The 57,671-nt window shown below is 41.7% G+C and carries 49 protein-coding genes (1 of these 49 running past the window's edge); 22 read left to right on the forward strand and 27 right to left on the reverse strand.

Translation table 11 applies throughout. From position 1 onward, the window contains the following. Positions 1–151 precede the first annotated feature (151 nt). Together FD724_RS11885 and FD724_RS11890 are read right to left on the reverse strand one after the other, a co-directional pair. Positions 152–1,891: an ABC transporter permease subunit gene (locus tag FD724_RS11885; RefSeq protein WP_179072770.1), complete on the reverse strand. Its 1,740-nt coding sequence runs from the start codon at positions 1,889–1,891 to the stop codon at positions 152–154. Between the two features lie 57 nt (positions 1,892–1,948). Next, positions 1,949–3,274, reverse strand: coding sequence for an AAA-associated domain-containing protein (locus tag FD724_RS11890; protein WP_179072771.1), 1,326 nt, complete (start codon positions 3,272–3,274; stop codon positions 1,949–1,951). A 617-nt stretch (positions 3,275–3,891) separates the two neighbouring features. Here FD724_RS11890 and FD724_RS11895 point away from each other — a divergent pair. Further along, positions 3,892–4,260 (forward strand): pentapeptide repeat-containing protein, encoded by a 369-nt coding sequence (locus FD724_RS11895; protein WP_179072772.1) that lies wholly within the window; start codon positions 3,892–3,894, stop codon positions 4,258–4,260. Between the two features lie 363 nt (positions 4,261–4,623). Here FD724_RS11895 and FD724_RS11900 read toward each other — a convergent pair whose 3' ends face one another. Next, a complete protein-coding gene (locus FD724_RS11900) occupies positions 4,624–5,616 on the reverse strand; it encodes a LysR substrate-binding domain-containing protein (RefSeq protein WP_179072773.1) in 993 nt (330 codons plus the stop codon). A 207-nt stretch (positions 5,617–5,823) separates the two neighbouring features. On the opposite strand from FD724_RS11900, the gene FD724_RS11905 reads away from it, so the two are divergent. The 3 genes from FD724_RS11905 (at position 5,824) to FD724_RS11915 (ending at position 8,305) form a co-directional block, all read left to right on the forward strand. After that, complete coding sequence (locus tag FD724_RS11905; RefSeq protein WP_114085342.1) at positions 5,824–6,534, forward strand: cadmium resistance transporter; 711 nt, start codon at positions 5,824–5,826, stop codon at positions 6,532–6,534. 79 nt (positions 6,535–6,613) lie between these two features. Then, on the forward strand, positions 6,614–7,276 hold the full coding sequence (locus FD724_RS11910; RefSeq protein WP_179072774.1) for a hypothetical protein: 663 nt from the start codon (positions 6,614–6,616) through the stop codon (positions 7,274–7,276). A gap of 471 nt (positions 7,277–7,747) precedes the next feature. Next, positions 7,748–8,305, forward strand: a complete 558-nt coding sequence (locus tag FD724_RS11915) for a YidH family protein (RefSeq protein ID WP_306297087.1) — start codon at positions 7,748–7,750, stop codon at positions 8,303–8,305. A 119-nt stretch (positions 8,306–8,424) separates the two neighbouring features. On the opposite strand, the gene FD724_RS11920 is transcribed toward FD724_RS11915, so the two are convergent. From FD724_RS11920 to FD724_RS11940, 5 genes are all read right to left on the reverse strand, one after another. After that, a complete protein-coding gene (locus FD724_RS11920) occupies positions 8,425–9,147 on the reverse strand; it encodes a class I SAM-dependent methyltransferase (protein WP_179072775.1) in 723 nt (240 codons plus the stop codon). 161 nt (positions 9,148–9,308) lie between these two features. After that, entirely contained in the window at positions 9,309–10,013 is a 705-nt protein-coding gene (locus tag FD724_RS11925) for a mobilization protein (protein WP_179072776.1), read from the reverse strand. A 385-nt stretch (positions 10,014–10,398) separates the two neighbouring features. Then, positions 10,399–11,115, reverse strand: coding sequence for a pirin family protein (locus tag FD724_RS11930; RefSeq protein ID WP_179072777.1), 717 nt, complete (start codon positions 11,113–11,115; stop codon positions 10,399–10,401). Positions 11,116–11,485: 370 nt separating this feature from the next. After that, the gene (dps, locus tag FD724_RS11935) at positions 11,486–12,058 is read right to left on the reverse strand and encodes a DNA starvation/stationary phase protection protein Dps (protein WP_114085339.1); all 573 of its coding nucleotides are present in this window, start codon (positions 12,056–12,058) and stop codon (positions 11,486–11,488) included. 181 nt (positions 12,059–12,239) lie between these two features. Then, entirely contained in the window at positions 12,240–13,292 is a 1,053-nt protein-coding gene (locus FD724_RS11940; RefSeq protein WP_179072778.1) for an aldo/keto reductase, read from the reverse strand. A 220-nt stretch (positions 13,293–13,512) separates the two neighbouring features. On the opposite strand from FD724_RS11940, the gene FD724_RS11945 reads away from it, so the two are divergent. The 5 genes from FD724_RS11945 (at position 13,513) to FD724_RS11965 (ending at position 21,876) form a co-directional block, all read left to right on the forward strand. Then, positions 13,513–13,920 carry a thiol-disulfide oxidoreductase DCC family protein gene (locus tag FD724_RS11945; protein ID WP_179072779.1) on the forward strand — a complete coding sequence of 136 codons (408 nt, stop codon included), beginning with the start codon at positions 13,513–13,515 and terminating at the stop codon, positions 13,918–13,920. Between the two features lie 314 nt (positions 13,921–14,234). After that, positions 14,235–16,079, forward strand: coding sequence for a malto-oligosyltrehalose trehalohydrolase (gene treZ / locus FD724_RS11950; protein ID WP_179072780.1), 1,845 nt, complete (start codon positions 14,235–14,237; stop codon positions 16,077–16,079). A 449-nt stretch (positions 16,080–16,528) separates the two neighbouring features. Then, on the forward strand, positions 16,529–19,327 hold the full coding sequence (gene treY / locus FD724_RS11955) for a malto-oligosyltrehalose synthase (RefSeq protein ID WP_179072781.1): 2,799 nt from the start codon (positions 16,529–16,531) through the stop codon (positions 19,325–19,327). Positions 19,328–19,678: 351 nt separating this feature from the next. After that, on the forward strand, positions 19,679–21,196 hold the full coding sequence (locus FD724_RS11960; protein ID WP_114085333.1) for a trehalase family glycosidase: 1,518 nt from the start codon (positions 19,679–19,681) through the stop codon (positions 21,194–21,196). Positions 21,197–21,255: 59 nt separating this feature from the next. Further along, positions 21,256–21,876, forward strand: a complete 621-nt coding sequence (locus FD724_RS11965) for a Uma2 family endonuclease (RefSeq protein ID WP_179072782.1) — start codon at positions 21,256–21,258, stop codon at positions 21,874–21,876. A 134-nt stretch (positions 21,877–22,010) separates the two neighbouring features. Here FD724_RS11965 and FD724_RS11970 read toward each other — a convergent pair whose 3' ends face one another. Next, positions 22,011–22,163, reverse strand: a complete 153-nt coding sequence (locus FD724_RS11970; RefSeq protein ID WP_179072783.1) for a hypothetical protein — start codon at positions 22,161–22,163, stop codon at positions 22,011–22,013. Between the two features lie 452 nt (positions 22,164–22,615). On the opposite strand from FD724_RS11970, the gene FD724_RS11975 reads away from it, so the two are divergent. From FD724_RS11975 to FD724_RS11995, 5 genes are all read left to right on the forward strand, one after another. Beyond that, positions 22,616–24,052: a nicotinate phosphoribosyltransferase gene (locus FD724_RS11975; protein WP_179072784.1), complete on the forward strand. Its 1,437-nt coding sequence runs from the start codon at positions 22,616–22,618 to the stop codon at positions 24,050–24,052. Between the two features lie 69 nt (positions 24,053–24,121). After that, positions 24,122–24,721, forward strand: a complete 600-nt coding sequence (locus tag FD724_RS11980; protein WP_179072785.1) for a nicotinate-nucleotide adenylyltransferase — start codon at positions 24,122–24,124, stop codon at positions 24,719–24,721. Next, on the forward strand, positions 24,682–25,428 hold the full coding sequence (locus FD724_RS11985; protein WP_163929288.1) for an NUDIX domain-containing protein: 747 nt from the start codon (positions 24,682–24,684) through the stop codon (positions 25,426–25,428). Before FD724_RS11980 ends, FD724_RS11985 begins: the two co-directional genes overlap by 40 nt. Before the next feature lie 232 nt (positions 25,429–25,660). Then, positions 25,661–27,379 carry an NAD+ synthase gene (locus tag FD724_RS11990; RefSeq protein WP_179072786.1) on the forward strand — a complete coding sequence of 573 codons (1,719 nt, stop codon included), beginning with the start codon at positions 25,661–25,663 and terminating at the stop codon, positions 27,377–27,379. Positions 27,380–27,968: 589 nt separating this feature from the next. Next, a complete protein-coding gene (locus FD724_RS11995; RefSeq protein ID WP_114085327.1) occupies positions 27,969–28,187 on the forward strand; it encodes a hypothetical protein in 219 nt (72 codons plus the stop codon). 64 nt (positions 28,188–28,251) lie between these two features. On the opposite strand, the gene FD724_RS12000 is transcribed toward FD724_RS11995, so the two are convergent. Beyond that, positions 28,252–28,491: a hypothetical protein gene (locus FD724_RS12000; protein ID WP_179072787.1), complete on the reverse strand. Its 240-nt coding sequence runs from the start codon at positions 28,489–28,491 to the stop codon at positions 28,252–28,254. Positions 28,492–28,750: 259 nt separating this feature from the next. Further along, positions 28,751–31,816: a COR domain-containing protein gene (locus FD724_RS12005; protein WP_256874532.1), complete on the reverse strand. Its 3,066-nt coding sequence runs from the start codon at positions 31,814–31,816 to the stop codon at positions 28,751–28,753. 391 nt (positions 31,817–32,207) lie between these two features. On the opposite strand from FD724_RS12005, the gene FD724_RS12010 reads away from it, so the two are divergent. Beyond that, complete coding sequence (locus tag FD724_RS12010) at positions 32,208–33,116, forward strand: peptidoglycan-binding protein (RefSeq protein ID WP_179072788.1); 909 nt, start codon at positions 32,208–32,210, stop codon at positions 33,114–33,116. Positions 33,117–33,150: 34 nt separating this feature from the next. Here FD724_RS12010 and hemJ read toward each other — a convergent pair whose 3' ends face one another. From hemJ to psbQ, 4 genes are all read right to left on the reverse strand, one after another. After that, positions 33,151–33,732: a protoporphyrinogen oxidase HemJ gene (gene hemJ / locus FD724_RS12015; RefSeq protein WP_174708275.1), complete on the reverse strand. Its 582-nt coding sequence runs from the start codon at positions 33,730–33,732 to the stop codon at positions 33,151–33,153. Between the two features lie 261 nt (positions 33,733–33,993). Continuing rightward, positions 33,994–34,845, reverse strand: a complete 852-nt coding sequence (locus FD724_RS12020; RefSeq protein ID WP_179072789.1) for an alpha/beta fold hydrolase — start codon at positions 34,843–34,845, stop codon at positions 33,994–33,996. Between the two features lie 92 nt (positions 34,846–34,937). Beyond that, the gene (locus FD724_RS12025; RefSeq protein WP_179072790.1) at positions 34,938–36,035 is read right to left on the reverse strand and encodes an FAD-binding oxidoreductase; all 1,098 of its coding nucleotides are present in this window, start codon (positions 36,033–36,035) and stop codon (positions 34,938–34,940) included. A gap of 133 nt (positions 36,036–36,168) precedes the next feature. Beyond that, on the reverse strand, positions 36,169–36,624 hold the full coding sequence (gene psbQ, locus FD724_RS12030; protein WP_179072791.1) for a photosystem II protein PsbQ: 456 nt from the start codon (positions 36,622–36,624) through the stop codon (positions 36,169–36,171). 364 nt (positions 36,625–36,988) lie between these two features. On the opposite strand from psbQ, the gene FD724_RS12035 reads away from it, so the two are divergent. From FD724_RS12035 to FD724_RS12050, 4 genes are all read left to right on the forward strand, one after another. After that, positions 36,989–37,417, forward strand: a complete 429-nt coding sequence (locus FD724_RS12035) for a hypothetical protein (RefSeq protein ID WP_179072792.1) — start codon at positions 36,989–36,991, stop codon at positions 37,415–37,417. 205 nt (positions 37,418–37,622) lie between these two features. Beyond that, positions 37,623–38,795, forward strand: coding sequence for a hypothetical protein (locus FD724_RS12040; protein WP_179072793.1), 1,173 nt, complete (start codon positions 37,623–37,625; stop codon positions 38,793–38,795). 320 nt (positions 38,796–39,115) lie between these two features. Next, positions 39,116–40,555: a caspase family protein gene (locus tag FD724_RS12045; protein WP_256874533.1), complete on the forward strand. Its 1,440-nt coding sequence runs from the start codon at positions 39,116–39,118 to the stop codon at positions 40,553–40,555. Next, positions 40,549–41,967: a tetratricopeptide repeat protein gene (locus tag FD724_RS12050; RefSeq protein WP_179072795.1), complete on the forward strand. Its 1,419-nt coding sequence runs from the start codon at positions 40,549–40,551 to the stop codon at positions 41,965–41,967. Before FD724_RS12045 ends, FD724_RS12050 begins: the two co-directional genes overlap by 7 nt. Before the next feature lie 239 nt (positions 41,968–42,206). Here FD724_RS12050 and FD724_RS12055 read toward each other — a convergent pair whose 3' ends face one another. Then, a complete protein-coding gene (locus FD724_RS12055; RefSeq protein WP_179072796.1) occupies positions 42,207–42,551 on the reverse strand; it encodes a hypothetical protein in 345 nt (114 codons plus the stop codon). Further along, complete coding sequence (locus FD724_RS12060; RefSeq protein ID WP_069070671.1) at positions 42,548–42,778, reverse strand: hypothetical protein; 231 nt, start codon at positions 42,776–42,778, stop codon at positions 42,548–42,550. Before FD724_RS12060 ends, FD724_RS12055 begins: the two co-directional genes overlap by 4 nt. Before the next feature lie 535 nt (positions 42,779–43,313). Between FD724_RS12060 and FD724_RS12065 the strand changes: the two genes are divergently transcribed. After that, positions 43,314–44,447: an ISAs1 family transposase gene (locus FD724_RS12065; RefSeq protein ID WP_179072797.1), complete on the forward strand. Its 1,134-nt coding sequence runs from the start codon at positions 43,314–43,316 to the stop codon at positions 44,445–44,447. Between the two features lie 435 nt (positions 44,448–44,882). On the opposite strand, the gene FD724_RS12070 is transcribed toward FD724_RS12065, so the two are convergent. From FD724_RS12070 to FD724_RS12095, 6 genes are all read right to left on the reverse strand, one after another. Continuing rightward, positions 44,883–46,376, reverse strand: coding sequence for a catalase (locus FD724_RS12070; RefSeq protein ID WP_179072798.1), 1,494 nt, complete (start codon positions 46,374–46,376; stop codon positions 44,883–44,885). A 340-nt stretch (positions 46,377–46,716) separates the two neighbouring features. After that, positions 46,717–48,090, reverse strand: a complete 1,374-nt coding sequence (locus FD724_RS12075; RefSeq protein WP_179072799.1) for an alkaline phosphatase family protein — start codon at positions 48,088–48,090, stop codon at positions 46,717–46,719. A gap of 15 nt (positions 48,091–48,105) precedes the next feature. Continuing rightward, positions 48,106–49,332: a metabolite traffic protein EboE gene (eboE, locus tag FD724_RS12080; RefSeq protein WP_179072800.1), complete on the reverse strand. Its 1,227-nt coding sequence runs from the start codon at positions 49,330–49,332 to the stop codon at positions 48,106–48,108. A gap of 147 nt (positions 49,333–49,479) precedes the next feature. Beyond that, entirely contained in the window at positions 49,480–50,412 is a 933-nt protein-coding gene (eboC, locus tag FD724_RS12085; protein WP_306297088.1) for a UbiA-like protein EboC, read from the reverse strand. A gap of 145 nt (positions 50,413–50,557) precedes the next feature. Continuing rightward, complete coding sequence (locus FD724_RS12090; RefSeq protein WP_256874534.1) at positions 50,558–51,466, reverse strand: TatD family hydrolase; 909 nt, start codon at positions 51,464–51,466, stop codon at positions 50,558–50,560. A 118-nt stretch (positions 51,467–51,584) separates the two neighbouring features. Next, complete coding sequence (locus FD724_RS12095; RefSeq protein ID WP_179072801.1) at positions 51,585–52,466, reverse strand: EboA family metabolite traffic protein; 882 nt, start codon at positions 52,464–52,466, stop codon at positions 51,585–51,587. A gap of 474 nt (positions 52,467–52,940) precedes the next feature. Between FD724_RS12095 and FD724_RS12100 the strand changes: the two genes are divergently transcribed. Continuing rightward, positions 52,941–54,143: a 3-dehydroquinate synthase gene (locus tag FD724_RS12100; protein ID WP_114085310.1), complete on the forward strand. Its 1,203-nt coding sequence runs from the start codon at positions 52,941–52,943 to the stop codon at positions 54,141–54,143. Positions 54,144–54,328: 185 nt separating this feature from the next. Here FD724_RS12100 and FD724_RS12105 read toward each other — a convergent pair whose 3' ends face one another. After that, a complete protein-coding gene (locus tag FD724_RS12105) occupies positions 54,329–54,547 on the reverse strand; it encodes an RNA chaperone Hfq (RefSeq protein ID WP_041565643.1) in 219 nt (72 codons plus the stop codon). A 69-nt stretch (positions 54,548–54,616) separates the two neighbouring features. Between FD724_RS12105 and dapF the strand changes: the two genes are divergently transcribed. Then, positions 54,617–55,456: a diaminopimelate epimerase gene (gene dapF, locus FD724_RS12110; RefSeq protein WP_179072802.1), complete on the forward strand. Its 840-nt coding sequence runs from the start codon at positions 54,617–54,619 to the stop codon at positions 55,454–55,456. A gap of 202 nt (positions 55,457–55,658) precedes the next feature. Here dapF and FD724_RS12115 read toward each other — a convergent pair whose 3' ends face one another. From FD724_RS12115 to FD724_RS12125, 3 genes are all read right to left on the reverse strand, one after another. After that, positions 55,659–56,657, reverse strand: coding sequence for a DMT family transporter (locus tag FD724_RS12115; protein WP_179072803.1), 999 nt, complete (start codon positions 56,655–56,657; stop codon positions 55,659–55,661). Between the two features lie 96 nt (positions 56,658–56,753). Continuing rightward, positions 56,754–57,392, reverse strand: coding sequence for a DNA-3-methyladenine glycosylase (locus tag FD724_RS12120; protein ID WP_179072804.1), 639 nt, complete (start codon positions 57,390–57,392; stop codon positions 56,754–56,756). Continuing rightward, positions 57,376–57,671, reverse strand: partial view of a methylated-DNA--[protein]-cysteine S-methyltransferase gene (locus FD724_RS12125; RefSeq protein ID WP_256874535.1) — the 3' portion only. Its footprint extends 259 nt past the window's final position; the window shows 296 of its 555 coding nt (coding positions 260–555); the start codon falls outside the window, past its right edge — the gene reads right to left on this strand; the stop codon is at positions 57,376–57,378. Before FD724_RS12125 ends, FD724_RS12120 begins: the two co-directional genes overlap by 17 nt.

Consider the following 57,671-nt stretch of genomic DNA (forward strand, 5'->3'; position numbering starts at 1 on the left):
GATGGCGGTTCGTTAAAAAAATTGACTTTGACAAAGAGCTTTAGCCTTAACTGAACCGTATTGCCTTAAAAAGGGGGGCTTTGATTCCCGTTCCACCCTAACTCTAGGGCTGAAGCCCTGACTCTAGGGCTGAAGCCCTGACTACAAACCTTTAAACCAATAATTGATATTTCTCTTGAGCTAAATTGTAAAGAGGTCGCCAAACTAAACGATTGGTCAACACCACTAATAGAGACATAATCACTGTCGAAGCTAATAATAGTGAGAAATTGCCTGTCGCTGTGGCGTGAGAAATTGTTGCCCCTAATCCAGAAGTACTAATTACTCGCCCTTGAAATGTAACATACTCACTGACGATACTGGCATTCCAAGCGCCACCAACGGCGGTAATAATTCCTGTAATTAGGTAGGGGAAAATTGCAGGTAAAATTAAGGTTCGCCAACGTTGTAAACGTGAGAGTTTATACACCGAAGCTGCTTCGATCAGGTCTGAGGGAATCGACTGTGCCCCAGCAATAACATTAAAGAGGATATACCACATTGTTCCTAGCATCATCAGAGCGATCGCACCAATCTGCAAACCGCCGGCGATGCGGGTTAAACCTAGCAGCAGCACTGGAAATAAGGCTGTTGCTGGCACAGAAGCGGCGATTTGTACCAATGGTTGCAATACTTGAGCCAACCGTCGATTACGACCAATTGCTACTCCCACAGGTACAGTCCACAACAATGATAATATCAAAGCAATTATCACTCGCAATGCCGTTAACATAGCGCCCTTTATTACCTGTTGCCAATCATCCCAGCCTAGAGTCCGTAATAGTAGCACGGCTTCCCAAGTACCCCACAGGACAATTAAGCTGAAGCCACTAACAAATATCCAATTTAAAAAACTCGGCAAGTTGAGGTTGCCTTTGGCATTTATAGGTACTGAACGCACGGGAAACGACCGAATTAAACTGTCGTCTAAGGCTGTTTGTAATGGCTGAAAAACGCGATCGCTAATTGCGCGTAAAGTAGGCGATCGCCTGAAAGTATCCAATATCCAAGATTGGGGTGCATTTTCAGTTTCAATCATCTCTAACTTAAATCTTTCTGCCCAAGCAATCAGTGGCCGCCACACAAAAAAATCAGTTGCCACAATGATCGCAATCAGTAACCCCAAGCCCCAAAATATCGCTTTAAAGTCTCCTTTGTTGGCTGCTGTGCCTAAAAAAGAGCCTAATCCTGGTAAACGAAAATCTTGATTCCCCAAAGTAAATGACTCAATGGCAATTAAAAAAAACCAACCTCCAGCCACCGACATTACACTATTCCATACCAAACCAATCACACCAGATGGTAACTCTAATGTCCAAAAGCGTTGCCAAGGATTAAGCCGATAAACCCTTGATGCTTCTAGTAATTCTCGCGGAATACTTTGAAGAGATTGGTAAAAACTAAAAGTCATATTCCAGGTCATACCAGTAAAAATTAGCAAAATTGCTGCTAGTTCTACACCAATTCTCTGACCGGGAAACAGGGAAATCAAAGCTAGTACCACACCTGGTAAAAAAGACAATACTGGAATCGATTGCAGAATATCCAACATCGGAATTAAAATCCGTTCTGCCATTCGAGAGCGATAAGCAGTATAAGCATACAACAGGGTAAAAATTAGGGATAAAAAGTAAGCCAGTCCCATACGAATCAAAGTTTGGGCTGTATATCCTGGCAAAGCATTGATGTTTGTAGAAATTGTGAGTTCAGGTTCAAAAGTACCTGTAAATTTAGAAGCAGTTCTAATAATTGCCACAATGAAAGATAAAATTACCAGAATCAGCAATCCATCTTGCCAAGTCCAATTGCTACGTCCTAGAGTTTTATTAGCAGGAGTAAGAGGTCGAGTCATATAAGTAGAGAGTAGGGGCAGATCAGAGGAGAATAACAAATGACTAATGACAAATGACTAATGACTAACAACAACTTGCTCTAAAAATATTTGTCCTGATGGCTCATCGTAGCCGTATATTTCGGCATAACGACCCCAATCTACGACGGTTTTTAATTGTCGTTCGGCTTCTTCTGGGCTAAAGTGACTTTCTAGGATATCTAATACCAGTTCTTCTGGAATGCGTTGATTATTTTTAGCTTCCAGAAGACGGTAAATTTGCTGTACCAAGCGAATATTAGCTAAGAGTTGCGATCGCATGATTTGTTTGCGTTCATCAATACCACCATTGATAAATTCGTGTCCGACTGGCTTCAAGCTAATATCGCCTTCTGCAAGTTCTACAAAATCCATTAATTTTGCAGCTTCTACAATGGGTAAAATATCATCTACTTCTAATTGCAATTCTTGGGCCAGTCGATATAAGTCTTTTTCTTGACGATCTTCTAAAAGTTCCAAAAGACCGGCAATAGAACCAGTTCGCACAGATGGTAAAGATTGATATTTTGCTGGTGGTGTTGCAGGTTCTACAGAGGTAGTCGTTGTTAGCTCAATTTTTTCTAATTCGGGGTTGGTGATGATTGTATAAACTCGATCTACCAGGGCTTGAAAAGTTGGATGTTTGCGATCGCGGTAATGGGGTAAAGTCACAGGTAAGTCAGCCCGAATTCTTCCCGGATTGCGTCCAAGAACAATAATTCGATCCGCCATAATTACCGCTTCTTCAATCCCGTGGGTGACAATGAGAATAGCTTGGGTGGGTATGCGACGTTCTAACCATAAATCTAATAATTCAAACCGCAAGTTTTCTGCCGTTAGCACATCTAATGCCGAAAATGGCTCATCCATACATAACAGTTCTGGTTCTACAGCCAAAGCCCTAGCAAATCCAACTCGCTGACGCATTCCCCCAGAAAGTTCTTTGGGATAGGCATTTTCAAACCCATCCAAACCAATAATATCAATCATTCGTAGCGCCTTTTGCCGTCGAGAATCTGGCGCTTCTCCTTTTGCTTTTAAACCTAGTTCCACGTTTTCTAGTACAGTTAACCAAGGATAAAGGGCAAAACTTTGAAAAACAATTGCTACCCCAGGATTTAAACCAACTAGGGGACGGTTATGATATACGACTTCACCTTCACTGGGGGGAATTAACCCAGCAACTATCCGCATTAAAGTAGATTTGCCTGAACCGGAAGGCCCTAGCAATGCAACGATCTCCCCTGGACGTAACTCAAGATTGATATTTTCCAGGATGACAATCTGTTGGCCGTTGGGCTGCTGATAAGATTTGCTGACATTTTTTAGGACGATCAGCTGTTCGGTTGCTGTTTTAAAGACCATAACTCTTTTTGTAAGAAAATAATTAAATATAATCTCATGTTGAGGTTATTTTACAGTTAAAGCAGACTAAAAATATTTGATTCCGCAATTTGAATCGTAGTGTAGCCTAACGAATCGTTTGCATCGTCAGAAAATTAGCTACAAGATGGCTAAATTACCCGCTAATGCTAACAGGAGTCAGTAATCATAATTTGGAAAGTATTTAATATGATTGGTATATTTATTTCATAAAATGTTATCTTGATTGTTTGACAATTATGACTAAGGATTTATTACGATAAATCCATTAATTGCAGCAATATAATAATCGCATACCCGAATATTAAAAGAAAGAAATTACTATAACTTGTTCTATAGGAATCATATTTAATTTCTGAAAACATTCAGTACAACTGAAAGAAGCTTCTTGCCTATTGCCTCTTACCTCCTACACAAATAATTATGGCTACGCCACGCTGCGCGAGCAGAAATCAAAGCGGATTGCCATATTTAGATATGTGCATTTGAGTAACTTGGAGTAATTGCAGATATTAAATAAACAACCTCTATTATGGCAGTTACAATAGAAGCACCTTATATATTAGAGATATAAATCTGATTCTTGTTGGGTGGCGATCGTGAATATAGAGGAATTAAAAAGGCGTTTTGCCGCAGGGGAAAGATATTTTCCAGCCGTCAACTTGAGTAGGAACAGGCTGATTGGAGCCTATTTGCCTGGAATAAATCTATGGGGATCTGACTTGAGTGGAGCTAACCTAGCTAAAGCTAAACTCTGGGGAGCAGATTTGAGTAGAGCTAACTTAGCAAAAGCGAATTTGACTAGAGCTAATTTGAGCGGTGTCAAACTGAATGAAGCCAATCTCCGGGGAGCCAAACTCAACTATGCCAAGTTATATGGAGCGAATCTGACTGGCGCTTACTACGATGAAAGCACTCGGTTTTCTAGAGGTTTTGACCCCATTAGTAGAAATATGCGGAAGGTGTGAGTTCCACCAACCTCTCCCTGCTTTGAACTTTCGTTCAAGTTTGTCCCTCTCCGAGTCGGCTACGGTGTACATACAAGTCTTTAAGAGTTGCCCCACAAGCTTTTGATCCCCCCAACCCCCTTAAAAAAAAGGGGGCAAGAACCTCTCAAAGTCCTCCAATTTATCGGAGGATTTAGGAGGATCTACTACATTTTGGTTTTGTAGAGAGATGTGTTGTGTACACCGTAGCTCCGAGCCGGAGAGGGACAGTTTTGTAACTTAAAAACCGCAGAGACGCTGAGAGCGCAGAGGGAAAGAAAAGAGGAATAATTCCGATACAAAAGGATTTGATATTACTAGATGAGCAGTGGAAATGATGTTATTTCAAATAAGTGATGTTGATATATGTTGATGTGAGCCATCTGACATGGATGAGATCAACATTTGTTCAAAGACTTTGGAAAGAGCAGTTTGAAAACGCTGACGATGCTTGAGTTTGAAAAAAGGTCGAACTATTTCTGCGTAGGTGTAGCCCGTAGTCGGCATCGCACCGTTACCGTCTCTATTATCAATCACTCGAATTGCTCGTAGAGTTCCCAGTTGTATTTCTTTTTTTACCATCAACTCAGAAATTCCGATCGCACCAACACCATCTTCGATCGCTGCTTTTGTCATCTCTCCACTGTTGAATACTAAAATTACATCCAGTTCATTGAGATTGATTTCCCAATTTTGTAAGGCTTCCTCAAACCTTTGCTGGGTTCCAGAACCAGGTTCGCGCATCACCCAAGGGGTTTTAGTCAATTGACTTAAGTCAATTTCTCCCCACTCAAACCAAGGGTGTTTTCGACCTACAACTATTTGTAAGCGATCGCTGCCCACTATTTCATACTCTAGAGTATTCTGGAGTGCTGGCTTCACATCTCCTTCTACCAAACCTAAATCAAACTGTCCTGTGGCCGTTCCTAGACAAATCTCTTCTGTATTGGCAAGGCTACAGTTAATCTGAATACCGGGATATCGGCTCTTAAACTCACTAATCTTGCTTGGTAACCAGTAGTTACCAATTGTCAGACTTGATCCTAATTTCAATTCACCCCGTTGCAGATTGTTCAATTCTCGCAATCCCCGTTCAGTCAAGGAAACTTGATCGAGAATTTTCTGCGCTTCCACTTGCAGTAATTTACCCGCCTCAGCAATCTCGATATGGCGACCAATCCGATGGAACAGTTTCACACCATATTCTTGCTCTAAGTTGTGAATTGCTGCACTGACGGCAGGTTGTGTAATATAAAGCTCCTCTGCTGCGCGAGTAAAGTGTAAGTGCTGTGCCACAGCCATAAAGATTTTTAGCTGCTCAAGGGTCATTCCTGCCATTTATGGTATCCCTACAACTTGGTGTCAAAATTTTAATCACTTTCATTTATCATTTTGACAAACAAAAGCATTTGATTCTATCGTTTAGTTTCACTAAAGTATAAATCAAAGCTTTTTACTTAGTCATTTGCCATTAGTCATTTGTCGTTTGTAAATGGCCAATGATTAATGCCCAATTGCCAAGCATCAAAATAAGGACTTCCAAAAATGAGCGGTTTAGTAACTGCAATTACCACAGGGATCACGGCATTCACTGCCACCAACATCGATGATATTGTGATTCTGACGTTGCTTTTTTCACAAATAAATAAAACGTTCCGCAGTCGTCACATCCTTGCTGGTCAGTATCTCGGCTTTGCTGCACTGATTGTTGCTAGCCTTCCTGGGTTTTTCGGTGGACTAATTATACCGCAAGACTGGATTAGACTACTTGGTTTAATGCCAATAATCATTGGTGTGAGTGGTTTACTAAAACGCGAAGAGGATTCACCAGAGGAAGGTGCAGAAGAAACCGAGCCATCTTGTCCCTCTATAGTTAGGAGCTTTTTCTCTCCCCAAACTTGCAACGTCGCTGCGATCGCCTTTGCCAATGGTAGTGATAATATCAGCGTCTACGTACCTCTGTTCGCCAATTCGGAATTAGATAGTCTGCTGATTATACTCAGTGTATTCTTTTCGCTAGTGGGCGTATGGTGTTATACCGCTTATAAGTTGACTTACTTGCCTGCGATCGCACATTTTTTAACTGAAAATGGCAACACTTTTGTACCTTGTATCTTGATTGGTTTGGGCGTGTTTATTGTCACAGAAAACGTTACCTGGACTCTTTTATCTGTAGTTTCTAGTTATATATTCTCATTAATCTTAGGTTTCAATACTCAATCTTCGAGTGAAGAACAAGAAAAGTTAAGTATCTAGAAAGATGTGCATCATGAATTTTCTTACGAAAATGAATTTAAAACTACAAAATATCTTCCCCATCAACAGGAATCAAAACATGAAAGTCTGGAAATCTCTGCTAATTGTCTTAATGATTTTCGCTAATCTAGCCTTCGCTCAACCTTCTTTTGCTGATAGACCAAAATTTAGCAAAAATCCTGATTATATCGAAGTCACTAAAGCTCTTAACGAACTGTCTCAAACAAAAGATGCCCAAACTCAAGTTGAAGGTCTGACACCAGAAGAAATTCAAAAGAGAACCGAGGAATTAACACTGCAAAAATATGCTTTAGAGACGGGAATTAACTGGGGTAAATGCGAAAACCAAACAGGTAATACCATAGCAGTATACGGTAAAAGACCAAATGATGATGACAATGAAGATGCTATATACGACAATGGTTTGTATTTTCTAGCTAATGGTCAGTCCACTAAAGATAACTGGGATTGTGATGGCATCTATCTACCGAATGATATTAAGGTAGCAAACTTCACTTCTAGTCCGAATGGGCAAGGTGAAGAATTGACAGGGCCTGCGGCTCTGAAGATCCTTGATGGAACTCAGTTGGTGATTAAGAGCAATCCAGATACTGGTGCGATTGAATTAAATGTTCCGACTGTGAAAGTTATTAACAGCAATAAGGCTAACTGGTTTATCCCAGATATATCGCAGGCTATCATAGATACACGGGTTCCTAATGCACCTATTAAGAAGTCTTGAAATCTAACTGCATAGTCTATTTTTGAATCATTGTTCTCAACTTCAACAGAGTAACAGCCAAAATTAGAGAAAAAACCTGACTTAAAACTGGTGAAAAATCTCTCTGATTCTTGGCTGTTTTTTATGACATCTTATTACTTGTAACTGCTCTGTACCATCAATTACGAATTCTGAATTATCAAATAGAATTCAGAAATCAGGAGTCAGAATTCAGTTGGGTATTCTGTATGACTGGTGGATGAATAACTGGGTTTAAAAATCCCACCAAATCGTAGATTTGGTGGTCTTCAATCAGTCGTGAGTCTTAATCCCCAACTGATAGCGAAGCGTAAAGCCTTCGGCATGGCTTCGCTTAGAGTGAGTCATCGGTCGTCTTGATTCTGACTCCTGAATTCTGACTTCTGAATTCTTCTTCAATCAGTCAGGCTTGTTTTATTTCTATATCTGCATTAAAATATATTTTGAAAAAATATGTACAATCACAATAAGCATATTTCAGTAGCGCAACTATTGTGCTGGGTGCAAGTCATCTGGAAAGAGATTTCCTACTACCTCCGCATTTTTTTGAGAAGAGCCGCTTTGGGGATAAGGGTGTTATTGATGCAGTTAAAATTGAAATCCACAGAAGAAGATAAAAATCAAAAAAAGCCAGGACGACTCAATCCTTCTCGAATCCGAGATCACTTGGCAAATGAGCGTACCTACCTGGCTTGGATGCGGACAGGGATCGCTCTTTTAGGTTTTGGGGTTGTAATTGTGCGTTTGCGTGCCTTCCAAGTGCCTTTGATGCCCCGTCCCGGCAACGGCTGGAAGTTAGGTTTAGTCTTCTCATTGGTGGGTTTGATTACGGTGTGGCTCTCAACCAGTCACTATTTCGCTGTCCGTCGTGATATCGAAGAAGATACTTATGAACCGACAGACAGATGGGTGTTGCTTTTCAGTCTCGCTGTGATGATTCTCGGAACTGGGGTAATCTATTTTGTTTTTACAACTTCTTTAGATCCATTAAGTCCACTTATCCCTGAGTGATGATAAGTAGACATCTCCAAAAATGAAATATGCGTTATCCAGAAACCTTGTAGAGACGTAGCACTGCTACGTCTCTACATTCTTTTTTGTAGCAGTGCTATATCTGTAGCTACTTATTTTCAAAACCGCACTTTGTACATTTGGAATAATTCTCCTGGTTTTTGCGTGACTATTTTAGCGCCAGCCGCCTTAATAGCTTTTTCCCACTCAGCTACAGCCTCTAAAAACACCTCAGCCCCCAAATAGGTTTCTAGAACTGCCCAATCTTCTGCTAAAGGTTGTTCTGGGTTGAGGATGTCGAATACAAAATGTCCGCCTGGTTTTAACACTCGCTTAACTTCTGCTAGTACAGCATTCCAGTATTCGAGTGGAAAATAGCAGCTAAATCCTGTTGCGATCGCTAGGTCAAACTGCTCTGGTGAATAGTTTAACTGATGGGCTGCTCCTAACTCAACACCTTTGAACAGCTTAGAATTCAACTGTGGCCCACGAGAATTAAGGGTATCGCGTGCCACATTACTAATTTCTTGCCCATGAAAAAATGCTTGCCAATCCCGCCAAGGATAGATTAAAAAGCTGATACCACAGCCAATATCTAAACAGTGCTGGTTTTTTTGAGGTTGAGCAATTTCCCAAAAAGGGGAAGCAATTCTCCCGGCAAAACTACCTCCAATCCACTCACGGAATATCGGCATAGCCTGGACTTCGGTTGGAAGTTCAAAGGTTTCACGTTGATACTCTCGGTTAAAGCGATAGGCTATTTGGCCTAATCTTTCGTCCCAGTTGCTTGATTTGGCTGAAGTAAAGAGATTTTGGAACTGCGAATCAGACTTTTTGGACATTAGATTTTTGCTACTCTTTCTAAGAATTGTAGTCAAATTCGTTTTGCGATTACCTCCGGTGGGCGGGTACGCCATCGCATACCCATCGAATCTCCTGCTGGGGTTTGTCCTAAGTCATTGGTCATTAGTACCAATGACTAATGACCAATGACTAATGACTCCTATTCAACTTTTTCATACCAGATACCTACTTTCTCAAAAGCACCATAAGCAAGCTTGAGAAAATTCACTACTCTCTGTTTTCCAATTACCCCAAATTCTTTATACTCTCTAGCCTCTGCAAAAGTCAGGCGATTTTGGTCAATTATGTTTCTTTCTCTGTATGCTAACTTGGGAAAATCTATAACTTTTATCTGATATTTATTTACTGTGTTCTGAAAGTTGGAGTCTGACTCTAGATGCTCCCAATCATCACACAGCCCCAAATTCCTCACCAGAATATGAGGGATTTTTTCGCCGTAAGTATTCACTGACTGAGTAAACAGGTTGATGCTGTCGTATCCTCCTGTCGATACAAACCATTTACAAAACATTACTCCCTGCGAACTTCCTAGTTCAAGTAATTGATTAGATTCAATCCACCCCTGCACTGCTCTATGCGATTGTGCAGCTAAATTCACAATTACTGGCCTCTCTATGGCCCACTCAAATATTCTATCTGCCTTATTTGCTTGTCGTTCGTTCTCACTAAACACGGCATATTTACATATTTCCTTATATACCCCTGCCACATCTGGATTTGATCTATCTGTCTCCACTGGTACAAATGGGATTCTCTTATCCAGACAATACTGAATCATTGTCCTAGCAAAGAGAGATTTTCCTACCCCGCCTTTTTCACCATCTACAAAATGAATCGTCGGCATTACAGCCACCTCTAATAACTTATTAAAGCCTGATACATCTTTCCCAAAATAAGAACTTTTTGGCCGTTGCCGCCTAGTTGTTTTGGTGGTTTTATGAGAAAGTATAACCGTGATTTGGATATAGTTTTAATAATGCTTGCAAATCGGATACACTAACCATCTGAAGAAATTGCATTGGTGTAACACTAAAAATAATAGTACATTTTTACTATAAAAGGGATAGGTCAAAACTATTGTGAAAATTTTGACCTATCCCTAATTAAGGATTCCCAATGCAATGGCAAATCCGCGCCTCAATTGAGAAATTTTTCTCTAACAAACCATAGTAGGGTGGGCATTGTAATGCCCACCCTACAAGCTAGTTTTTCAGCAAACGGACTTAAGATTAACCCAAATCGAAAAGCAAGATTTCGCCGCCGATGTTGGTGCTAATTTCTAGCTGTTCTTCGCCATTGATTTGTACACCATCGCCGGCTCTGAGTTCTTCTCCATTTAAATCGACTATACCTTGGGCTACTTGTAACCAGGCATAGCGATCGCTTTTGACTTGATAATTAACAACATCACCTGCTTCTAAAACAGATGTGTATAACTCAACATCTTGGTGAATTGTCACAGCACCATCGCGCCCATCTTTAGAGGCAATTAAGCGGAGTTTACCGCGCTTTTCTTCGAGAGGAAAAGTTTTTTGCTCGTATCTTGGCGTTATTCCTTCTCGATCGGGAAGAATCCAGATTTGTAACAAGTGTAGTGGTTCAGTTGGTGAAGGATTAAATTCGCTGTGGCTGATTCCAGTTCCAGCGCTCATAATTTGGGCATCACCGGGGCGAATTACCGAACCAGTCCCCAAGCTGTCTTTATGCTCTACAGCACCTTCTAAGACATAAGTGAGGATTTCCATATCACGATGGCTGTGGGTAGGGAATCCGGCACCAGGGGCGATGCGATCATCGTTAATCACGCGCAGAGAGCGAAATCCCATACGGTTGGGATCGTAAAAACTACCGAAGGAAAATGTGTGATAGCTATCGAGCCAGCCCATTTTCGCGTGACCACGGGCATTGCGATCATGAATTAAGTGGGTAATTGTATTTTGAGACATAAATTTACCTCTTTGTTAATGAGTATTTAGTTAGGAACGACTCAATTTTGGATTTTAGATTTTAGACTTTCTTGCAGAACGCTACGCGATCGCTCAGTGAACGATTTTAGATTGTAGGAAAAATCTAAAGTTGGTATTTGAAATCAAAATGGAATTAGCATACTTTTTCACTCACCTAATAACTTTTTCAAGTTTAAGTATTAATTTTGATGGCTCGCTTGTTGAAGATATTGGTGAATTTCTTGACTTCGTTTTGAACTATTTCAATAGTAAGGTATATACATATAAATGAAAAGTACGCACTTAAAAGTGACGTACTTACCAAAAAGATACTATTAGATTTAAGAAAGACTACTTTTCTCAGAAGTGCTTATTTTACAGCAGCAGGAATCTTTTGAGTTTTAGTAGTACCAGCGTTGCCATTCTCTTCCTTGATTTCTGCTATTTGTAGATGAGCTTCTAAGAACCAGAGTCGTTTGTCAATGGTACGAGAAATTTCGGTGTAAAGATCGGCAGTATCAGCGTCACCTAATTCATCAGTTTTTGCGATCGCTTCTCTAATATGTTTCGCATAGAGTGCAAAGCGATCTGCTAAGGCTGTCACATGATCTTTACCATCCAAAATATCTAAGGGATATTCTGGCAGAATTGAATTACTAGCTGCGGCACGGGCTGTTCCAAAAGCGTATCCGCCTAAAGCTGTGACGCGTTCAGCTACTAAATCGATGTATCCTTCCAATTCCCCAGCAAGTTCATCAAATAATAGATGTAGCTGATAGAAGTCAGTTCCTTTAACATTCCAATGCGCTTGCTTTGCTTGGGTTTTCAAATCCGAAGTAGCTGCTAAGGTTTGGTTGAGAAGTACCACGATTTGAACTCTCGCTTTGGCGGGAATGTCAATGCGGGTAGGGTACAGACGTGATGTAATGCTGTTGTCGCTCATGGGTCTACGTTGTTAATGCCTTTTAAATCTAACTTTACAGATACTGGCTGGTTGTGCGAAACTCTCTGACGATGGATTGTATTAATGCCTGAATGTGTTACTGTTTATAGCTTGTACAATTTGGAATTTTAGATTTTGGATTGAGAATTTTTTCTGTGAAAAGTGAAGTTAAAAATGATATTTAGATGCGATGGTTTTCTATGGTATTAAATGTACCACCGAAAAGGCGATCGCGAATTATATCATTCTGCAAAAAGTCATGGGGAAAACCCAGTTCAATTTTGCTAACTTCATCTAAGCGTTGCAGATGTTGTGGCGAAAGGCTGATATCTAAAGAAGCTAAGTTATCTTGAAACTGCGTTAATTTACGTGCCCCAATTATGGGAATAATCACACCACTTTGAGCTAGTAACCAAGCTAATGCTACCTGTGAGGGTGTATGACCAATTTCTGCTGCAACTTCACTAACAACTTGAGCGATCGCTAAATTCCGTTCTGAAATACTTCCTAAGCCTGGATTTGTTAGTCGCCCTTGTTCATCGCCTGCTTGAGGAGGCTGATTATACTTACCTGTTAGCACACCGCCACCCAAGGGCGACCAAGGTGTTACCGCCAAATCAAAAGCTTTAGCCATCGGTAGCAAATCACGCTCTGGTGTTCGCTGAATTAAACTATACTCAATTTGCAGCGCCACAAACTGCGTCCATCCTTGGAACTGGGCGATGGTATTTGCTTGAGAAACGATCCAAGCGGGTGCGTCAGAAATGCCAATGTAAAGTACTTTACCTTGACGGACTACATCATCAAGCGATCGCAAGACTTCTTCAATAGGTGTTGTAAAATCCCAAGCGTGTAACCAAAATAAATCAATGTAATCGGTGTTCAGTCGTTTCAGGCTGCCTTCTAAAGACTGAATTAAATTCTTGCGATGGTTTCCACTGCCGTTAGGGTCGCCTTTTTTGTCATTCATCTGCAAGGGAAAAGAATATTTTGTCGCGACTACAAAGCGTTCTCGTTCTTTTGCGATTAACTCACCGACAATTTTTTCGCTACTACCATCGGTATAACCATTGGCGGTGTCAATGAAATTTCCCCCTGCTTCTGTATATGTATCAAAGATTTTACGACTCTCGTCAACAGATGCACCCCAACCCCAATCTTCACCAAAGGTCATGGTTCCCAAGGAGAGTTCAGAGACTCTTAATCCGCTTTTGCCCAAGAGTTTGTATCTCATGAATATTTTCTCTTTAACGAAAAAACAATGCGAATACCATTCCAAAAGCATGATAACAAAGGTTGTCATTTGTCCTTTGTCCTTTGTCCTTTGTCCTTTGTCATTAGTAAGGGCTTTAAGCCTCTTTACGTTTCATAATATACTTGGGTTTTTTGCGCTAACTTACTTTAGCGAAGCAAGAGCGATCGCTATAGTTTTCTACGCTAAAATAATTATTTTTATGAACTACTATGTAATCTACGACGGAAATTGTAATCTCTGCGTTACTTTAGTCCAATTTCTAGAAACCTTAGACAAGGGAAAGTTATTTCGCTACGCTCCCATGCAAGATGAGCAGACACTTTTACAGTGGGGAATTACAGCCCAAGATTGTGAACAGGGGATGATTTTAATTGATGGCAATGAACCTCAGAGACGTTGGCAAGGTAGTAACGCAGCTGAAGAAATTGGGCGATTATTGCCAGCAGGAAGTATATTTGTAGACGCTTATCGAGCCTTACCGGGGATGAAATGGGCAGGCGATCGCTTTTACGAACAAATCCGCGATAACCGCTACACCATATTTGGTAAGCGTTCTAATACTTATGAATCGTCTTACTGCGTAGATGGTAGCTGCAAACCAATTTAAGTTAAATAGGCAGTTAGAAACCACGGCAAGCAAGAGACGCGATTTATTGCGTCTTTGCGATCTAAAATTTTCATCAACAAACCTTAACCAAACCGTATCACTCTGCCTCCTTCACAACTAAATTTATCATTAGACAGAATTTATTCTGTAAAAAATCCGCCTCCAGGTGCTAGCAAAAAGTCTGGTAGACGAACCATTATGCTATCTGGCGTGTTTGTAAACATTGTGCAATCAATGACATGCGATCGCCTCCGGTGGGCGGGTACGCCATCGCACGACAATTCGGCACAACATACTGACGGGAGGGATACTGCGTGAGAATTGGTGCTAACTACTTGGGTAATGGAGAATGTGAATTTACAGTTTGGTCGCCGCTATTAGATAGCGTCACTGTAAAAACTTTGACACCACAGGAGCAGGTTATTCCCCTCAAGCCTCAGTCTGAGGGATATTGGCACGCGAAAGTAAACGATGTATATCCAGGCACGCTTTATCAGTATGTCTTGAATGGCCAAGACGCTTTTGCTGATCCTGCGTCGCAGTATCAACCGGAAGGAGTGCATGGCCCGTCTCAAATTGTCGATCATCAGTTTGAGTGGACTGATGAAGGGTGGACTGGTATCCCTGTGGAGTCGATGATTTTCTACGAACTCCACATTGGGACTTTCACACCTGAAGGAACTTTCACCGCGATTATTTCTCGTTTACCGGAACTTAGGGAACTGGGAATTAATGCGATTGAAATCATGCCTATCTCTCAGTTTCCGGGAGACACCCATATTGAAGCTTCTCTGACATACCGTAACTGGGGCTATGATGGCGTTTACCCTTATGCAGTCCAAAATTCTTATGGTAGCCCAGCCGAACTAAAGCAACTCGTAAATGCTTGCCACCAACACAATATCGCTGTGGTGTTGGATGTGGTGTATAACCACTTTGGGCCAGAAGGCAACTATATGAGTCAGTTCGCGCCCTACTTTACTAAAACCTATAAAACACCTTGGGGTGAAGCGCTGAATTTCGATGATGCCCATAGTCAGGGTGTGCGAAATTATTTTATCGAAAATGCGCTTTACTGGTTGCGCGAGTTCCACATTGACGCATTGCGGCTTGATGCCATTCAAGCAATTTATGACTTGGGGGCGAAGCATTTTCTTTGGGAACTGGCGGAAGCAGTTCATCATTTTTCACAACAAGGGCAAAAGTGGAAACGCCATTTAATTGCTGAAAGTGACTTGAATAATCCGCAAATCATTCGTCCAGCAGAATTGGGTGGATATGGACTCGATGCCCAATGGAGTGATGATTTTCACCATTCACTGCACGCACTCTTGACAGGCGATCGCCAAGGATATTATCAAGATTTTGGGCAAACCGCTCAGTTGGCAAAAGCTTATGAAGATACTTTTGTCTACGATTGGAAGTACGCACCACACCGCAAGCGATTTCATGGTATATCTTGCCGCGATCGCAATTTATCACAGTTTGCAATCTGCATTCAGAATCACGATCAAATCGGCAATCAAATGAAAGGAGAACGCCTCACTCAGAGGATTTCTTTTGAAGGATTGAAGTTAGCTGCTGGTGCTGTGCTGCTGTCGCCTAATTTACCCCTGTTATTTATGGGTGAGGAATATGGAGAAACTGCACCCTTCATTTATTTTGTCAGTCACTCCGATCCCGATTTAATTCAAGCAGTTCGAGCCGGACGCAAAGAAGAATTTGAAGCATTTCACTATGCAGACGATCCCCCAGATCCCGAATCGGCAGAAACTTTCCTAAAATCTAAACTCAATTGGCAATTGCGTCATGAAGGTAAGCACAAAGTTCTGTGGGATTGGTATCGTCAGTTAATTAATTTACGCAAGACGCACCCAGCACTTTTAAATCAAGACCGCAATTTCATCGAAGCGACTAGCGATGAAGACAAGCAGTTAGTTATCGTGCGTCGTTGGTGTGAATCAAGTGAACTAATATTTGTGATGAATTTTAATTCGTCTCCAGTCACAGCAACTCTACCAATTCAGCATAATGCTAATAAATTGTTGGACTCTGCTGATACCTCATGGTCTGGGCCTGGTTCTGAATCAGATGAACATCTGTCTGCGGGAAAAGAAGTGAAATTGCAACCTACTAGTTTAGTACTGTATGAAAAATGATGAAAGGGAGAGTTAGAACTTCAAGTTTCAGCCTTATAACCTCAAGTTTCTAGCAAAAAGGTTCAACGTTCGAGTAAAAAGGTTCAACGTTCGAGCTAAAAGGTTCAACGTCCGAGTAAAAAGGTTCAACGTTCAAGTAAAAAGGTTCAACGTTCGAGCTAAAAGGCTTAACGTTCGAGTAAAAAAGTTCAACGTTCAAGCTAAAAGGTTCAACGTCCGAGCAAAAAGGCTCAACATCCGAGTAAAAAGGCTCAACGTCCGAGCAAAAAGGTTCAAATTCCCCTACCTGTCAATAGATTTCAGATAAGATCCCCCCGCCTGCGGCGACCCCCTTAAAAAGGGGGTAAAGATTAGAAGAAGCCCCCCTTTTTAAGGGGGGTTGGGGGGATCTCCGAAAGACAAACACGTTAAACGAACCATATCCCCCCATCTCTTATCACAACAAACTCATGCGAATTCCTACCGCAACTTATCGAATTCAGTTTACACCCCAGTTTGGCTTTGACAATGCTAAAGCGATCGCAGCTTATCTAGCAGATTTGGGTATTTCTGATTTATATGCCTCCCCCATTTTCAAGGCACGATCTGGGAGTACCCACGGTTACGATATAGTAGATGCCACTCAACTTAACCCAGAACTGGGAACTAATGAATCCTTTGATGAATTAGTTGGCGAAGTCCAGTCCCTTGGTATGGGCTGGTTACAAGATATAGTGCCCAACCACATGGCCTATAGCAGCGAAAACGATTATTTGATGGACATACTGGAACACGGCCCAGATTCTAGCTATACTGACTACTTCGATCTTTCTTGGAATGCTCCCTTTGGCGATCGCCAAGAGCGAATTCTTGCTCCTTTGCTGGGAGATTTCTATGGTGCATCCCTAGAAAACGGACACATTCAACTACAATATGAACAAAACGGTTTAACTGTAAACTATTACAGCTTAAAACTGCCGTTACGATTAGAGTCTTACACAAAATTTATTACCCATAATCTGGGAAAACTCACACGCACACTCGGACGCAATCACCCTGATTTTATTAAACTATTAGGTATTTTGTATATTCTCAAAAGTGTGCCCTCAGAAGTTGCGGGAAAACAGCGACAAGACCAAATTGCATTTATTAAAGGATTAGTTTGGGAACTTTACACCACAAATGATGCTATCCGCGAGTTCATTGACGAAAATATCCAAACTTTCAACGGAGAACCAGGGAATTCAGAGAGCTTTAACTTGTTAGATGAATTACTCAACGATCAATTTTACCGTCTCGCTTTCTGGAAAGTTGGGGCGGAAGAAATGAACTATCGCCGTTTCTTTACTGTCAACGAACTGATTTCCGTTAAAGTTGAAGAAGTGCGGGTTTTTAATAATACCCATAGCCTCATTCAAAAGCTGGTTGAGGAGGGCAAATTTACGGGCTTACGCATCGATCATATTGATGGACTCTATAACCCAATCCAGTATCTACAAAGGCTACGAGAAAAGACGGGAGATGTTTATATTACGGTCGAGAAGATTTTAGAACTCACCGAAGACCTGCCGGAAAACTGGGAAATCGAAGGGACATCGGGATATGACTTTCTTAACTATGTAAATGGTGTATTTTGTCAAACTGAAAATGAATCATCCTTCGATAAAATTTATCAAAATTTTATTGGTTCCAGAGTAGATTATTCCTCAGTAGTGAAGGATAAAAAGCACCTAATACTAGAAAAGAATTTAGCGGGTGATATTGACAATTTGGCTCTTTTGTTAAAGAACATTTCCAGCAAATACCGCTATGGCAATGACTTTACACTCAATGGCTTGAAAAGAGCGATCGCAGAAGTTTTAACTCTGTTCCCGATTTACCGTACATATATTACACCAGATGGAATTGGGGATAGCGATCGCGCTACTATTCAAGAAGTAATTCGCCAAGCCAAAGAACAAACGCCCTTGTTGCAGCATGAACTGACCTTTATTGAAAAGTTAATGGTGCTAGATTTTGATAATTCTCTGACTCAAACAGAACGCGAACAGTGGATATATTTTGTCTTGCGGATGCAGCAATACAGCGGCCCGCTAATGGCCAAAGGTGTAGAAGACACTACATTATATGTTTACAATCGCTTGCTGTCGCTGAATGAAGTCGGGGGAAATCCCGGTCATTTTGGGATCGATTTAGCCAAATTTCATGCCTTTAATAAACAGCACCAAGCAACCTGGCCTCACACAATGAACACCACAGCTACCCACGACACCAAACGCGGCGAAGATGTGAGAGCTAGATTGAATGTATTATCAGAAATCCCCGATGAATGGGATCAGCAGGTAAATACCTGGAGTGCGATTAATCGAGGAAGTCGCAGTCATCGCCACGGGTTTGCTATGCCCGATCGCAACGATGAGTATTTTCTCTATCAAACCCTTGTAGGGGCATTTCCCTTTGCGGAACAGGAACACGCATCCTTCGTGGAACGCGTGAAAGATTATATAATTAAGGCAATTCGAGAAGCGAAAGTGCATACAGCATGGCTGCGACCTGATAGCGAGTATGAAGAAGCCTGTACTTCCTTCATTGAAAAGGTACTAGATTCTTCCATCTCCAAAGAATTTCTAGAAGCCTTTCGTCCTTTTCAGCAGCGAATTGCAGAATATGGTATCTTCAATTCCCTTTCCCAAACTCTGCTGAAAATTACCGCACCCGGCGTACCCGATTTATACCAAGGAACAGAACTTTGGGAACTCAGCCTAGTTGATCCAGACAATCGCCGTCCCGTAGATTTTGAACAGCGACGTACCTACTTAAACGACATCCGCGAACAAGCCAAAACAGATATTCTCGGACTAATTCAGGAGTTGCTAAACGATAAAACGGACGGCAGAATCAAACTATTTTTAACGGCTCAATTACTCAAAGCCAGAACAAACTATGTCTCATTATTCCAGGATGGCGACTATCTGCCCTTAGAAGTTCAAGGAACTTACACCAATCACATTATTGCCTTTGCACGACGAGAAGGAAATCAAACAGCGATCGCGATCGCGCCTCGCTTTTTAACCAGCCTCATCCAGCCTGGAGACAACCCCTTGGGTGAATCAGTTTGGCAAGATACCCACCTCCAATTACCCCCTGGAACTCCCCTCACCTGGACAAACGTTCTCACTCAGCAACCTTTACAGGCTACAGAAACCCTATCTATCGGATCTGCCCTTGCCCATTTTCCAGTTGCTTTGTTAGTTAGTAGTGCTGAGTGAATCTGTTTTACGTCTGACAATTCAGCAGTCCACGAAAAACCTAACCCCCAACTCGTCGCGGGAAGGGGGAAAATTTAAAGTCTTTCTCCTTCTAGGCTACGGTGTACACACAAGTACCTATTACCCCCCTCAATCCCCCCTTATAAAGGGGGGAAGCCGGATATCTAGTTCCCTCCCCTTTATAAGGGGAGGGTTAGGGTGGGGTAAAACCTTGGTTAATCAGCTATTTCAGGCTTGTGTGTACACGGTAGCCTTCTAGGAGAGACGTTTTCCAGATACCGTAAAAACTCCGCGTCCCTCTGCGTTAAAAAAATTCCTCCAAAACTCCTCAACACCCCGCCAAATTAAATTATGACCACTCCCCCACAACTTAGTACCACGCAGATAAACAAAGTGCGCTTCCATATCAAAAAAACGTGGAAAACCTTAACGCGATCGCACGAACACCTATTACAATCTGCCAAAGATACCAAACTAGACCACAAAACCGACACTCCCTGGATTGTCTACATTTCCCCCTTAGAAGATTATCCCAACATTCAGCGTGTGTTAGAGCGATCGCTATATCCCAAAGATATGCAACAGCTACAAATTCGCACTTTGCCGTCAGAAGTGGAAGCGATTAAAGAGCATGGCTTACTATACCTACCAGGCCCTTATGTCGTACCAGGTGGTCGATTTAACGAAATGTATGGCTGGGACAGCTACTTTATATTACTGGGACTTTTGCATGATGAGGAATGGGATCTAGCGCAAAGTCAGGTAGATCAATTATTGTACCAGGTGAAGCATTACGGCACTATCCTCAATGCCAACCGAACTTATATGCTGTCGCGATCGCAACCCCCCGTCCTCAGCATGATGGTTTTGGCGCTATTTCAACACACTCAGGATGAAGAGTGGTTGAGGACAACCGTACCACTGCTAGAACAATTTTACTATTACTGGGTAGTACCGCCCCATCTGAATTCTGGAACCGGCTTATCCAGATTTTATGCCTTTGGCGAAGGCCCCGCGCCAGAAGTCGTGTTCTCCGAGCGAGATGATGAGGGAAAAAGCCACTATGATCGCGTCAAGGAATATTACCAAACCTTTGACGTTGAAGATTACGACGTTAATCTTTACTACGATCGGGAAAATGACAAACTGACCCACCTATTTTACAAGGGCGATCGCACCATGCGCGAGTCCGGTTTTGATATCACCAACCGATTTGGCCCCTTCAGTGCTGATATCCTCCACTACGCTCCTGTGTGCCTCAACAGTTTGCTGTATCAGGTAGAACAAGACTTGGCGCAAATTAACGCTGTTTTGGGGAACGAACAACTAGAAAAACAATGGCGCGATCGTGCAGATATCCGCCGCGATCGGATCGATCAATTTCTCTGGAATGAAGAACGAGGACTCTATTTCGACTATCACTTCCAGAGTGGAAAACGGCGCTGCTACGAATTTGCTACCACATTCTATCCCCTGTGGCTGGGAATTTCTTCTCAAGCCCAAGCCCAGCGCGTCGTGGAAAATCTCTCTTTGTTTGAAGCCCCAGGCGGAATTCTTACCAGTACTCATATCACCGGAAACCAGTGGGATGCTCCCTTCGGTTGGGCACCATTGACGTTCATTGCTGTCCAGGGACTTCACCGTTATGGGTTTCATACAGAAGGCGATCGCATTGCCAACAAATTTCTAGCAATGGTAATTAAAGAATTCGAGCGTCACAACACCCTAGTTGAGAAATATGATGTTGAACGCTGTTCTGCCAACGTTTCTGACGAAATCTCCTTTGGATATAGTTCTAACGAAGTTGGCTTTGGCTGGACAAATGGAGTTATTCTGGAACTCTTAGCAGCCCGTGGGAAAAAAGTTTAAAGTAAAAATCCAGCACGGGCTAAATCCGTGCTGAATTCTGATCGTGAGGAATAATCACAATGGTTCAATTAGCGCCAAAAGTTCTAACCGTTGATGAATTTATTAGCCACTATGGTGAGTGCGATCGCTATGAACTAATTGATGGTGAATTAATTGAGATGGAACCAACCGGGCCACACGAGCAAGTATCTGCGTTGATTGGGCGAAAACTGAATGTAGAAATTGATCGTCAGGATCTAAGCTACTTTATCCCCCATCGCTGTCTAATCAAACTATTAGGAGCAGAAACAGCTTTTCGTCCCGATTTGATTGTGTTAGACCAAACTCAATTAATTAATGAACCCTTGTGGCAACAAGAACCTGTAATTACATCAGAAAACTCAATTAAACTAATTGCTGAAGTTGTCAGCACAAACTGGCAGAACGACTACGCCCGCAAAGTTGAAGATTATGCCCTGTTAGGAGTTCCTGAATATTGGATTGTTGATTATCTGGGCATTGGTGGCAGAGAATATATTGGGAAACCCAAGCAGCCAACAGTGACAATTTGTACTCTAATAGGGGATGAGTATCAAAAACGGTTGTTTCAAAACAACGATCAACTTATTTCCTCAATCTTTCCCAACTTGCAACTAACGACACAAAAAATCTTTACGGCTGTGCAACCTATTTCCAAGTAGTTTATTTCAATCGCAACGCAAATATAGCAATCTTATTTGATTGGCTCTCCACCAAAAGAATCAGATCCCCGACTTCTTGAAGAAGTCGGGGATCTTTTTGTTCATAAATATTTTTCAAATGCTATATTCAGTACCTATGAATTCTCATCTTTACGCTTATCGTAAGGCTCACCTGTAAAAGGTTGTACCCCACTAGCAGGATAAGCATCATCATTAGGGCCAAAGATCCGCATTGCAGCTTCAGAAATATACCGAGTTATATTACCAAGGATTTTGGAAATACCCATAATATTGGACTCCTTATTTTTGAGTCGCTTTAATTGTGCTACCTATACTCTAATACCAATATTCTTCGCTGGCTCTACTTCTCAATATATTGAGAATATATGCAATGTTTATTCAGATAACTTCGCAATACTTTAGTTAGTCAAAAAGTTAAACGTTTCTCTTTGATTCTAATTGAAACTTATCTATTTTTCCAAATCCTGTCTGGAAAATAGGCTGGCAAACAAACTTGCCTTGAGAGGATATTATTTTCTTTCGTTAGCCGATTGTAACATTAACATTATTGCTAGCTTTTACTATTAAAAAGTATTAAGTATTTTATAAAGCTAGTATAAATTTACATATAAATCTACTGTTACACAGCAATCTCATGAAATATCCTGAACGGTAGTTGACATTATTTATGGTAAATATTACCATAAATAAAAGAAGCAGCTTGTAAGGAATCTCTTGCATGACAACTTTGCCAGATTTGGACTATGTATATAAACAGCAAAGCCAGCAGAACCAGGAACTAAACTTCTCGGCTGATGACTACAGCTTGCTGACGGATCTTTACCAATTGACGATGGCAGCTTGTTACACAGGCGAAGGTATAGAACAACGACGGGCAAGCTTTGAATTGTCTGTCAGACGATTGCCAGAGGGTTTTGGTTATTTAATTGCAATGGGGCTGACGCAGGCATTGGAATATTTAGCCAAAATCCGCTTTAGTTCCGCGCAAATTGCGGCATTAAAGGCAACGGGAATTTTTGCTCATGCTAGCGATCGCTTTTGGTCACTTTTAGCTGAGGGAAAATTTACTGGTGATGTTTGGGCAGTGCCAGAAGGGACGGCTGTGTTTGCCAATCAACCACTGTTGCGGGTGGAAGCACCACTTTGGCAAGCGCAACTAGTGGAAACTTACCTTTTAAATACGATTAATTACCAGACTTTGATTGCCACAAAAGCAGCACGGTTGCGGGATGTGGCGGGGGAATCAGCAACACTTTTAGAATTTGGCACAAGACGAGCATTTAGCCCCCAAGGGTCTTTATGGGCGGCACGGGCGGCTTTAGCAGGTGGTTTAGATTCCACCTCCAATGTGTTAGCAGCGCTACAACTGGGACAACTGCCAAGTGGTACGATGGCGCACGCCCTGGTGATGGCATTGTCAGCAATAGAAGGCACTGAAGAACAAGCTTTTAGTGCATTTCATCGATATTTTCCTGGTGCGCCGTTGCTGATTGATACTTACGATACCGTAGCCGCCGCCCAGCGCTTGTCCGAAAAAGTAAATTCCGGGGAAATGCAATTGACAGGAGTGAGATTAGACTCAGGAGATTTAGTTACCTTATCAAAGCAGGTGCGATCGCTCCTTCCCGGTGTGCCAATTTTTGCCAGTGGCGACTTGGATGAGTGGGAAATTGCCAGATTAAAAGCTGCTGGGGCCGAAATTGATGGTTACGGATTGGGAACCAGATTAGTTACAGGTTCGCCCGTAAATGGAGTCTATAAACTTGTAGACATTGATGGTATCCCAGTGATGAAGCAGTCTAGTGGTAAGGTTACTTATCCAGGGCGCAAGCAGATTTTTCGTTCGTTTTCGGGAGGTAAGGTAAAAGCAGACAGGTTGGGACTTTTAGGTGAAATTCCTTTGGACGAAGAACCTTTGTTGCAATTGGTAGTGCAGGAGGGTCAACGGGTACAACCGTTAGAGTCTTTGGCAACAATTCGTCAACGTACCGCAGCCTCAGTTGCCAGTTTGCCACAACAAACACGGCTTTTGGATCATCCTGTGGCTGTAGAAGTGGAAATTTCTGAGGGGTTACGGGTGTTGACTGAAGAGACTAAGAAACGAACCGCAGAGGCACAGAGAAGCCAGTGCGTTGGGCGGGTTCCCCCGACTTGAAGCACCTGGCGCAACACAGAGGTAAGAAGTACTCTTTCAATCCGTCTTAATTACGAATTACGAATTATTATGAGAGTTGCTTTGTTTGGTACTAGTGCCGATCCACCAACTGCGGGACATCAAAAAATTCTGACTTGGTTGTCTGAGCGTTATGATTGGGTAGCGGTTTGGGCGGCGGATAATCCGTTTAAGTCTCATCAAACACCCTTAGAACATCGGGCGGCAATGTTGCGACTGTTGATTGCGGATATAGACGCGCCAAGGCACAATATTGCTTTGGAACAAGAATTAAGTAGCTTCAGAACACTGGAAACAGTAGAAAAAGCCAAGCTTACTTGGGGTGAAGACGCTGAATTAACGATGATCATTGGTTCAGATTTACTGAGTCAGCTACCACGTTGGTATCGCATTGAAGATTTGTTACAGCAAGTGCAACTGCTTATTGTACCGCGACCCGGATATGTAATAGATGAGTCTAGTTCAGAGATAGTACAAAAGCTGGGAGGGAAAATTGCGATCGCTAGTCTGACCGGTCTAGATGTTTCCTCAACAGCGTACCGCGAACATGGAGATTCTCAAGCCCTCACAGCCCCTGTAGTTGCCTATATTAATCGAGAGCATTTGTACGAATGCCAGGACGTTCACCAAAAAAGATACCAACTCCGTTAAACCAACAACCTTTGGCCGATTTCAAGGTTGGTGTTGATAATGTAATTTTTTCTGTAGATACTGTACAAAATCGGCTGTTAGTTCTACTCGTAATGCGACAGCAAGAACCATTTCTAAATCATTGGAGTCTTCCCGGTACTTTAGTGCGTCCAGGAGAGTCTTTAGAAGATGCCGCTTATCGAATTATGGCGGAAAAAATTAAGGTCAACAATCTCTACTTAGAACAACTCTATACATTTGGCGGGCCGAATCGCGATCCACGGGAAGCAACTGATAGTTATGGTGTGCGTTATCTATCAGTTAGCTACTTTGCCCTAGTGCGATTTGAAGAAGCCGAATTGATTGCCGATCGCATGACTGGGATAGCTTGGTATCCAGTAAAACAAGTGCCGCAATTAGCTTTTGACCATAATGAAATTCTGGCTTATGGACACAGGCGATTGCGAAATAAATTAGAGTATAGCCCGGTGGCTTTTGAAGTCTTACCAGAAATGTTCACCTTGAATGATTTATATCAGTTATACGCCACAGTTTTAGGTGATAACTTTTCCGATTATTCTAATTTTCGGGCGCGTCTACTCAAGTTAGGTTTTTTATGCGATACCGGAATTAAGGTATCACGGGGTGCTGGTCGTCCGGCTAGTTTATATAAGTTTGACGCGGAAGCTTTTGCTCCCTTAAAAGATAAGCCTTTGGTGTTTATTTAACCAATCACTTGAACGTAAGTTCGATGAACCTCTCCCTCCTACCCTGCCTCTCCGAAACGGAAAGGGAGGAGCAACGAAAAATTAATTCAGCTTTTTGCTCCCCTCTCCGCGTCGGAGAGGGGCTGGGGGAGAGGTCAAATAAGACTTGTCGAACTCACGTTACTTTGCATCCAAAGTCCTGAGTAACTTATTTTGATTCTTGACAAATGACCAATGACTAATAACAAATAATATGAAAATTGCGATCGCTCAAATTAATCCTACTATTGGTGATTTGCTTTTAAATGCCCAAACAATCCTAGAGGCGGCACAACGCGCAGCATCTAGCGGTGCGCGTTTGTTGTTGACACCAGAACTTTCTTTGTGTGGCTATCCACCACGAGATTTATTACTAAATCCTAGTTTTGTGGAAGCGATGGGCATTACTTTACAAAATTTGGCTCAAGATTTACCACCAAATTTAGCTGTGTTGGTAGGAACTGTTGAACCGAACCCCAATGCATATATTAGTGGCGGTAAAACCTTATTTAACAGCATGGCTTTGTTAGAGAATGGCAAAGTACAGCAAGTTTTTCACAAGCGACTTTTGCCTACTTATGATGTATTTGATGAACGTCGCTATTTTGAACCAGGTTTGCAAGCTAATTATTTTACTTTAGATAATATCGATATTGGTGTAACTATTTGCGAAGATTTATGGAACGATGAGGAATTTTGGGGCAAACGGAGTTACGCAGTAAATCCAATTGCTGACTTAGCAATTCTGGGTGTAGATTTGATTGTCAATTTGTCTGCTTCGCCCTACACTGCGGGCAAGCAACAGTTTCGAGAAACAATGCTCAGTCATAGTGCAGTGCGTTTCCAACAACCGATTATTTATGCTAACCAGGTTGGCGGAAATGACGATCTAATTTTTGATGGGTGTAGTTTTGCCTTAAATCGGCAAGGTGAAATTATGTCTCGCGCCCGTGGCTTTGATACCGATTTAATGGTAGTTGAATTTGATGAGGTACAAAGCGATTTACTATTGGGTTCTGTAGCACCTGTCTATGAATCAGAAGATGAAGAAATTTGGCAAGCTTTGGTTTTAGGAGTGCGAGATTATGCTCGTAAGTGTCGCTTTTCTAAAGTAGTCTTGGGTTTAAGTGGTGGAATTGACTCGGCATTAGTAGCTGCGATCGCAACTGCTGCACTTGGTAAAGAAAATGTCCTCGGTGTCCTCATGCCTTCCCCTTACAGTTCGGAACATTCCATCAGTGATGCTTTGGCATTAGCCGAAAATTTGGGGATTAAGACTAATCTTTTACCAATTGGCGAGTTAATGCAAGGCTTCGATCAAACGTTGGGTGATTTGTTTGCGGGTACTGAGTTTGGAATAGCTGAGGAAAATATCCAATCTCGGATTCGGGGTAATTTATTAATGGCGATCGCTAATAAATTTGGCTATCTGCTTTTATCTACAGGTAACAAGTCAGAAATGGCTGTGGGTTACTGTACACTCTACGGCGATATGAATGGCGGGTTAGCGGTAATTGCAGATGTTCCTAAAACCCGTGTGTATTCACTTTGTCATTGGTTAAATCGCAATAATGAAATTATCCCGCAAAACGTTTTGACTAAAGCACCCAGCGCCGAACTCAAACCAGGCCAAGTAGATCAAGACTCTCTCCCGCCTTACGAAATTTTAGACGATATTTTGCAACGCCTGGTTCACAACCACCAATCAGCAACACAAATTGTTGCAGCCGGTCACGATGGGGTGATTGTAGACAGAGTAATTCAAATGGTGGCGCGGGCTGAATTTAAACGGCGACAAGCACCGCCGGGATTGAAAATCACCGATCGTGCCTTTGGAACCGGTTGGCGAATGCCAATTGCTAGTAACTGGGTTGGTGTCAAAAAGGCTTATCAGGCTAAAACTACAGCTACACCTAACCTTAGTTTGTTGTGATGGATAAGATGCTCATCCGCAAATCAAGTAATTAGTTATCAACCTCTCCCTGTCTTGAACTTTTATTAAAGTCTGTCCTTCTCCGCATCGGAGAGGGACAGGTTTTGCGTTGTAAAAATTTTTTACGCCAACGCTACAAACTTTCTAACCACCTTATAGTAGTTGTAAAAATATAAAAAGTATTTAGAGGATGTTTGAAAAGTCCTCTTCTCGGTAAAAAAACGTTTAGATCCCCCTAAATCCCCCTTAAAAAGGGGGACTTTGACTCCGGGTTCCCCCCTTTTTAAGGGCAGGGCTGTTTCATTCCCTAAAAGGCGCTGATTTACAAGCGTTTCAAGTAAAAAAACTAGGTGACTAAAAAATCTGATTGGGCAAGAAAATGGTATTCGCACTTAAATTTGCTGGTTGAAGTGGTAGTTTTTCTTTTTCCCACTCAAGCAAATTTCTGACTCATACTCTTGACAAAATCCCTAAGAGATCGAATGAAACAGCCTTGCTTTTTAAGGGGGGTTAGGGGGGATCAATGAGTGCCTAAAATCACAGCTAACTACTTTTCAAACAACCTCTTAGTCGTTATCTTCAACTTGATATGAGCGTAGCAGATTTGTTTCCAACCTTGCACAACCTATCTCGTGCAGATAAACTCAAGGTCATGCAGTTTTTAGTTCAAGAACTGGCGACTGAAGAAGAAGCATTGTCGTTACAGCCAGGAGTCACTTATCATGTGTGGTCTCCCTATAATTCTCATGAAGCTGCTAATAAACTAGCCGCGCTGTTAGAAGAAGACAGACAGGTAAACGATGCTTAATTCACAAAGATTTCCCTTCGTTGAAAGTCGTGATGTGTTCGGGGATATCGATGCAGTACCAATATTACCTTATTTCACCTCTGAACTCGAAGCTTGCACCTTTGAACACGAGTTGTCGAGTTAAAAGAGCGATCGCTTGACCTTTAACCCTTGAAGTTGCGCCTTTTATCCTCGAAGTTGCGCCTTTAACCCTCAAAGTTGCACCTTTAACCCTCGTAGTTGAGCCTTTTATCCTCAAAGTTGCACCTTTTATCCTCGAAGTTGCGCCTTTAACCCTCAAAGTTGCACCTTTAACTCTCATCATTCTGCTTCTGAACTTAAAGGTTGTATCTCAGAACAAAAATTATCGAGTCAAAAGGGCTTAGGTCTAGCCAGCCGGAGACATTGCTCAATCTCTAAACCCAACCAATAGGTTATTTTTACTCATCTAAACGCTGTGCGATCGCATTCAGCAATGACTCAAAGTCTGATTTGCTGTGAATATCAGGGGTGAGGGTGTTCATATCTTTTAGCAGGTTGCTTAGTTCGGCGATCGTGTTGCGAATCTCGGTGTATTGGTCAATTTATTCACGAAATCCCTGTAAATTAGCTGCACCAACCTCTCTCATCCCTTGATCTAATTCTTTAATTTCGTCTTCCCAATGCTTAATATATTTAAGTCTTGCAACAGGTTTATAAATTTGGGCATCTGCTAACACAATCGGGAAAATTCGATTATAAAATTCACCATTTTTAGCAATTTGCACTAGCTCAAACATACAATTGGGAGATTTTAAATACTTGTCACTAATAACTGCGATCGCACATTTACCCCGTCCAATCCGTTCCATAAAGGCTTTAATCAGTCCTTTGTAGCCCAAATCGCGTTTATCTCGGATAATTTTGATTCCTTTTGCCTGCAAAGTCTCATCCAGTTGATTGACAAATTGCTCACTTTCTCCGCCCCAAGCATAAGAGATGAAAATTTCCTTCTCGAACTCCATTGTAGATTGACTATTGATGATGTGTTTTTCTTGCTGCTTGCTATCTTGTAAACGATGTGTCAATGATTCATCTCGCTTTCGTTCCAGTTCGTTTTGCAACCGTGCAACCTGGAAGTTGAGTTCCTTGTCTGGTCTATCGGATTGGAACATGACATCATCAATTAACCTACGGACATCTACCATTTCATAGCTGTTTTCGCACTCAATTTGGTAACGACCAGCGTTCAAACGTTTGTTGAGTATTTCTAGAGAGTAGGAATAAGGGGTGGGCAGATTTTTACAAGTTTCGCAGTTACAAGGAACTAAAGTTTGATATTGCAAGCGTTCATAAGAGTTGTGGATTTTTTCGAGTTCATGGGTGATGACAGCCATCAATTCTTTTTTGCGGTTTCCGGCTACACGGATTTTAATTTCCCGTTGATTGTAGTTTTCAATGACTTCTGCACGAGTTTGGTCTTTGTTGAGAACAACACCATTTTTCCAAACTAGTTTTTGCTCTTCAATCCAGGGGTGCGTCTCGACAATAAAGCGGGTGAGGATGCCTTTGGGCATGAATGTATAGGTGTAGCGCAGAATAAGGTTATTGCGATCGTCCCACGTGTAATCAACTTTTTCAACAGAAAGCAATTGAGGCGCAATATAAATGTCACGGCGACCAGGAATTTCGTAGCAAAGCTTGAACCGCATCATTAATTGCAGGAGTTCATCTTGCATATCTGCATATTCGCCGCTTTTCCAAATATCTTTGAGGTTTTCTTTGGTAAAACAACCTAGCTTTTGCTTGACAGTTTGACTGTCCAAAACTTTGTAGACGGCAGTTGTCCCCCATTCCGGTTTGAGGATGACGTAGTGTTTGAGTGTAGAATCGTCTTCAAAGTGGAGGCAAACGCCGAGGTCATGTAAATAGCTACTCAAGCGCAGCATATCTTTACGGTCAGTTAAATTATTTACTCGGCAAAGGTTACAGTATTCTTCAAAGCTGATGTAATTTCGGGAATTGTTCTCTAAGGCGCTTCTGACTCTTATCCAGAGTTTTGGTAGAGGTGTACCAACATGGTCAAGATTGCTTATGTATAGCTGAATAGCGTCTTTAATCTCCGCTAAACCGCGATTGGTATCTAAATTGGTTGCCAGTATTTTCTCCAGATTGCTGAATTCTCCTCGTAACTGGCCCCCATCTACTTCACACTGACGGTCTTGTTTTTCGTTTTTGATGATGATAACTGGACTCTTGTCGCTCAAGAGTTCGACAACCTTAAGCCACCAGTAAAAATCAGTGTTTTCTTGGCGAGTATCGGCAACTAAGGCATAGAGAGAACGCTTGCTGAGGAAAAACTGATGGGTTTGATGGTAGATTTCCTGACCGCCAAAATCCCAGATGTTGACGCGAAAGTCTTTACTATTGGGTAGTGTGAAGTGCCACTGGATCACCTCAATGCCTGCGGTTGATTCTTCGTCTGGCTGGAGTTTGTAGGTTTCATCTGCAATTTTCTTGGCTAAAGAGGTTTTACCGGCTCCTCCTTCGCCAATAATTAAGAATTTTGCTTCGTAGAAAGGTTCGGTTTCGGTTGGGTCTTGCACCCGAAAATAGAAATCGAGAATTTCATTTACATCACCTGGATCTTCATATAACTTCTTCGACCCCAAAATCTCAGGTGGAATGGGGAGTGGATTTCTACGAAGATCGAGCTTTTCCAAGTTTGGTAGTTCCCTGATTTCCGGTGGCAGACTGCTAAGTTGATTATTGCTGAGGTAGAGGGTTTGCAGGTTGGTGAGTTGGCTAAATTCCGGTGACAGAATGCTCAGTTGATTGTTGTAGAGGTAGAGGGATTGCAGGTTGGTGAGTTGGCCAAATTCCAGTGGTAGACTGCTCAGTTGATTACTACCGAAGTCGAGGGATTGCAGGTTGGTGAATTGGATAATTTCCTCTGGCAGACTACTCAGTTGATTGTAGCTGAGGTCGAGCGATCGCAGGTTGGTGAGTTGAATAATTTCCTCTGGCAGACTGCTTAGTTGATTGTAGCTGAGGTCGAGGGATTGCAGATTGGTGAGTTGGCCAAATTCCGGTGGCAGACTGCTCAGTTGATTATCCCAGAGATGGAAGGATTGCAGATTGGTGAGTTGGACAATTTCCGGTGGCAGACTGCTTAGTTGATTCTTGTAGAGGTGGAGGGATTGCAGATTAGTGAGTTGGCTAAATTCCGGTGGCAGACTGCTCAGTTGATTTCTGCTGAGGTGGAGGGATTGCAGGTTGGTGAGTTGTCCAAATTCTGGTGGCAGACTGCTCAGTTGATTGTTGTTGAGGTGGAGGGTTTGCAGATTGGTGAGTTGTCCAAATCTCGGTGGCAGACTGCTCAGTTGATTACTGCTGAGGTAGAGGAATTGCAGGTTGGTGAGTTGTCCAATTTTTGGTGGCAGACTGCTCAGTCGATTGTTGTTGAGGTCGAGCAATCGCAGGTTAGTGAGTTGTCCAATTTTTGGTGGCAGACTGCTCAGTTGATTGTTGTTGAGGTTGAGCGATCGCAGGTTAGTCAGTCGTCCAATTTCCGGTGGTAGCGTTGTTAAACGATTGTGAGAAAGGTCTAATTCTGTGACTTTATCTTTGACAGCTTGTTCAATAATTTGCAGCAGTTCTTCGTTAGTCATTTCGGGTTTTACAGAGGCGATGCCTGACGACGAGTTGCTGCTTGGACGCGCAGCAGAGAAATTGAGCTAACTAATAATGTAGCCTGTATGAAGTATTGCATTGAAGCAATGGGCGATCTAGCAGCCAGAGAATATTTTTCACATCTTCCAGTACAACTTTATACTCAGAACTTTTATGTATATCTTCTAAAAATTACGGAAAAAATTTCATATATATTCCCAATAAATAGTTTTTTCTTGAGTATCATCTCTGTGAATTTTTGCGTACCCAACCATAAATTAATAGTAAAAATTGTGACATTCTGCTTCAGGCTGGAGTATTGTTTCAGACAACATCAATTTTTAAAATGATGTTTATACTTAGAAGTAAGTAAATGAAAGCAGGTGCATAATGAAACTACAAGATTTCTTGGGAAAAGATGAGAAATGGTCATTTGATGCGATCGCAGAGGATGCAGACTTGGCTCGTCAGATTCAGATAGTATTAATCGGCTTAGTTTTGCTAGAACCTCCAGCCGATGGTAAATTTGGCCCTGTTTCTGCGATAGCTCTCAAAAAATTTCAAGAATTAACAAAGACTGAAGAAAGTGGCTTTTTAGGAGCAGTCACAGCCAAGGAACTGATTGAAACCAAAATAGACGATCTTCCTAAACCCCCTTTAAAACTAGGCAATGACATCGCTAGTAAGATTGTGAAATATATGCTAACCAAAGGTTATCAGGTATTTACCAATCCCAAAGAATACAATATTGTTTATGTAGAGGGTATCAATGCAGACTGGACTCTCAATAGTGATACACCCAATGAATTTAACGATCGCCGAATTGTGATTGAAGTAGTAAATGGTGTTCCCAAAATCGTAGACCACTGGGAAGCAACTACAGAACCAGGAAAGTATTACACTTATAACCCGATGAATCCCAAAGGAGCCGCTAGGATTCAATTTGGACAATACAAAGCTTGGGCTGTTGGTATTCACGGCACAGCAGAGCCTCATGAAGCGTTAGTGCAAGTTGGAGATATCACTGTTTGTAGAGATTTCAACCAAGATTTTAAACGGACTGGTGACAAACTTGATACAGGTGATGATTTTTATGTGAATCAACACTACGGCTTTGATTTTCCCCGGAATGATATTCGCCTTGCCAGTGCAGGTTGTTTAGTAGGACGAACTCGTGAGGGACATAGAGAATTTATGGCGATTGTTAAACAAGACCGCCGTTATGTCGCTAATCGCAAATATACTTTTTACACTACCGTGATTCCTGGCGATGATTTACTAAAAACGTTTCCAGGATAAGGCAGGATAGCACAGATGTGCTACCCCAAATTTTCTAACTTTGTTCTTGTGGTTGCCCTATCTGTGCTGTCAGCTTCTCTTTATCTTGTCTGCGTTTTTTGGCGTAAAGTTGAATAGTGACTGCCATCAAAATAATCATGGCAAAAATAGCCCAAGCAGCGATATCTGTAGGGAGATTATTCTTAAATACAGCCAGCAAAACGATCGCTACTAACATAACTGTAGGTGCTTCATTTAAAGCACGTAATTGCTGACCACTCCAGCCACATTCGCCTACTGCTAATTTCTTCATCAGCCGAGCGCAGTAATGATGATAACCAATTAAAATAGCAACAAACAGCAGTTTTATATGTAACCAGCCCTCTTTTAAAACGTCCGGTTCAGTGGTTAATAAACCAATGGCCATTGCGATCGTCACGTACATTCCTGGATTCGTGATGATATAGTAGAGACGCTTTTCCATAATTTGATATTGATTTTTCAATATCGTTTGCGCTGGCTCAGGTTCAAGATTTGCTTCAACGTGATAGATAAAAAGGCGTACTAAGTAGAACAATCCGGCAAACCAAACTACAAATCCGACAATATGAAATGCTTTAAACCAAGAATAAGCCATGAATCATAATCTCCTTTACTTGTAATGGTAATAAAAAGTAGTCAGGAGCCAGAATTCTGAATTCAGAATATTCCACCCGTTAAAGGATGAGCTTTCACAAGAAATAACATTTGAATACTGCCACTTAATCTTCCATTTAGTGGACTAAAGTGATAATTTTGCACCCTCTACTAAATTGATTCTGACTCCTGAATTCTGACTCCTGAATTCTGAATTTTGACATTCATTTTTATAATATCGATTTTTGCCAAAGGTATATTGTCAATGAGCATCTTTACGACGCACAAAGGGTAAAAGGTCTTCTAAAATCGTCTCGTGGTAATGTTCTTGAGGATAATGTCCAACGTTATTAAGTTTTATTAATTCGGTATTTGGTGCTAAATCTGTAAATTTTTGGGCAACGTCTACAGATAACCAAGGGTCAATCATTCCCCATTGAATCAGAATTGGCTGTTGCCATTCTTTAAAACCAGATTCAATTTCGGTCATTGCTGAATCAAGCTGTAAATTGCGAATACTTGATAACAGACTCCGCCCAGATGAAGAACTTTTCAAAAATGGTTTTCGATAAATATCTAATTCCTTATCTCCTATGCGATAACGGCTACCACCTTCTAGGGTTCGGTCAACTAATAAGGGGTCTTGAGTCATTACTTCGCCTACCAAAGGTAAACCCATTTGTTTAATTTTCCAGGGTAATTTGGCGGCAGTTGATATTGGGGTATTTAAAATAGCTAAGTTGGCAATTTGTTCTGGATGACGCAAAGCATATTGCAATCCTACAGAACCTAAAAAGCCTTGGACAACTAAAGAGAAATGTTCAAGTTCTAAAGCTCTGACAAATCCTTCTAAAGCTGTGATAAAAGCATCGGGAGTATAAGCAAAATCTCGTTTTTCTGGTTTTGCAGAAAAGCCGTAACCAATCCAATCTGGTGCGATCGCTCTTGTACCTTGATTCGCTAGAGCCGGTATAATATTACGCCAACTATAACTTTGTGAAACTAAGCCGTGTAACAACAACACAGGCGCTAAGTCAGTTCTGCCGATTGGTAAAGATTCTCGATAAAACCATTCCAGTGAATCTACATTGATTTTATGTTCTGTTATTGACACGTTGTTTTCCTATATTGGTCATTTGTCATTTGTCATTGGTCATTTGTCATTAAGTCAAGAGTTAGGAATTCTTCTTCTGCTCCCCTGCTCCCTCATCCCCCTATTCCTTGAGAAATAATCATCTCACGAATCGCATAAGCTGTAGCGGGCGCTAGCAAAACGCCGTTGCGATAGTGTCCGGTAGCTAGGAGGATATTACTAAACCCTGGCAACTTACCAATAACTGGGGCTGGACGACCTTCAGGACGGGGACGTAAACCTGACCAAGTGCGAATAATTGTTGCTGTGGATAATTCTGGGCAAAATGCGATCGCTTGGTTTCTAACAGATTCCAACAGTTCTTGGTTTGGTGGTATCTCATCACCATTGCTGGGAAATTCTACTGTCGCACCCACCCAATAATCTCCGCCGCCTATAGGAACAATATGGACATCATTACCCGTTATCGCTGGCTGGAAGTCGGGATTGCCTAATGGATGCCCTACAAGCATTTGCAACGCTTGCCCTAGCACAGGGCGGATATCAATTATTTGATTTAATTTTGCCGTCAGTGGTGTTGAACCTAGCCCTGCTGCAACTACAAACCAATCTGCGGCTATTTTTCCTTCTGTAGTCTCAAGTTGATGGCAAAATTCAGGTGGTGAGGTTTGGGCATCCAAAACAGTCACGCCAAATTTGAAGGTTACACCGTTTTGCTGGGCGGCCTCAACTAAAGCTAATGTGAGAGCAGTTGGATCGAGTTGACGATCTTGGGGAGAATAGACAGCGCCAGTAATTTTTTCACAATCCACTTGAGGACAGATATTCTGGAGTTTAGCCGTATCCCATATTTCTAAATGCCAGCCTTGAGAGTGGCGAATTTCTACAAGTTTTTCCCATGCTGCTAAATTCTCCTCTTCCAAACCAAGACTGAGAATTCCCTGGCGGTTAAAAGGGATTTTGCGACCTGTTAAAGCTTCTAATTCAGGAATCAAAGTTTCATAGCGTTGGATGCTGGTTTGTCGCATCTGCCAAGCTTTGCCCTTGATTTTTTGGCTGATTGCGCCCATCAAAACGCCAAGTGCAGCGCCCGTGGAAGCTTGCGCTGGTGGTTGGCGATCGCAAACTGTGATTTTCAGCCCTTTAACTAGACTCAGTTCGTAAGCGATCGCAGCTCCAACTACACCACAACCGATAATAACTACATTCATGACTTGTACTTGAAGTGAGAAGTTAGGAGTTAGGAGTTAAAAATTTAAAATTCCTAACTACTGTACAGATACGATTAATCGCATCTCTAACTCCTAACTCTTGTACAGACGCGATGAATCGCGTCTCTAATTATTAACCCTCTTCTTTTTTAGGAAGCAGATCAAGGAATTTGTCAATGTCTGTGAAAGCAGCCTGGGATTGATTCAAGGCAACTAGAGGATTGCTAGCACTAGTAGCTTTATCAAGCTTAACTAGGTCGTTAAACAAATCTCGCGTTATTTGACGGGCTGCGGGTTGGTCTTTGGGCAGAAGGTTGGAAGTAACATAAGTCAAGTGCAGCCTTGCTTCTGTTATGGGCCCGTGTATAAAGTTACGCACATTGATCCAATCACCTTTTTGGATCAGGGTTTTCAACTCATCTGAGCGATCGCGCACAGCCTGAATTTCAGGAACATAAGCCTGAATTCTTTCAAGTTGAGTCGCTGTGTAAGTTGGAGGTGTTACTGAAGCACCAGGGCCGCCACAACTCATGAGGAATGTGGCCAATAATACTAAAACAAATGAAAAAATCGAGCGTTGACGCGCCATGACAATGAACTTAATTGCTTTTTGTTTACCGATTCACAGTGTCATTTTAGATCGTCGCTAGTGCAATTTATCGTTCTTGTCTGCCAAGGATTTTGCAGACAATCCGAATATTTTTTATAAAGGGCAGAGTTTCATCTGCTTTCGAGGACTTTTTAAGTACAATTACTTAAGAGGTGTTAGACAGTCCCAACGAGAAGCTATTTTTCACATTTGTTAGTAACAACGATTGTTAGGGAAGTCTGATTTAGAGTTGCTAAATCTCAAAGGTCTTGATAAGCTGAAACACCAATAATATAAGCCTTCTGGCGGTTTTTATATCTTCACATCCCCGAAGATGCCGACGCAATTATAGGAGTGTTTTTTAGTGAATGCAGCTGAACAGGCAACGAACCTTGAACTCGCCAGCAACATTGCTACGGTGGTTAACTTGTTCAAATTCGAGTTTCCTGATGCCAAATCCGATCTCAAACCCTGGAAAAATGACCCGGAAACTAGGGAGTTAGTCGATCCAGATTCTATAGATATTGGCTTTCACTTTCCTGGTATCAGCAAATCTTGGCGAAGTCGCAGTATTTTGATTCAAATCCGATTTTATCAAGATCCCATCAATAATTCCCGGCGTGCGATCGGTGTGGAGGTGGCTGGATTCGATCATCGCGGTGAAGCGTGGCGACTTTCTACGGTAGAAAACTGGAATGTTGTCGGCGCATCTTCGCCTTCTGGTGAAATCGAGGATAAGCTCAAACAGATTTGCCGACAGATTTTAGAAGTTTTTAATAAACCAAGTGAATAAGGTACTTCCAAATAAAAAATATCCCAAAACAGACATAAAACTCCTCTCATTTCTCCTCTCTCTGTGTTCTCTGCGTCTCTGTGGTTCGTTTATTTAGATAATTTATTTCTTCGACTTGTCTCAGAGAACGTAGTAAGGAATAATACAGAGGAAAGCTTTGCGTAGGCATAGCCCAACCCAGGCATCGCTAGCCACCCATATCACAATGACTACTGTAATATTTGTACATGGCACAGGCATTAGGGAACGAGAATACAACGAAACTTTTCAGATAATTGAGCAAAAGATTCACGCCCAACGTCCTGATATCAAAGTTTCTCCCTGCCTTTGGGGTGTATTAGGTGCAAAGTTCAATGATAATCGGGCATCAGTACCCTTGGAAGATGCGACACTGGCTTTATCTCAAGGAGAAGAAGACGCAGAGATTGTACTGTGGGGGCAATTATACCGCGATCCTTTGTATGAATTACGGCTGTTGTCTTTGAAACCGATTGAGTCAGGAAATCCCTGGGAAGAACCAGGGGATGTTTTACAATCTCGTGTAGCCAGTCTCACTCCGACATCTCAACTGCAAGCTAAGTTGCAAGAGGCGGGAATTGCAGAGGTATTTGAGCCAGCACGAGAGGCGGTTATCCAGAGTGAACCATATCATCAGGCGTTGCTCACAGTTTCCGAATCTGATGTGAGCGAATATTATGCACCAATAGCTAGAGCAGTTGTGGCTCAAGCAATGTTTATTAGCGAACTGCAAGAAAAATTTCCCCCTATACTCACCGATGCCCAATTGCGGGATGAAGTTGTGGAATTGCTGACTCTGGCTTTGGGAGAGGCAGAGTTAGGATTGGTTGGCTGGTTATTAAAGCCATTTGTTGAACTAGCACAGTACGGCGGAACAAATTATGTCAGAGGAAACCGCCTTGAGCTAACTGATAAAATTTCGCCTATGCCTGGTGATATTTTGTTGTATCAGACGCGGGGTGAAAAAATCAGGGCGTTTATCCAAGAACAAATTGCCCAAGCAGAACCGCCAGTGGTTTTAATCGCCCATAGTTTGGGAGGTATCGCTTGTGTAGATTTGCTAGTGCAACAGCAGTTGTCTCAGGTGGAATTATTAGTAACAGTTGGTTCCCAAGCACCATTTTTATATGAGATTAACGCCCTCTACAGCTTAGAATATGGGCAGTTATTGCCAGAGCATTTCCCGCAATGGTTGAATATCTACGATTTACGGGATTTTCTCAGTTACGTGGGTAAGAAAATTTTCCCTGATAAAGTGCAGGATGTGGTGGTGGATAGTAGACAACCGTTTCCCCGTTCCCACGGTGCTTATTGGACAAATGCCAAAACCTGGGAGGCGATTATTTCGAGGTTGCCATAATGGTTTACTTTTTACGGTATCTAGAAAACCCCACTCAAAACCTCTCCCATACAAGGCTACGGTGTACAGACAAGTCGAATTACCCCCCTCAATCCCCCCTTGGAAAGGGGGGAAGCCGGAAATCCAGTTCCCTCCCCTTTACAAGGGGAGGGTTAGGGTGGGGTAAAAACCAGCTTCTTAAACTACTCCAGACTTGTGTGTACACCGTAGCATCTACAAAAAGAAAGGCTTTAAATTTTCCCCCTTCCCGCGTCGGGAAGGGGGTTAGGGGGTTAGGTCATTTTCCTCATAACGTGAGAGGCTAGGTCATCATGCAGTTGATGGCTAAACCTGAGCGAACATTTGGGTTAATTGTGGGTATTGAAAAGTACCACGAACCTGGTTGGAACGTGCCAGGTGGAGGGCCAGCCGATGACGCGCTGAAATTTGCTCATTGGCTGCATCTGCACGGTGTACCGAAGGAGAATATTCGGTTATGTTTATCAGCACTGGAAGAAAATCATCAGTTAATTGGGGAATATGGGTTAAATGTAGAGTTAGCAACAGAGCAAAATATCTCCGACATTGTGACAAACTTTTTATCCCCAAAGTCGGGGGATTTACTCTACATTTTTTGGGCGGGACATGGTTTGATTACCTCAGAACGAGAGCGAAGGTTGCTTTGTGCTGATGCAAATAAACAGAATTGGCAGAATTTAGATTTAAATTCTTTATTAGTTTTGTTAGGTTCCGATAAATTTCAGATTCGTAATCATATTTGTATTATTGATGCCTGTGCCAATTATGTTTTAGAGTCGAAGGGAAGACCAACTAACTTAGGTGGCAAAGCTTTTTTGAGTGGTCAGCCAAAGCCAGATAGTCAACAATTTGTGTTAATGGCTACGCGGGAAGGAGAAAAAGCTAAGGTAAATTCTGAAAATAAAACAGGATACTTTTCTCAAGCAGTGCGGGAGGCTTTTGCAGGAGCTAATGGGAATTTTCCCCCGAATATGAGGGAAGTTACTGAGGCAGTTAAGGAGCGATTTAATAGTTTAGATAAAAAACAACTGCCGACTTATTTTTATTCCCGCAGTTGGGATGGAGATATTGAAAAATCTCATTTCAACCCGTTTGATATTCCGCATAATATCCCACAGAGTCAAGCTCGTAAGTTTGTTGGGAGGGATGAGCAAATAGAACAATTGCATCAGCTATTGCAAGCAAATGATGTTGTGGTTATTACCGATGTGACTGGGCAAGGTGGGGTGGGTAAAACAGAGTTAGCTATTCAATACTCATGGCAATATTTGGAAGATTATTCTGGCGGGTGTTGTTGGTTAAATCCCCAAGGTATTGATTTGGGAACCCAGTTAGTTGAATTTGGAGTTGTGAATTTACCTAACTTTAATCCACCGGATGGATTAAGCCTAGCAGGTCAAGTTGCTTATTGCTGGAAGAAGTGGCAAGCTGGCAAAGTTTTATTAGTGTTTGATGATGTCAAAGACTGGAAGCTAATTCAACCCTATCTACCACCTAAAGGTTCTCGGTTTAAGGTGTTAATTACCACTCGTATAAATACAGGGTTAACATATCCATCACTGCCGTTAGGTGAATTGTCAGCAGATGGAGCCTTAGAATTATTAACAACCCTGCTGGGAAAAGAGAGGGTTGAGAAGGAATTAGAATTTGCAAAGGGACTTTGCAGATTTGTGAATTATGTACCAATTGGACTTTACCAAATAGCAGCACAGTGCCGAGAGCCAGGGAGAGTATTATGCTAGGAGACATTCTCGCACGCCTACAAAAGCAAGCATCAGCAGGCGAGTCTGGTGTAGCAGCAGCTTTTGAGTTGAATTGGCAAAGCTTGGAACCAGAGGCGCAAAAATTGGCTTGTCTGTTGAGTTTGTTTGCTTTGGCTCCTATCCCTTGGTCTTTGGTAGAATCAGCAGCAAGTGTTAGCGATTTGGAATTTGACTTCAAAGCTAACTGCACTATTTTAGTTGAGCGTTATTTGCTGCAAGAATTGGCAGAGGACACCTACCAAGTTCACGAACGCATTCGGGAATTATTGCAGCAGAAGTTAGAAGATTTGCCTGAAGCAAACGAACTTAAGCGTGGCTATTGTCAAGCAATGGTATCAATAGCAAAAGATATTCCTGAAACACCCACATTGATAGACATTGCTCAAGCAACTCTTGCCATCCCTCACCTTGCGGAAGCCGCTACCGTTTACCAAGCCTGGTTAAGCGATGATGATTTAATCTGGCCTTTTGTAAGCTTGGGTAGATTTTATCAAGGTCAAGGAGCCTACGATCAAGCCTTACCTTGGCGTAAACAATGTTTATCCTCTACTAAAAAACGTTATGGGGATGAACACCCGGATGTGACAACTAGCCTGAACAATTTAGCAGTACTCTACTGTTTACAAGGAAGGTACGGCGATGCTGAACATTTGTATATCGAAGCTTTGAGGATGGCAAAACATTTGCTGGGGGATGAACACCCAGATGTGGCAACTAGCCTGAATAATTTAGCAGAACTCTATCGTTCACAGGGAAGGTACAGCGATGCTGAACCTTTGCATATCGAAGCTTTGAGGATGGCAAAACGTTTGCTGGGGGATGAACACCTAGATGTGGCAACTAGCCTGAACAATTTAGCAGAACTCTATCGTTCACAGGGAAGGTACGGCGATGCTGAACATTTGTATATCGAAGCTTTGAGAATGGTAAAACGTTTGCTGGGGGATGAACACCCAGATGTGGCAACTAGCCTGAACAATTTAGCAGTACTCTACTGTTCACAGGGAAGGTACAGTGATGCCGAACCTTTGTACATCCAAGCTTTAACGATGAGAAAACGCCTGCTGGGGGATGAACACCCAGCTGTGGCAACTAGCCTGAACAATTTGGGAGGACTCTACGATTTACAGGGAAGGTACAGTGATGCTGAAACTTTTTACATCCAAGCTTTAACGATGAGAAAACGCCTGCTGGGGGATGAACACCCAGATGTGGCAATTAGCCTGAACAATTTGGGAGGACTCTACGATTCACAGGGAAGGTTCAGTGATGCTGAACCTTTGTACATCCAAGCTTTGGAGATTGCTGAACAACGCTTGGGGACAAATCATCCTAATACAATAACCATTAGTGCAAATCTGGAATACTTGCAGAGGAATCGTCAGCCTTGATTCAGGAGAATGGTTGCTTTTGTCTTTCCTTGGCTTCAGTAATTTAGGTAATCTGCATCGGCTGCATTACCCGCCTGGGATTCAAATCCTAGTCTAATAAGTAGGCAAGATAATTAATTACACAATGTCATTGCAAATGCAGTGAAGTAAAATAGTGCGATCGCAACGCCTAAAACTACCTCTCTACGATATGCTTTGCGAAGGGTGCGATCGTAATAACTGTAAATATTTTTATTTCTCTACTTAATGAGCCTCTGAACTCCGTCAACGAGTATTTTATCTCCGTTAACGAGTCTTTTAGCTCCGTCAACGAGTCTTTTAGCTCCGTCAACGAGTCTTTTAGCTCCGTCAACGAGTCTTTTATCTCCGTCAATGAGTATTTTAGCTCCGTTAACGAGTCTTTTATCTCCGTTGACGAGTCTTTTATCTCCGTTGACGAGTCTTTTAGCTCCGTTAACGAGGCTTTTATCTCCGTTGACGAGGCTTTTAGCTCCGTTGACGAGTATTTTAGCTCCGTTCACGAGGCTTTTATCTCCGTTGACGAGGCTTTTAGCTCCGTTGACGAGTATTTTAGCTCCGTTCACGAGGCTTTTATCTCCGTTAACGGGTTATAGAGATAGCGATCGTGGTTAATTGCACCATCTTTTACGTCACATTCCACAGGATTTGAACCTAAATCCCAAATAGAAGATGTTTGTTTAATACTAGTAATAATAATTTTTCCATTTTCTTGAATAATCTCAAACTCTTGGTTTTCTCCTAATAGTTCTTTAGGGATTAATAAGCCTTTTTCTGTTGCTGTTAGTTTCATATTTAATTACCTCGATTTATTTTGTAAGTTAATCAAATGAATTTGCTTTAATAGGTTGTTTAAAAAGTGGTTGGCTGTGATTATAGACACTTATTGATCCCCCCTAACCCCAGGGCAAACGCATCTAAATATTGACGAGCCTGAATCAGGGCGAAATACACCAAGACTCAAACTACATAAGGCTTTGAGGAAATTAAATCTCACTCGTTATAAAAATGATAATCATTACGAGGGGGGAGTTAGAGGCAGCCGACGGCTGCCTGAGCTTTCACGGTCAGTTCTCCACTCTTCTAGCGTAGGTTTTCTCACAGTCTGATTCTCAATAGTTTTAGATTAATGACTAGGAATTATGAGAAGATCAGCACAAAGAAAAGCTCAATTTATGCGATCGCCGCCGGGAAGGACGGTTACACCATCGCCCTTCCGATCAAAGTGACTTTTACAGATGCTGTGAAAGTGAGGACGGCTGGCCTTCATTGAACGTGGTATTCTCACATTTATCAGAAAGAAGAATTACGTTCTTATTCTCCTCTCTATGAAGCTGAAACCCAAAATTACGATTGCTGACCATTTTGCGGTGATACAAGATCCACGAGTAGATCGCACCAAACGACATAAATTAATCGATATCATGACCATTGCCGTATGTGCTGTGATTTGTGGTGCGGATGGTTGGGTAGCCGTAGAGACTTATGGTTGTGCAAAGTATGAATGGTTAAAAACATTTTTAGAATTACCAAATGGGATTCCGTCCCACGATACATTTGCAAGAGTATTTGCACAAATAAATCCTCAACAGTTCCAGGAATGTTTTCTGAGCTGGATGAAATCAATACAGAAGATAACTGATGGTGAAGTTGTCGCGCTTGATGGGAAAACTTTACGTGGTTCTTATGATACAAGTAGTGACCAAAGCGCAATTATAATGGTAAGTGCCTGGGCAACTACAAATAAATTAGTGCTGGGACAAGTAAAAGTAGATCAAAAATCAAATGAAATTACAGCAATTCCAGAATTATTAAAGGTATTAGAACTGTCAGGATGTATTGTGACCATTGATGCAATTGGCTGCCAGAAGGAGATTGTGAAGCTAATCACACAGCAAAATGCAGATTATGTAATTGGGTTAAAGAAGAATCAAGGAAATCTTTATGATGAAGTAGAAAAACTATTCTCTTCAGGCATAGCTACAGGATTTGAGGGGATTGCACATAGCACGTATAAAACAGAAGAAACAGGGCATGGTCGTCATGAAATCCGCAATTACGTAATGTTCTCTCAAATTGAATCTCGGCTTAACCCAGATTCAATTTGGTCAAATTTTAATAGTGTTGGCATGGTAGAATCTGTCCGTTCATTCAATGGTGAAACAACGGTTGAAACTCGGTATTTTATCAGTAGCCTTGAGTCAGATGCTAAACAGTTTGGTAATTCTATTCGCAGTCATTGGGGAATTGAAAATTCATTGCATTGGCTATTGGATGTTGCCTTAAGAGAAGATGACTGTCGAATTAGAAAAGATAATGCCCCACATAATTTTGCAATTCTCAGACATCTTGCAGTCAATCTTTTAAGTCAAGAGAAGCGTGTCAAACGTGGAATCAAAAATAAACAGTTTCTCGCGGCGATGGATAACAAATACTTACTAAGTATTTTAGCGTTAGCTTAAAATAGTACATCAAAACTTGAGTTGAATGTTTTACATAAAAGTTTTATTTATTCTCTAAGTAAATATATTCTTATGTAGCTCATAATTGAATTATTTTAGTATTGACGATTAGTCATTCAGTTGAAGATAAGCTAATTCAAATTTTGAAAAATATTTGATTTATTTTATTTATCATTTCACCGATTTTTGCAATTATCTATGTCATTTTGGAATCTCCCTTAGTTTTTATTAGTAAATAAGATGCGTTTGCCCTGCCCCTAACCCCCCTTAAAAAGGGGGGAACCGGAATCAAAGTCCCCCTTTTTAAGGGGGATTTAGGGGGATCTAAAACGTTTTGCTACCAAGAAAAGAACTTTTCAAACATCCTCTAAGGCGGGCAAGACTTCGGCGTGAGCGCTCAGTCGAACGCTGCCCACCCCACAAAATTGGATAAGGCTACCAGTTGCCTACAGGTTGAGCATCATGAGAAAACATTGAGGGATCGATTGAAATGCCCAATCCTTCAGCTACACGACGACCATAAGAAATATCTGCCCGGAAGAAGTGGCAAAGTTGGCGCATTTGGATGTCCTGCCTTGCTTGAGAGAGACTACCAACAATATTTTTCGCCAGACGCTCTTGCTGCTCAGGAGTTAGTAACCGATACAGATTACCTGCTTGGGTGTAATCGTCGTTTCCTTCACGATGACTGTAACGATCGACTGTGACATCGCCCAAATGACTAGGTGGTTCTGCATAAGCTGGATTTTCTTTAGGCGTACCCTCAGCACTATTCGGTTCATAGTTAGGAACGCTACCGCCGTTGTTCCCCGATGCCATAAAGCCATCTCGCTGATAATGCATCACTGGACATTTGGGCTGGTTAACAGGTAGTTGCTGATAGTTACCACCCAAGCGATACCGTTGAGCATCTGGGTAAGAAAAAATTCGAGCTTGCAGCATTTTGTCTGGAGAGAAACTAACGCCAGGAACCACCGCACTAGGGCTAAAAGCGGCTTGCTCAACTTCGGCAAAATAATTCTCTGGGTTACGATTTAGCTCTAATATCCCGACTTCAATTAAAGGATATTCCCCTTGTTTCCAAACTTTGGTTAAGTCAAAAGGATTGTCAGGATGTTTTTCCGCTTGCTCCTCGGTCATCACCTGAATACACATCCGCCACTTAGGATAGTCTTTTTTAGCGATCGCTTCAAACAGATCGTGAGTTGCATGATCTGGATCTTCGCCCTTAATCTTAGCCGATTCTTCCTCTGTCAAGGTTTGATGCCCTTGCAGAGTCTTGAAGTGAAATTTACACCAAACGCGATCGCCCTCAGCATTAATTAAACTAAAGGTGTGGCTACCAAAACCGTCCATGTGTCGATGGGTTTTGGGAATTCCCCGATCTGAAAAGAGGATCGTCACCTGGTGAAGCGATTCTGGACTGAGTGACCAAAAATCCCACTTTGCATTCTGGTCTTTGCAATTGGTTTGGGGATTGCGCTTTTGGGTATGGATAAAATCAGGAAACTTCAAAGGGTCGCGGATGAAGAAAATAGGGGTATTGTTACCTACAAGATCCCAGTTACCCTCCTCAGTATAAAACTTAAGGGAAAAACCTCTAGGATCACGCTCGGCATCTGCTGAACCCTTTTCTCCGCCAACTGTAGAAAAGCGCAAGAGAACTTCCGTTTTCTTACCAATTTCAGAGAAAAGTTTGGCTTTACTGTAGCGGGTAATGTCATTGGTAATAGTCAAAGTACCATGAGCAGCCGCACCTTTAGCGTGAACAACTCTTTCAGGAATACGTTCTCTGTTGAAATGAGCCAGCTTTTCTATGAGGTGGAAATCCTGCATTAATACAGGGCCACGCGCTCCAGCCGTGAGTGAGTTCTGGTTATCGCTAACAGGAATACCATCAGCAGTTGTCAAATTTTGGGGTTCAGTCATGGTTAAAGAAGCTCTCCATGTAAGTTACTCAGATTGCCCACAGTACATTTTAGTCAGTAGATGTATACCTACTGACATAACAAACTAATTCAACGTAAGTTCGATGAACCTTTCCCTCCCAGCCTCCCTCTGGGAAACGGAAAGGGAGGAGCAACGAAAAATTCAGCTTTTTGCTCCCCTCTCGTGTCGGAGAGGTCAAATAAGATTTGTCGAACTCACGTTAATTCATAGTCATTACGAGTTTATATATAAATCATACTCGATATGATTATGAATTACCATAAATTTTTTTTGCATTTTGGTAAGATGCAGAGGCGATATATCTTCTCTATACTGCCTTTCAGGTATTTAAATGTTTGAGAATCAACGAACAAACATCTGTCGCCTCAATTTGATGTTCATCAATTAGATGAGTTTGATGGGTGATAAATAGAGGCCCTTCATCTGGGGAAGTGGTGATATTACCGTGAGAGCCACGCACCAGGGAAGCATCCAAAGGAATTACATCCATTAAGTAGCGAAAACCTAGTTGTTTCTTAAGTAACTTGAGAGCAATTTTTCCTTGAGGAAATTTTATTTGTGGATCGAGGAAAAGTTCTACAGGATCGTAACCAGGTTTGCGGTGGATATCTACAGTTCTAGCAAAATCAGGCGCTTTGGCATCATCGAGCCAATAATAATAGGTAAACCAAGCGTCAGATTGTGCGATCGCTACCAACTCACCGGATCTAGGATGATCGAGATGATAGGCTTGTTTCCCCTCGTCATCCAACACCTGCGCTACGCCTTCAGTCGCTTCTAAAAGTGATCGCACTTTTGGGATATACGCCGGATGGTTGACATACACATGAGCAATTTGATGATCGGCAACGGCAAAGGCAATGCTAGCACCAAAATCGAGCAGTTCTCGCCCTAATTCTTCTCGTATAGCAATTAGGCCATTTTCTCGTAATACACGATTCAAATCCACCGCTTTAGAAACTGGGGTAATGCCATACTCAGAAAGAATAATTACCTGAGTATTACGTGCTTCAAAATATTTAATTAAATCGCCACAAACAGTATCAATTTCTCGTAAATCAACTTGTATCTGTGTTTGATTGTTACCAAATTTTTGCAGACAGTAATCTAAATGTGGCAGATAAACTAGTGATAATGTAGGGCTGTAGCGTTCCTCAATCCATTTTGCGGAATTGGCAATCCATTGACTAGAACTAATGGTAGTTTTTGGGCCCCAAAAATCGAACAGAGGAAAATTTCCTAAATCAGATTGAATTTGCGATCGCACATCACTAGGATGAGTATAAATATCAGGTAATTTTCTCCCATCTGCGGGATACATTGGGCGCGGCGTAATCGCATAATCTGCTGTCGAGTACATGTTGTACCACCAAAAAAGGTTGGCACAAGTGAAAGTTGGGTCAATTGATTTAGCTATTTCCCAAACTTTGGGAGCCTGCACTAGTTTATTAGACTGCCGCCAAAACTTCACTTCACATTCATCACGGAAGTACCAACCATTAGCGACAATTCCATGTTCATCAGGCAACTTTCCTGTTAAATAAGTAGCCTGAACTGAACAAGTCACAGCAGGTAACACTTTTCCTATAGAAGCTACCTGCCCCTTGGCAGCCCAAGAAGATAAAAACGGTGTATTTTCTCCTAGTAAACTGGGCGTTAATCCCACGACATTTAGAACAACTGTTTTCTGCATGAAATTAATTTCCTGTTAATTTGCGGCAAATTCTTTTAATACCCACTCATACTCACGCTGAATAGAAGTTAGTAAATCTATCTTCATTTCTGATGGCAATACATCCCAAGTGTAAGTTTCAATTTCTAAATGTGAGCAAGCATTGTTTGTCTGAAGTAGATTTAAAGCAGTAGCGATGTCATCTTGGGTAGACTGCAAAATTTGATAATCATGAATAAAAATTGGTACATGAAAATGAGTCCGCCATTCTTCAGCTAAAGATTGCTCTAAATGTGGTAGTGCAGTTATTAAGTCAGGATAGTGATGCAGTGTACCATCAGTGCGACGTTCTATTACCTGGTGGAGATAAGTAGATTCAGCAAAAGGGCGTAATCGCTCAACTATTAAACTACGCTTCTCAACATCAGCAGGTATTTTTACTTGAATTGCTGCACTGATTTGAATTTTACCAATTTTAATTCCTGCTGATTGAAAACGCGCAAACACAGATTGCGGTTCTTCATATTCAACTGAAAAATGGCAGGTATCATAGCAAATCCGAACGTGTTCTAGCAATTTAGTCTCTGCTAAATGCTGCTCAATATTTAATTTTTCTGATAAGTAATTACCACCGATTGGCAATAACCAATTTTGGTAGAAGTCAATTACTTCTGAGGTATTTTCAATCAACCCATCAGGCTCAGGCTCTAAATCAATATGAAGTATCTTGCCTGTTTCTTCACCGATACGAATCATTTCTACAACAACTGATGCTATGTTCAAACAACTCTTTTTCAGAACAGTATCGAAAGTTGCTTGGTCTTTTACCCACCAAGGTTTATAGGATAATGGTAGTGTAGAAATTCCGCCATCAAGTCCTTGGGGTAATAGACTAGCTAAAATATGTGCCAAGTTTAATGTATAATTAACACGTTCTTGTGTAGACCAATCTGGCGCATAAACTTGGTCTTTTACCACCTGTCGATGAAATCCACCATAAGGGAATCCGTTTAAGGTGAAAACATATAAATCTTGTTGAGTCAGCCAAGTTTGGAATTGAGCTAAGTTATTACTTTCTAAAAGTTGTTTTGCAGCTACATCTGATAACCGTAAGCCAATACCAAAAGGTTCTGTAGGTGATAAACGTGATTTGAGTTCGGGAATATACTTCTCTAAATTGGCGAAAACCTCTAGCCAACTTTCACCAGAATGAATATTGCTGCAATAAGTTAAGTGAAATTTGCTACCTTTTGTAATCTTCATTTTCTAGTTTTATCCCTTGTATATGTAATCTTTTTTCTTTGGCTTATACTGTTGCACAAAATACTTGCTACATATTCATGGTTAGAGGCGCATATATGTGCGCCCCTATAGCCGATTAATGGTATTACTGGGTGTATACATTGAAATTTAAGTAACAGCAAATAGTCGTGCTAATTTCATCGAAATTGGCAGCAAAATTAGAACCAATAAACCGTAATACAAACCAGCAAAACCAGATGCGACAGTTGCATCTAAAACTATTAGAGATAAAACGCCTATTTTTACCGCATTTCGGATATTTTCGGCTATCGGTTCACGTGCAGCTTTGATAAAATTAGGCAAGACTCTGATAGCTAATAAAACAGCGAATGGTAGTGCTGCGATCGCTGCATATTCTCCTAATAATCCTAAAGCTAAAACTGCCATCAAAACTATTGCAATCAGCAGTAATGCAAGTACTCCCGTAATCTTCTTCCCTCCGTGAACTTCACCCTGACTAATTGCGGTGATCGCAGCAATATAAAGAATAGGAATTAGTGCTAAATACCAACGTTCCCAGACTATTGCGGGTACAGCACTTACACCTAATAATAAGTTACTGCCACGACACAAACCCATATTTAAAGGGCCAAAAAAAGGATGATGTTTGGCAAGTGAGTCATATAAAAGGGATGAAAGAGTGATAAATATAGCGATTGTAGCACTCAACCAGGATACTTGAAAAGCAGCTATAATCCCGATCGCAAACAGTATACTCCCCAATAAAGTAGCATTTTGACGAGATACGCGACCACTAGGAATTGCTCTATTTGATCGTTCTTTTGCATCTAAGTCTGCATCGAAAACATCATTAAAAACTATACCGCCGCCGTATAAACCAGTTGTAGCCAATAACAACCAACCTAATGGGATTAGTACAGGAAAATTTGATTCTCCGTTAATTAATTGAACAAAAATAATCCCAGAGCCAGAAGCAGCAAAACCAAGAAGAATATCTGCCCAGGCAGTAACAATATTAGCAGGACGCATCAATTCCAAATAACCCCGCCAGCTTTGAAAATTTAAGCTTGCAACATTCACTTATCTGCCTCCGTGCTTATTAATTTCTCAAAACAAACCCGCATATTACAGATGAATCACCGAGAGACTCCATGAGTTACATTGACAACGCAAAGATGAAAATCTATCTTGCAATGCCCAATTCCCAATGCCCCCTTATAATTTTCTACTCAATCAACACAAAATCTGAAACTGATTTGATTCCTGGTTCTTGTCCCCGCAGCACAGAATTACCACTGAACAACTGGCGTTGATCGATAGATTGAGGATTGAGCCAATCTGAAGCTTTCATCTGCCCAGTTTGACTGTAAGCAGCTAGAGCATTTTCATAACAAACTGCTCGCACATGTTCTTCAGGAATGCCCCTATCTAACATCAACTGAGCCGTTTTTGGTACTGCCAATGGATCGCTGATACCCCAATCAGCACTACTATCTACAATGATGCGATCGCATCCATACTTACGGACAACTTCTACCATCCTGGCGTTACCCATCTTCGTCTGTGGGTAAATCGTGAAAGCTGCCCAAAAGCCCCGTCCTAATACTTCTTCAACAGTTTCTTCGTTATTGTGATCGATAACTACTTGTGAAGGATCTAAGCCATATTCAATACAGCGATCCATACTCCGACTAGCACCCGCCTTCTTATTCCGATGGGGCGTATGAATTAGTACCAACGTATCGAGTTCTTTGGCTAATTCTAACTGTTGACAAAAGTACTTATCCTCTGCTTCTGTCATGTCGTCATAGCCAATTTCACCAATGGCAACAACTCCTTCTTTACAAGCATAAAGTGGTAGCAGTTCCATAACTTCAGCTGCTAGCGCTTCATTGTTAGCTTCTTTCGGATTTAGGCCGATTGTGCAGTAGTGTTGGATGCCAAACTGACTAGCACGAAACCGCTCCCAACCTACAAGACTACTGAAGTAGTCTTTAAATGAGCCAGCGTTGGTTCGGGGTTGTCCTAACCAAAAGGCTGGTTCAATAACGGCGACAATGCCATATTCCCGCATTACTAAGTAATCGTAAGTAGTACGGGAACACATGTGAATGTGAGGATCGATATACATCATGGTTTTAATAATTGGGCATTGGGATTAGGGGAGAGGTGACAGGTGACAGGTAATAGGGAATAATCTGTACCCTATTACCTGTCACCTATTCCCTTCTTCATTTGTCAACTGACAAGCGTTAGCATGGCTCGCCGCAGGCATCGCGGTTAAAACTGTTCCAAGTCAGATTACCTTGTTGGATGGATGACTGTAAATCTGGGTAACGAGAAAGTAATGCTTGCGCTTGGGGTAAAGGAGACTCAGCACAAGCTAATGCTGCGGCTTCTTGTTCGGCTGTATCGCCATTAGCCAGTACTTTTTCCAAATCTGTAACGATCGCACTATCCGCAAACCGCCCTACAGGTCGCCAAAGTTCTGGCGTAACTGAGCGTTTAGCTGCCCAACGTTCATGGGCATAGTCTGCTAACATCTTCGCTAATTCTGGGTTAGCACGTCGGTCTAGTCCCCAAATTAAATGCAATGGACTGCCGACAAACACAGCCTTCAGTACCATCTGATTCCAAGCAGCATTGTCTAAATAATTCGCTGGATAAGGGTTACGTAGTGCTATGGCTTGGAATACATTACTCATATTGCTGCGAATTCCCTCAGCAGCGCGATGGCAATGTAACTCTGGATGTGGTAATAGCGGCAAACTTTGGTAAAGAGCAACTAACTCCCCCATATCGGCAGTGGAGAAGACTTGATCGAGCGATCGCACATACCCCTGGGCATCATCGTGGGGCAAAGCTAGAAGCAAGAGTGTGCGACCTGCTTGATCTACACTCCAATTACCAGGATACCAACCGGGAATCACATCTTCTGCTGCTTCCAAGTCCTGGAATGTTAGCTGCAAATCCTGTTTACCTAGATAACGCGGTACAGCACTAAATGCCGTGAAAAAAACTCTTTCAGCAGCGCCGCTAGAAATTTGTGCCTGCTTCTGCTCCAGCCAAGCAAAAGCTTTATCTGAAACAGACTTTAACAGCCAGTGATGCAGTAACTTGTTTACTTTACTCATGATAAATTTCAGGAGAAGTTGCCCAACTTTTTTGTGACAACTAAGTATAAAATCTACCACTAAACTTGATAGTTTGTGTTTAAAACAGCTAATAATATACTACTGAGTTCGTAACTTCACTGAATCTATAAAATTTTCCCGATTTTGGAGAAGATATTGTAAAGATCCTATTTTGATTAGATAAACTCTAGAATTAACTTACGGAAAAAATTAGAATTTTATCTAAATAAGAATATCCATTGCTAATTTCATAGATAAATCATAGGCATCACTAAAATTGTAAATTAATATTATTTTTAACTTTGTCTGTCAGGATGAATGCAATTTAAAAGTATGATTAATCTAATGATTTTAAGAGTTCAAAAAATCATCTAAAGGCTGAATTATTTGATATTTTACTATCTTGAATTTAGTCTCAATTGTAATTGCATTAGTGCATGTATTCACAGTTACTAAAAAATAATAATACTTTAAATGGCTATTAAACAAAAAACCGCTCTTAATCTGCAACCGATTAACCAATGTGTCCGCGTGACTTTCAACTATGATGTTCACTTTACTAGAGGTCTATTTCAGTTAGATAATCCTTTATTTGCACAAGTGATTGCCGCAGATGGGGAAACAACCCCAAAGCAAGTACTAGCAGTGGTAGATGGAGGATTTTTACAGTACCAAGATGGCTTACTAAAAAAATTATCAGTCTATGCTCAGTATTATGAAGATGTACTAACACTGAGTGGTGAGCCGATAGTAGTTCTTGGTGGAGAACGAGTTAAGAACGATTCTAGATTTATAGAGCAGATTCATCAGCGAATCAATGCAGCTGGATTATGCCGTCACTCCTACGTTTTAGCAATTGGAGGTGGAGCCGTCCTAGATATGGTAGGATACGCAGCAACAACGGCTCATCGAGGAATTCGGCTGCTACGAGTACCGACAACAGTATTAGGGCAAAACGATTCGGGTGTAGGGGTAAAAAACGGAATCAATGCTTTCGGCAAGAAAAACTTTTTGGGTACATTCATGCCGCCTTATGCTGTCTTAAATGACTTTGATTTTCTGACTAGCCTTGACGATCGAGATTGGCGATCGGGTATTGCAGAGGCGGTGAAAGTAGCGCTGATTAAAGATGCAGATTTCTTCGATTTCATTATGACTAATGCCGATAAATTGGCTAATCGGGATATGGACATAATGGAAAGACTGATCTATCGCTGTTCGCAGTTGCATTTAGAGCATATTGCTGGTGGCGGCGATCCATTTGAAATGGGTTCATCGCGTCCTTTGGATTTTGGACACTGGGCTGCTCATAAACTGGAGCATTTAACTAATTACAGTTTACGTCACGGTGAAGCTGTAGCGATCGGCATTGCTTTGGATACGACCTATTCATATTTAACAGGTCAACTTTTGAAATCTGAGTGGCAAAGTGTTCTACATACACTCAATAAGTTGGGGTTTACATTGTATGTATCGGCACTTACAGAGCAATTAGATCAACTAGACCATCCCCATTGTCTATTTAGGGGGCTTACCGAGTTCCGCGAACACTTGGGAGGAAATTTGACAATCACTCTTCTAGAAGGAATTGGGCAGGGAATAGAAGTCCACCAGGTGGATTTGTCTTTGTATAGAGATGCTATTTTGATGCTGCAAGATTGGCAACTCTCGCATTGATTGTCCCTATGGAAGGGAAATTAGAGTGTATTGCATACAAACGAGCGATCGCTATAGCGTTTCCTAGTCTACTGAGGTACACCAAAATCTTGTTTGCCAAGGTTAGTAGCTTTGAAAACGTACCTCACTAGGTCGGGAACCGCTATAACCAAAATCTTATAGCGATCGCAAGCAAAATTCTATTTCTAACTTGTTTTCGGTTTGATGTATGCGATCGCTTGTTTCCAAACGGTGGTTTGCTGACTGTTTTCATCAGCAATACAGATACACTGTGGATCTTGCCATACAACCTTTCCTGTGAGTACATCCTGAGTTACCAGCTTTAACTCAACTGGCGTTGTTTGTTTAATCAGGTTTTGGACTTGTCTAATACTGGGTAAAGTGGTGTCAAATTCGGTAAGCATTTTTAGTAAAGATGAACCTACAAGGCAAAATAAAGAGTAACTAATCCTTGATAATTCATCCTTGAGAAAATGGCAATCGAATTTACTAAGTATCATGGTCTGGGCAATGATTTTATTCTAATTGACAATCGCTCGTCATCTTTGCCTGTATTGACTCCAGAGCAAGCCATCAAGTTGTGTGATCGCCATTTTGGTATCGGTGCTGATGGTGTAATTTTTGCCCTACCTGGAGAAAACGGCACTGACTACACCATGCGGATTTTTAATTCTGATGGTTCGGAACCAGAAATGTGTGGCAATGGCATTCGCTGTTTAGCTGGCTTTTTGGCAGATTTAGAAGGTGAATCCCGGAATAAAGATTCATATCGCATTCATACTTTGGGTGGTGTAATGACTCCCCAACTCTTATCTGATGGTCTAGTTAAAGTAGACATGGGTTTACCCAGATTACTCGCTGGCGAAATTCCTACCACTCTTGCACCTGTTGAAGAAAAAGTCATTTCTCAGCAGTTGGAGGTGGCGGGGAAAACTTGGGATGTCACTTGTGTAAGTATGGGAAATCCTCACTGCATTACCTTTGTGGAAGATGTAGCAGCAATTGAACTAGAAAGCATAGGCCCGAAATTTGAGCATCACCCAGTTTTTTCCCAACGCATAAATACTGAATTTATTCAAGTGGTACGCCCTGACTATTTAAAAATGCGGGTGTGGGAACGGGGTGCTGGGATTACATTAGCTTGTGGAACTGGTGCTTGCGCTTCTTTAGTGGCTGGTGTGTTAACCGGAAAATGCGATCGCACTGCCACTGTAGAATTACCTGGTGGTCCCTTGCAAATTGAATGGTCAGAAATCGACCAACGGGTTTACATGACAGGCCCGGCTGAAAAGGTATTCACGGGGAAATTGTAACCGACTTACCACCGACATTAGGCAAGTATTAGAGTTACAGGACTTATGCAAAATCATGAAAAAACGAACCACAGAGGCGCAGAGGACACGGAGAAATAAGAGTTTCAGAGAGTTCTTGCGTAAGTCCTAAGTTATTTTGAGGGTTTGTAGTAAGGACTTTAGTGTTTAGAAAATCAGGACTAAAGTCCTTACTACGAACTTATTAAGATTCACTTTCTTGTAGAGATTGTATGGGGGGATTAACGCTAGATTTGATAGATCCTTGGTTAGAAATTGCTAAATATATACCCCCTAAAATTAATGCCAACCCTAGCAAGTTAAAAATACTCAAATTTTCCGAGAAAAGTATCCAAGCAAGAATAGCAACAATCACTGGATTGAGTAACAAAAGTAAAGAGATAAATCCTGAAGAAAAAGTTTTCAGGCTGTATACAATTAGCCCATGACCCAAGGCTTCGCAAATAGCAGCTAGTGCAAATACTACTAACCACCCTGACAAAGAAACTGGCAAAGGTTGTTTTTCAAAGATTAGCACTACTGGTATCATCAATGAAGTTGCGATGACACAGCGCCACAGAAGGATAGTAATAATTGAAAACTTATTGCGGATTTGCTCGATCAGTAAAAAGTTTGCTGCATAAAATATCGATGATATCAGGGCAACAGCATCACCTGTAAAATTATTATTAGAGCGTAATAAATCTTCAAATCCAACTGCGATCGCGCCGATTATGGCTAATATCAGACCGATGATAAATTTACGTCCAAAAATCTGATTAAAAAATAGCCATCCTCCTAATGTAGTAAATAGCGGATTTAGACTACCTAACGCATTAGCATTAGCAGCACCAGTCTGGGTTAGCGCCCAAGTCCAAGATAATCTACCTAATACATGAACTAGACCCACTGCTATTAAAAACGATATCTCTTTGATTGGATAAGGCTGCTGTGGTAATACAGGTTCATCATCTTTAATATGAGTTTGTGCTTGGTTAATTCCACTCCATAATCCAAAGATAATAGTCGCTATCCATAAACGATTAAATAATGTAGCAGTAGCGCTCATTTCTCTAAGAGCAATTTTAATAAATATTGCTGTTGAAGATAAAGCTAATAATGCAATTATTACTATGATTATCGGCAGGATGTTTAAAGTTTTATCAGGCTTTTCTGTTGTTAGGCTTAATTGATTTTCTGCCATTTAGTTTATATTTATTATACGAACCACCAAGTGCGCCTTCTCTACGAGACACTACGTGAACGCGCAGCGTCTCGTTAGAGAAGGGAGAAGGAGCAATTATTTAGGATTACTTAGGTAATAGTGCCATAGAAGTCTTGCCGCAACTGCTCGCCACGGCCGCCAGTGCTGTGTCATTGCTTCCAGTTGAACTGGTGTTGGACGTGTCGCCAAGTTTTTGATTTTTTGCAAAGCGATCGCGATCGCTAAATCGCCTTTAGGAAAGACATCAGGACGTTGCAGCGCCATGAGTAAATAAATATCAACTGTCCAGTCTCCTATACCTTTGAGATGCTTTAACTCAGTTCTGATAGTAGTTTCATCCATTCTTTCCAGCTTGCTGAGGTCAAGCTGATCGCTTGCGATCGCATTCGCCAATCCACGACAGTATAGAATCTTTTGCCGACTGAATCCAATCCCTCTTAATTGAATATCATCCAATGTCAGAAAATTTTCTGGCGTTAGCGGTACAATAACCCCACATAGACGGTTAAATACAGCCCTTGCAGCTGCTACGGAAACTTGCTGTTCTAGAATTATGCACAGAAGCGTTGCAAAACCTGGTTCTCTTGACCATATTGGTGGAGGCCCGAGTGTTTCTAAAATCCGAGCCAAATCGCTGTCAAGATTGGCAAGCTCCATTAAACCACGGGTGAGACTTTCTTCAGTCAATGATTCTAGTTCAGGTATTTGAGTCATCTTTGCTCAATTTCGATTCTTGTACAAGTAGTTTTTGTTTGCGCTCAATCCCCCAACGATAACCACCAAGACTGCCATCACTCCGCAGCACCCGATGACAGGGTATAATCACTGCGATCGGGTTAGCTCCACAAGCATTTCCCACCGCCCGGACTGCTTGGGGTTTGGCAATATCACGAGCAATATCAGTGTAGGTACGAGTTTCGCTATAGGGAATTTTTTGTAATACTTGCCAAACCTGTTTCTGAAATGCTGTCCCACGGATATCCAGTGGTAAAT

The sequence above is a fragment of the Nostoc sp. C057 genome (assembly GCF_013393925.1).
GTDB lineage: Bacteria > Cyanobacteriota > Cyanobacteriia > Cyanobacteriales > Nostocaceae > Nostoc > Nostoc muscorum_A.

What these genes read in the sequence shown, in the direction of transcription:
- treY (WP_179072781.1), top strand. Translation starts at nt 16,529, where the DNA reads ATGCGAATTCCTACCGCAACTTATCGAATTCAGTTTACACCCCAGTTT.
- FD724_RS12105 (WP_041565643.1), bottom strand. Translation starts at nt 54,547, where the DNA reads ATGCTTACCGAATTTGACACCACTTTACCCAGTATTAGACAAGTCCAA.
- FD724_RS12040 (WP_179072793.1), top strand. Translation starts at nt 37,623, where the DNA reads ATGACTACTGTAATATTTGTACATGGCACAGGCATTAGGGAACGAGAA.
- FD724_RS12115 (WP_179072803.1), bottom strand. Translation starts at nt 56,657, where the DNA reads ATGGCAGAAAATCAATTAAGCCTAACAACAGAAAAGCCTGATAAAACT.
- FD724_RS11975 (WP_179072784.1), top strand. Translation starts at nt 22,616, where the DNA reads ATGACAACTTTGCCAGATTTGGACTATGTATATAAACAGCAAAGCCAG.
- FD724_RS12090 (WP_256874534.1), bottom strand. Translation starts at nt 51,466, where the DNA reads ATGATGTATATCGATCCTCACATTCACATGTGTTCCCGTACTACTTAC.
- FD724_RS12095 (WP_179072801.1), bottom strand. Translation starts at nt 52,466, where the DNA reads ATGAGTAAAGTAAACAAGTTACTGCATCACTGGCTGTTAAAGTCTGTT.
- FD724_RS11940 (WP_179072778.1), bottom strand. Translation starts at nt 13,292, where the DNA reads ATGAGATACAAACTCTTGGGCAAAAGCGGATTAAGAGTCTCTGAACTC.
- FD724_RS12075 (WP_179072799.1), bottom strand. Translation starts at nt 48,090, where the DNA reads ATGCAGAAAACAGTTGTTCTAAATGTCGTGGGATTAACGCCCAGTTTA.
- FD724_RS11980 (WP_179072785.1), top strand. Translation starts at nt 24,122, where the DNA reads ATGAGAGTTGCTTTGTTTGGTACTAGTGCCGATCCACCAACTGCGGGA.
- FD724_RS11930 (WP_179072777.1), bottom strand. Translation starts at nt 11,115, where the DNA reads ATGTCTCAAAATACAATTACCCACTTAATTCATGATCGCAATGCCCGT.
- FD724_RS11885 (WP_179072770.1), bottom strand. Translation starts at nt 1,891, where the DNA reads ATGACTCGACCTCTTACTCCTGCTAATAAAACTCTAGGACGTAGCAAT.
- FD724_RS12000 (WP_179072787.1), bottom strand. Translation starts at nt 28,491, where the DNA reads ATGATGAGAGTTAAAGGTGCAACTTTGAGGGTTAAAGGCGCAACTTCG.
- FD724_RS11890 (WP_179072771.1), bottom strand. Translation starts at nt 3,274, where the DNA reads ATGGTCTTTAAAACAGCAACCGAACAGCTGATCGTCCTAAAAAATGTC.
- FD724_RS12120 (WP_179072804.1), bottom strand. Translation starts at nt 57,392, where the DNA reads ATGACTCAAATACCTGAACTAGAATCATTGACTGAAGAAAGTCTCACC.
- FD724_RS11910 (WP_179072774.1), top strand. Translation starts at nt 6,614, where the DNA reads ATGAAAGTCTGGAAATCTCTGCTAATTGTCTTAATGATTTTCGCTAAT.
- FD724_RS12100 (WP_114085310.1), top strand. Translation starts at nt 52,941, where the DNA reads ATGGCTATTAAACAAAAAACCGCTCTTAATCTGCAACCGATTAACCAA.
- FD724_RS11945 (WP_179072779.1), top strand. Translation starts at nt 13,513, where the DNA reads ATGAACTACTATGTAATCTACGACGGAAATTGTAATCTCTGCGTTACT.
- FD724_RS12005 (WP_256874532.1), bottom strand. Translation starts at nt 31,816, where the DNA reads ATGACTAACGAAGAACTGCTGCAAATTATTGAACAAGCTGTCAAAGAT.
- hemJ (WP_174708275.1), bottom strand. Translation starts at nt 33,732, where the DNA reads ATGGCTTATTCTTGGTTTAAAGCATTTCATATTGTCGGATTTGTAGTT.
- FD724_RS12010 (WP_179072788.1), top strand. Translation starts at nt 32,208, where the DNA reads ATGAAACTACAAGATTTCTTGGGAAAAGATGAGAAATGGTCATTTGAT.
- psbQ (WP_179072791.1), bottom strand. Translation starts at nt 36,624, where the DNA reads ATGGCGCGTCAACGCTCGATTTTTTCATTTGTTTTAGTATTATTGGCC.
- FD724_RS12065 (WP_179072797.1), top strand. Translation starts at nt 43,314, where the DNA reads ATGAAGCTGAAACCCAAAATTACGATTGCTGACCATTTTGCGGTGATA.
- FD724_RS11915 (WP_306297087.1), top strand. Translation starts at nt 7,748, where the DNA reads ATGTACAATCACAATAAGCATATTTCAGTAGCGCAACTATTGTGCTGG.
- FD724_RS11925 (WP_179072776.1), bottom strand. Translation starts at nt 10,013, where the DNA reads ATGCCGACGATTCATTTTGTAGATGGTGAAAAAGGCGGGGTAGGAAAA.
- FD724_RS12050 (WP_179072795.1), top strand. Translation starts at nt 40,549, where the DNA reads ATGCTAGGAGACATTCTCGCACGCCTACAAAAGCAAGCATCAGCAGGC.
- FD724_RS11905 (WP_114085342.1), top strand. Translation starts at nt 5,824, where the DNA reads ATGAGCGGTTTAGTAACTGCAATTACCACAGGGATCACGGCATTCACT.
- dps (WP_114085339.1), bottom strand. Translation starts at nt 12,058, where the DNA reads ATGAGCGACAACAGCATTACATCACGTCTGTACCCTACCCGCATTGAC.
- FD724_RS12070 (WP_179072798.1), bottom strand. Translation starts at nt 46,376, where the DNA reads ATGACTGAACCCCAAAATTTGACAACTGCTGATGGTATTCCTGTTAGC.
- FD724_RS11990 (WP_179072786.1), top strand. Translation starts at nt 25,661, where the DNA reads ATGAAAATTGCGATCGCTCAAATTAATCCTACTATTGGTGATTTGCTT.
- FD724_RS11995 (WP_114085327.1), top strand. Translation starts at nt 27,969, where the DNA reads ATGAGCGTAGCAGATTTGTTTCCAACCTTGCACAACCTATCTCGTGCA.
- dapF (WP_179072802.1), top strand. Translation starts at nt 54,617, where the DNA reads ATGGCAATCGAATTTACTAAGTATCATGGTCTGGGCAATGATTTTATT.
- FD724_RS12060 (WP_069070671.1), bottom strand. Translation starts at nt 42,778, where the DNA reads ATGAAACTAACAGCAACAGAAAAAGGCTTATTAATCCCTAAAGAACTA.
- FD724_RS12045 (WP_256874533.1), top strand. Translation starts at nt 39,116, where the DNA reads ATGGCTAAACCTGAGCGAACATTTGGGTTAATTGTGGGTATTGAAAAG.
- FD724_RS11970 (WP_179072783.1), bottom strand. Translation starts at nt 22,163, where the DNA reads ATGGGTATTTCCAAAATCCTTGGTAATATAACTCGGTATATTTCTGAA.
- FD724_RS11920 (WP_179072775.1), bottom strand. Translation starts at nt 9,147, where the DNA reads ATGTCCAAAAAGTCTGATTCGCAGTTCCAAAATCTCTTTACTTCAGCC.
- FD724_RS11965 (WP_179072782.1), top strand. Translation starts at nt 21,256, where the DNA reads ATGGTTCAATTAGCGCCAAAAGTTCTAACCGTTGATGAATTTATTAGC.
- eboE (WP_179072800.1), bottom strand. Translation starts at nt 49,332, where the DNA reads ATGAAGATTACAAAAGGTAGCAAATTTCACTTAACTTATTGCAGCAAT.
- FD724_RS11900 (WP_179072773.1), bottom strand. Translation starts at nt 5,616, where the DNA reads ATGGCAGGAATGACCCTTGAGCAGCTAAAAATCTTTATGGCTGTGGCA.
- FD724_RS12025 (WP_179072790.1), bottom strand. Translation starts at nt 36,035, where the DNA reads ATGAATGTAGTTATTATCGGTTGTGGTGTAGTTGGAGCTGCGATCGCT.
- FD724_RS11985 (WP_163929288.1), top strand. Translation starts at nt 24,682, where the DNA reads ATGCCAGGACGTTCACCAAAAAAGATACCAACTCCGTTAAACCAACAA.
- FD724_RS11960 (WP_114085333.1), top strand. Translation starts at nt 19,679, where the DNA reads ATGACCACTCCCCCACAACTTAGTACCACGCAGATAAACAAAGTGCGC.